The 56594-nt window shown below is 68.2% G+C and carries 51 protein-coding genes and 2 tRNA genes (2 of these 53 only partly in view); 19 read left to right on the top strand and 34 right to left on the bottom strand.

Annotated elements, in window-relative coordinates; all coding sequences use genetic code 11:
• A protein-coding gene (locus FB562_RS04055) for a methyltransferase domain-containing protein (RefSeq protein ID WP_141879973.1) crosses the window boundary here: on the bottom strand, positions 1-87 show its 5' portion. Its footprint begins 738 nt before the window's first position; 87 of the gene's 825 nt are visible here — the first part of the coding sequence; its start codon is at positions 85-87; the stop codon falls past the left edge of the window.
• 39 nt (positions 88-126) lie between these two features.
• Between FB562_RS04055 and FB562_RS04050 the strand changes: the two genes are divergently transcribed.
• Positions 127-2163, top strand: a complete 2037-nt coding sequence (locus FB562_RS04050; RefSeq protein WP_141879972.1) for a M3 family metallopeptidase — start codon at positions 127-129, stop codon at positions 2161-2163.
• Positions 2164-2214: 51 nt separating this feature from the next.
• Here the strand turns inward: FB562_RS04050 and FB562_RS04045 are convergent, their stop codons facing one another.
• The 3 genes from FB562_RS04045 to clpX are packed head-to-tail and all read right to left on the bottom strand — an operon-like array spanning position 2215 to position 5531.
• Complete coding sequence (locus FB562_RS04045; RefSeq protein ID WP_141879971.1) at positions 2215-2982, bottom strand: hypothetical protein; 768 nt, start codon at positions 2980-2982, stop codon at positions 2215-2217.
• A 59-nt stretch (positions 2983-3041) separates the two neighbouring features.
• Complete coding sequence (locus FB562_RS04040; protein ID WP_141879970.1) at positions 3042-4214, bottom strand: benzoate/H(+) symporter BenE family transporter; 1173 nt, start codon at positions 4212-4214, stop codon at positions 3042-3044.
• Between the two features lie 39 nt (positions 4215-4253).
• Positions 4254-5531 (bottom strand): ATP-dependent Clp protease ATP-binding subunit ClpX, encoded by a 1278-nt coding sequence (gene clpX, locus FB562_RS04035; RefSeq protein WP_141879969.1) that lies wholly within the window; start codon positions 5529-5531, stop codon positions 4254-4256.
• Between the two features lie 189 nt (positions 5532-5720).
• On the opposite strand from clpX, the gene FB562_RS04030 reads away from it, so the two are divergent.
• The 3 genes from FB562_RS04030 (at position 5721) to FB562_RS04020 (ending at position 7827) form a co-directional block, all read left to right on the top strand.
• Positions 5721-6347, top strand: a complete 627-nt coding sequence (locus FB562_RS04030; RefSeq protein WP_141879968.1) for a hypothetical protein — start codon at positions 5721-5723, stop codon at positions 6345-6347.
• A gap of 110 nt (positions 6348-6457) precedes the next feature.
• Positions 6458-7171 carry a YcnI family copper-binding membrane protein gene (locus FB562_RS04025; protein ID WP_141879967.1) on the top strand — a complete coding sequence of 238 codons (714 nt, stop codon included), beginning with the start codon at positions 6458-6460 and terminating at the stop codon, positions 7169-7171.
• A gap of 2 nt (positions 7172-7173) precedes the next feature.
• Positions 7174-7827, top strand: a complete 654-nt coding sequence (locus FB562_RS04020; protein WP_141879966.1) for a copper resistance CopC family protein — start codon at positions 7174-7176, stop codon at positions 7825-7827.
• 58 nt (positions 7828-7885) lie between these two features.
• Here FB562_RS04020 and FB562_RS04015 read toward each other — a convergent pair whose 3' ends face one another.
• From FB562_RS04015 to FB562_RS03990, 6 genes are all read right to left on the bottom strand, one after another.
• Positions 7886-8554, bottom strand: coding sequence for an ATP-dependent Clp protease proteolytic subunit (locus tag FB562_RS04015; RefSeq protein ID WP_141879965.1), 669 nt, complete (start codon positions 8552-8554; stop codon positions 7886-7888).
• 17 nt (positions 8555-8571) lie between these two features.
• A complete protein-coding gene (locus tag FB562_RS04010) occupies positions 8572-9183 on the bottom strand; it encodes an ATP-dependent Clp protease proteolytic subunit (protein WP_141879964.1) in 612 nt (203 codons plus the stop codon).
• Positions 9184-9299: 116 nt separating this feature from the next.
• Complete coding sequence (locus FB562_RS04005; RefSeq protein ID WP_141879963.1) at positions 9300-10499, bottom strand: trans-sulfuration enzyme family protein; 1200 nt, start codon at positions 10497-10499, stop codon at positions 9300-9302.
• 51 nt (positions 10500-10550) lie between these two features.
• Complete coding sequence (locus FB562_RS04000; RefSeq protein WP_141879962.1) at positions 10551-11216, bottom strand: GntR family transcriptional regulator; 666 nt, start codon at positions 11214-11216, stop codon at positions 10551-10553.
• 118 nt (positions 11217-11334) lie between these two features.
• Positions 11335-12732, bottom strand: coding sequence for a trigger factor (gene tig, locus FB562_RS03995; protein ID WP_141879961.1), 1398 nt, complete (start codon positions 12730-12732; stop codon positions 11335-11337).
• A 76-nt stretch (positions 12733-12808) separates the two neighbouring features.
• Positions 12809-12882: transfer RNA gene (locus FB562_RS03990), tRNA-Pro, on the bottom strand.
• Between the two features lie 180 nt (positions 12883-13062).
• Between FB562_RS03990 and FB562_RS03985 the strand changes: the two genes are divergently transcribed.
• The 3 genes from FB562_RS03985 to FB562_RS03975 all read left to right on the top strand — a co-directional run bounded on the left by FB562_RS03985 (position 13063) and on the right by FB562_RS03975 (position 17632).
• Positions 13063-13133 (top strand) — tRNA-Gly (locus FB562_RS03985).
• A 311-nt stretch (positions 13134-13444) separates the two neighbouring features.
• A complete protein-coding gene (locus FB562_RS13710; RefSeq protein WP_221625359.1) occupies positions 13445-13639 on the top strand; it encodes a DUF2510 domain-containing protein in 195 nt (64 codons plus the stop codon).
• A 117-nt stretch (positions 13640-13756) separates the two neighbouring features.
• Entirely contained in the window at positions 13757-17632 is a 3876-nt protein-coding gene (locus FB562_RS03975; protein ID WP_141879959.1) for an SCO7613 C-terminal domain-containing membrane protein, read from the top strand.
• A 50-nt stretch (positions 17633-17682) separates the two neighbouring features.
• On the opposite strand, the gene FB562_RS03970 is transcribed toward FB562_RS03975, so the two are convergent.
• The 5 genes from FB562_RS03970 to FB562_RS03950 all read right to left on the bottom strand — a co-directional run bounded on the left by FB562_RS03970 (position 17683) and on the right by FB562_RS03950 (position 21991).
• Positions 17683-19158, bottom strand: coding sequence for an amidohydrolase (locus FB562_RS03970; protein WP_141879958.1), 1476 nt, complete (start codon positions 19156-19158; stop codon positions 17683-17685).
• Positions 19155-19769: an FMN-binding negative transcriptional regulator gene (locus FB562_RS03965; RefSeq protein ID WP_141879957.1), complete on the bottom strand. Its 615-nt coding sequence runs from the start codon at positions 19767-19769 to the stop codon at positions 19155-19157. The genes FB562_RS03970 and FB562_RS03965 overlap by 4 nt, the downstream gene beginning before the upstream one ends.
• Positions 19770-19812: 43 nt before the next feature.
• A complete protein-coding gene (locus FB562_RS03960) occupies positions 19813-20814 on the bottom strand; it encodes an Fpg/Nei family DNA glycosylase (protein ID WP_141879956.1) in 1002 nt (333 codons plus the stop codon).
• 4 nt (positions 20815-20818) lie between these two features.
• Positions 20819-21304, bottom strand: a complete 486-nt coding sequence (locus FB562_RS03955) for a ribose-5-phosphate isomerase (RefSeq protein ID WP_141879955.1) — start codon at positions 21302-21304, stop codon at positions 20819-20821.
• 72 nt (positions 21305-21376) lie between these two features.
• Positions 21377-21991 carry a mycothiol-dependent nitroreductase Rv2466c family protein gene (locus tag FB562_RS03950; protein WP_141879954.1) on the bottom strand — a complete coding sequence of 205 codons (615 nt, stop codon included), beginning with the start codon at positions 21989-21991 and terminating at the stop codon, positions 21377-21379.
• A gap of 103 nt (positions 21992-22094) precedes the next feature.
• On the opposite strand from FB562_RS03950, the gene FB562_RS03945 reads away from it, so the two are divergent.
• The 4 genes from FB562_RS03945 (at position 22095) to FB562_RS03930 (ending at position 27010) form a co-directional block, all read left to right on the top strand.
• Entirely contained in the window at positions 22095-22766 is a 672-nt protein-coding gene (locus FB562_RS03945; protein ID WP_141879953.1) for a hypothetical protein, read from the top strand.
• Between the two features lie 69 nt (positions 22767-22835).
• Entirely contained in the window at positions 22836-25373 is a 2538-nt protein-coding gene (gene pepN / locus FB562_RS03940) for an aminopeptidase N (RefSeq protein WP_141879952.1), read from the top strand.
• A gap of 129 nt (positions 25374-25502) precedes the next feature.
• Complete coding sequence (locus FB562_RS03935; protein WP_141879951.1) at positions 25503-26540, top strand: mechanosensitive ion channel family protein; 1038 nt, start codon at positions 25503-25505, stop codon at positions 26538-26540.
• The gene (locus FB562_RS03930; protein ID WP_141879950.1) at positions 26537-27010 is read left to right on the top strand and encodes a globin; all 474 of its coding nucleotides are present in this window, start codon (positions 26537-26539) and stop codon (positions 27008-27010) included. The genes FB562_RS03935 and FB562_RS03930 overlap by 4 nt, the downstream gene beginning before the upstream one ends.
• 24 nt (positions 27011-27034) lie before the next feature.
• On the opposite strand, the gene FB562_RS03925 is transcribed toward FB562_RS03930, so the two are convergent.
• The 5 genes from FB562_RS03925 to hutH all read right to left on the bottom strand — a co-directional run bounded on the left by FB562_RS03925 (position 27035) and on the right by hutH (position 33301).
• A complete protein-coding gene (locus FB562_RS03925; RefSeq protein WP_141879949.1) occupies positions 27035-27901 on the bottom strand; it encodes an SDR family oxidoreductase in 867 nt (288 codons plus the stop codon).
• Positions 27902-27983: 82 nt separating this feature from the next.
• Positions 27984-29126, bottom strand: coding sequence for an imidazolonepropionase (hutI, locus tag FB562_RS03920; protein ID WP_141879948.1), 1143 nt, complete (start codon positions 29124-29126; stop codon positions 27984-27986).
• Positions 29127-29136: 10 nt separating this feature from the next.
• Complete coding sequence (locus tag FB562_RS03915) at positions 29137-30063, bottom strand: arginase family protein (protein WP_185740451.1); 927 nt, start codon at positions 30061-30063, stop codon at positions 29137-29139.
• A complete protein-coding gene (gene hutU / locus FB562_RS03910; RefSeq protein ID WP_141879947.1) occupies positions 30063-31721 on the bottom strand; it encodes a urocanate hydratase in 1659 nt (552 codons plus the stop codon). Before hutU ends, FB562_RS03915 begins: the two co-directional genes overlap by 1 nt.
• The gene (gene hutH / locus FB562_RS03905; protein ID WP_141879946.1) at positions 31718-33301 is read right to left on the bottom strand and encodes a histidine ammonia-lyase; all 1584 of its coding nucleotides are present in this window, start codon (positions 33299-33301) and stop codon (positions 31718-31720) included. Before hutH ends, hutU begins: the two co-directional genes overlap by 4 nt.
• Before the next feature lie 84 nt (positions 33302-33385).
• Between hutH and FB562_RS03900 the strand changes: the two genes are divergently transcribed.
• Positions 33386-34153 carry an IclR family transcriptional regulator gene (locus tag FB562_RS03900; protein ID WP_141879945.1) on the top strand — a complete coding sequence of 256 codons (768 nt, stop codon included), beginning with the start codon at positions 33386-33388 and terminating at the stop codon, positions 34151-34153.
• A gap of 22 nt (positions 34154-34175) precedes the next feature.
• On the opposite strand, the gene FB562_RS03895 is transcribed toward FB562_RS03900, so the two are convergent.
• From FB562_RS03895 to FB562_RS03875, 5 genes are read right to left on the bottom strand one after another with little or no spacing between them, the layout of a single operon-like run.
• Positions 34176-34982: an HpcH/HpaI aldolase/citrate lyase family protein gene (locus tag FB562_RS03895; RefSeq protein WP_141879944.1), complete on the bottom strand. Its 807-nt coding sequence runs from the start codon at positions 34980-34982 to the stop codon at positions 34176-34178.
• Positions 34979-35443, bottom strand: coding sequence for a MaoC family dehydratase (locus tag FB562_RS03890; protein ID WP_141879943.1), 465 nt, complete (start codon positions 35441-35443; stop codon positions 34979-34981). Before FB562_RS03890 ends, FB562_RS03895 begins: the two co-directional genes overlap by 4 nt.
• Positions 35444-35453: 10 nt before the next feature.
• Positions 35454-36620 (bottom strand): acyl-CoA dehydrogenase family protein, encoded by a 1167-nt coding sequence (locus tag FB562_RS03885; RefSeq protein WP_141879942.1) that lies wholly within the window; start codon positions 36618-36620, stop codon positions 35454-35456.
• A 1-nt stretch (position 36621) separates the two neighbouring features.
• The gene (locus FB562_RS03880) at positions 36622-38601 is read right to left on the bottom strand and encodes an acetyl/propionyl/methylcrotonyl-CoA carboxylase subunit alpha (protein ID WP_141881070.1); all 1980 of its coding nucleotides are present in this window, start codon (positions 38599-38601) and stop codon (positions 36622-36624) included.
• A gap of 16 nt (positions 38602-38617) precedes the next feature.
• The gene (locus FB562_RS03875) at positions 38618-40225 is read right to left on the bottom strand and encodes a carboxyl transferase domain-containing protein (RefSeq protein ID WP_141879941.1); all 1608 of its coding nucleotides are present in this window, start codon (positions 40223-40225) and stop codon (positions 38618-38620) included.
• Between the two features lie 192 nt (positions 40226-40417).
• Here FB562_RS03875 and FB562_RS03870 point away from each other — a divergent pair, with 192 nt between their 5' ends.
• Complete coding sequence (locus FB562_RS03870) at positions 40418-41017, top strand: TetR/AcrR family transcriptional regulator (protein WP_141879940.1); 600 nt, start codon at positions 40418-40420, stop codon at positions 41015-41017.
• Between the two features lie 6 nt (positions 41018-41023).
• Here the strand turns inward: FB562_RS03870 and FB562_RS03865 are convergent, their stop codons facing one another.
• A complete protein-coding gene (locus FB562_RS03865) occupies positions 41024-41701 on the bottom strand; it encodes a VOC family protein (RefSeq protein ID WP_141879939.1) in 678 nt (225 codons plus the stop codon).
• 92 nt (positions 41702-41793) lie between these two features.
• On the opposite strand from FB562_RS03865, the gene FB562_RS03860 reads away from it, so the two are divergent.
• Complete coding sequence (locus FB562_RS03860) at positions 41794-42429, top strand: LysE family translocator (protein ID WP_141879938.1); 636 nt, start codon at positions 41794-41796, stop codon at positions 42427-42429.
• 31 nt (positions 42430-42460) lie between these two features.
• On the opposite strand, the gene FB562_RS03855 is transcribed toward FB562_RS03860, so the two are convergent.
• Genes FB562_RS03855 through pdhA form a run of 3 tightly spaced genes read right to left on the bottom strand, consistent with a single transcriptional unit; the run spans position 42461 to position 45788 of the window.
• A complete protein-coding gene (locus FB562_RS03855) occupies positions 42461-43648 on the bottom strand; it encodes a dihydrolipoamide acetyltransferase family protein (protein WP_141879937.1) in 1188 nt (395 codons plus the stop codon).
• Positions 43645-44658 (bottom strand): alpha-ketoacid dehydrogenase subunit beta, encoded by a 1014-nt coding sequence (locus FB562_RS03850; protein ID WP_141879936.1) that lies wholly within the window; start codon positions 44656-44658, stop codon positions 43645-43647. The genes FB562_RS03855 and FB562_RS03850 overlap by 4 nt, the downstream gene beginning before the upstream one ends.
• On the bottom strand, positions 44655-45788 hold the full coding sequence (pdhA, locus tag FB562_RS03845) for a pyruvate dehydrogenase (acetyl-transferring) E1 component subunit alpha (RefSeq protein WP_141881069.1): 1134 nt from the start codon (positions 45786-45788) through the stop codon (positions 44655-44657). Before pdhA ends, FB562_RS03850 begins: the two co-directional genes overlap by 4 nt.
• Before the next feature lie 347 nt (positions 45789-46135).
• On the opposite strand from pdhA, the gene FB562_RS03840 reads away from it, so the two are divergent.
• A complete protein-coding gene (locus FB562_RS03840) occupies positions 46136-47800 on the top strand; it encodes an FAD-binding dehydrogenase (protein WP_141879935.1) in 1665 nt (554 codons plus the stop codon).
• Positions 47801-47816: 16 nt separating this feature from the next.
• On the opposite strand, the gene FB562_RS03835 is transcribed toward FB562_RS03840, so the two are convergent.
• The gene (locus FB562_RS03835) at positions 47817-48521 is read right to left on the bottom strand and encodes a DUF8185 domain-containing protein (protein WP_141879934.1); all 705 of its coding nucleotides are present in this window, start codon (positions 48519-48521) and stop codon (positions 47817-47819) included.
• A 79-nt stretch (positions 48522-48600) separates the two neighbouring features.
• On the opposite strand from FB562_RS03835, the gene FB562_RS03830 reads away from it, so the two are divergent.
• Positions 48601-49485, top strand: a complete 885-nt coding sequence (locus FB562_RS03830) for an acyl-CoA thioesterase (protein WP_141879933.1) — start codon at positions 48601-48603, stop codon at positions 49483-49485.
• Positions 49486-49526: 41 nt separating this feature from the next.
• Here the strand turns inward: FB562_RS03830 and FB562_RS03825 are convergent, their stop codons facing one another.
• The gene (locus FB562_RS03825; protein WP_141879932.1) at positions 49527-49979 is read right to left on the bottom strand and encodes an acyl-CoA thioesterase; all 453 of its coding nucleotides are present in this window, start codon (positions 49977-49979) and stop codon (positions 49527-49529) included.
• Between the two features lie 442 nt (positions 49980-50421).
• Here FB562_RS03825 and FB562_RS03820 point away from each other — a divergent pair, with 442 nt between their 5' ends.
• From FB562_RS03820 to FB562_RS03810, 3 genes are all read left to right on the top strand, one after another.
• Positions 50422-51780, top strand: coding sequence for a quaternary amine ABC transporter ATP-binding protein (locus FB562_RS03820; protein WP_141879931.1), 1359 nt, complete (start codon positions 50422-50424; stop codon positions 51778-51780).
• Complete coding sequence (locus FB562_RS03815) at positions 51777-52727, top strand: ABC transporter permease (protein WP_141879930.1); 951 nt, start codon at positions 51777-51779, stop codon at positions 52725-52727. Before FB562_RS03820 ends, FB562_RS03815 begins: the two co-directional genes overlap by 4 nt.
• 111 nt (positions 52728-52838) lie before the next feature.
• The gene (locus FB562_RS03810; RefSeq protein WP_246081332.1) at positions 52839-53723 is read left to right on the top strand and encodes a glycine betaine ABC transporter substrate-binding protein; all 885 of its coding nucleotides are present in this window, start codon (positions 52839-52841) and stop codon (positions 53721-53723) included.
• Positions 53724-53825: 102 nt separating this feature from the next.
• Here the strand turns inward: FB562_RS03810 and ettA are convergent, their stop codons facing one another.
• The 3 genes from ettA to ssb all read right to left on the bottom strand — a co-directional run.
• Positions 53826-55508 (bottom strand): energy-dependent translational throttle protein EttA, encoded by a 1683-nt coding sequence (ettA, locus tag FB562_RS03805; RefSeq protein ID WP_141879928.1) that lies wholly within the window; start codon positions 55506-55508, stop codon positions 53826-53828.
• Between the two features lie 67 nt (positions 55509-55575).
• Positions 55576-56037, bottom strand: a complete 462-nt coding sequence (locus FB562_RS03800; protein ID WP_141881068.1) for a DUF6993 domain-containing protein — start codon at positions 56035-56037, stop codon at positions 55576-55578.
• 164 nt (positions 56038-56201) lie between these two features.
• Positions 56202-56594, bottom strand: partial view of a single-stranded DNA-binding protein gene (gene ssb / locus FB562_RS03795; RefSeq protein ID WP_141879927.1) — the 3' portion only. It continues 150 nt past the right edge of the window; 393 of the gene's 543 nt are visible here — the last part of the coding sequence; its start codon lies beyond the right edge, outside the window — the gene reads right to left on this strand; its stop codon occupies positions 56202-56204.

Genomic DNA, 56594 nt, shown 5'->3' with positions numbered 1-56594 from the left:
CGTGCGCCATGAATGTGAGCGCAGCACGCTCTCGTGGTGGCCGTGCGAGTAGCGTTCGCCGTCACGGCGCGGGTTCTTCTCAGTCATGGGCAAAGCCTAGGCCCGGGGCCCGAATAGGCTCGACGCATGACCAACCCGTTCTTCTCCCCCAGCACCCTGCCGTACTCGCTGCCGCCGTTCGCGGAGGTCCGCGACGAGCACTACCTGCCGGCGTTCGAACGGGGCATGGAGGAGCAGCTCGCCGAGGTCGCCGCCATCGCGGCGAACCCGGAGGCCGCGACCGTCGAGAACACGCTCGTGCCGCTCGAGGCGAGCGGGCAGCTGCTGGAGCGGGTCGCGAATGTGTTCTTCAACAAGTCGTCGGCCGATTCGAGCGACTTCACGAACGAGCTCGAGGAGCAGCTGGCACCGCGCCTGGCGGCGCACGGTGACGCAATCACGCTCGACCCGATGCTCTACGCCCGCATCTCAGCACTGTACGAGGCTCGGGAGGCGGTGACGGATGCCGAGACCCGCTACCTGGTGGAGCGTCACCACACCGAGTTCACGCTTGCCGGGGCCGGCCTGCCCGACGCCGACAAGGAGAAGCTCAGGGAGTACAACCAGCGCCTGTCGACGCTGACGACCCGCTTCGAGAAGAACCTGCTCGCCGACACGAACGAACTGGCCGTCGTCGTCGATGACGTCGCGGAACTCGACGGGCTGGGAGCCGGCGAGATCTCCTCTGCGGCGGCCGCGGCTGCGGAGCGCGGACTCGACGGCAAATATCTGGTCACCCTCGTGCTGCCGACAGGGCACCCGTGGCTGGCGCAGCTGACGAACCGGGGGCTTCGCGAACGCATCATGACCGCCTCGCGCGCCCGCGGCATCCGGGGCAATGAGCATGACAACCGCGAACTCGTGCTGGAGATCACGCGACTGCGCGCCGAGCGGGCCCGCCTGCTCGGCTTCGACAGCCACGCCGCGTACGTGACCGCCGACGAGACCGCCCGCACCCCGCAGGCGGTCGCCGACATGCTCGGCCGCCTCGCGCCTGCCGCCGCCCGCAACGCGCGTGCGGAGCAGGCCGAGTTGGAGGCGATCGCCGGGCATCCGATCGAGGCGTGGGACTGGGCGTTCTACACAGAGAAGGTGCGCACCGCGAAATACGATGTCGACACCGCCGCGATGCGCCCCTGGCTCGAGGCAGAGCGGGTTCTGCGCGACGGCGTCTTCCACGCGGCGACGAAGCTGTACGGCGTGACCTTCACTGAGAGGGACGACCTCGTCGCCTACCACCCTGACGCGCGCGTCTTCGAGGTGCACGATGAGGACGGCACGGGTGTCGGGCTGTACGTGCTCGACCTGTTCACGCGCGACTCGAAGCGCGGCGGGGCATGGATGAACCCGCTCGTCTCCCAGAACCGGCTTCTGCAGCATCCGGTGGTCGTGGTCAACAACCTCAACGTGCCCAAGCCCGCCGCGGGCGAGCCCTCGCTGCTCACCTTCGACGAGGTGACGACGTTCTTCCACGAGTTCGGGCACGCCCTGCATGGGCTGTTCGCGCGCGTCACCTACCCGAAGTTCGCGGGCACGAACGTGTTCCGCGACTTCGTCGAGTTCCCCAGCCAGGTGAACGAGATGTGGATGCTGTGGCCCGAGGTCGTCACGAACTACGCCGTGCACCATGAGACGGGCGAGCCGCTGCCGCAGCAGCTGATCGACCGACTGCACGCATCTGAGCAGTTCAATCAGGGATTCTCGACGAGCGAATATCTGGCCGCCGCGCTGCTCGACCAGGCCTGGCATCGCATCGACGCCGACGACACGGTCGACGACGTCGCCCGGTTCGAAGCGGATGCGCTGGCTGCGGTCGGTCTGAACAACCCGGCCGTGCCCACCCGCTACGCGAGCACCTACTTCGCGCACACCTTCTCCGGCGGTTACGACGCGGGCTACTACTCCTACATCTGGAGCGAGGCGCTCGACGCCGACACCGTCGAGTGGTTCACGGAGAACGGCGGTCTGACGCGAGCCAACGGCGACCGGTTCCGTCAGCGCCTGCTCGGTGTGGGCGGCTCGAAGGACCCGCTGGAGGCGTTCCGCGACTTCCGCGGGCGCGATGCGCGTATCGAGCCGCTGCTGAAGCGCCGCGGGCTGAACCAACCCGAAGCATCCCGCTGAGGGGTCGCAAATGGCCCTTCCACTACCCCGCGAAGGGCACTTTGTGACCCCTCAGGGAGCATCCGTGGGGTGAGCCTGTGCGAAGTCGCCAAGGACCTCCGCAGCGAGAACAGTGCTCGGGATGCCACGGGCGGCAGCGATGCGCGTAAGAGCCTCCGCGGTCTCCGGGGGCAGCGTGACCGCAAGTTCGCCGTCGGGGCGCGCCGGCTGTTCCTGGCCGCCATCCCGCAGGATCGCCCCGATCACGGGAACGACGATCGTGCCCAGCACATCCAGGATCGCGACCGTGCCCAGGAAGCGCGCATAACCATCAGAACCGATCTCGCCATCCGTCAGCACCAGAAGGGCGATGAGCACCGCCAGCAGGGCGATGAGCCCGAGCGTCGCCCACAGCCCGACGCGGACCGCGGTGCGCCGACGATCGGCCAGGAGGAGCAGTAGGTTTGCCTGGGCCAGGCTCGTCGCGGCGATCGTGGCCAGCCACAGTGTCTTCCAGAGGGCATCCGGGTACTGCGAACTGTTGTCATCCCAGATGAGGAGGAGGCAGATGGCGAGGGCCGCCGCGCTCGCCAGGATGCCGACGTAGCCGGCCCACTCGTAGCGCCGACCCGCGATCGCGAGATCGCACAGGGCGAGCACCCCGAATACCCCGATGACGAGCGTCGTGAGCATGATCCGGCCCTGCGTCTCGCCGAAGTCGCCACCCGTGAGCAGCGTGATGATGCCTATGAGCGCCGTCACCGACAATGAGACGACGACCACGATGATCGCGATACGCCGCAGCGCCTTCGTGCGAACAGACCCCTGTGCCTCAGCCATCGTCTCCCCGATCATCACGGTGACGCATCGTCACGTGGCCGCGACACTATCACCGGCCTTCAGCGGGCACGTACGCCGCCGCGCCTGCTCTGGTCGAATCCCAGCCAGAGCATGATGATCGCGCCCACCAGCAGACCCCAGAACGCCGAGCCGATTCCTGCAACGACGAGCCCGGATGCCGTCACCAGGAAGGTCGCGATGGCCGGCACCCGATGCGCCGGCTCCTCGAGCGCACCCGTGATCGAGGTCACGAGCGCGCCGAGCACGGCCAGGCCCGCGACGGCGATGATGAGGATGGGCGGGGCCGCCGAGACGAGGGCGGTGGCGACACCCGCTCCGAGCCCCAGCACGATGAAGGTCGCCCCGGCACTGACCGCAGCGACCCAGCGCTTGGAATGATCCGGATGCGCCTCCGGGCTCGTAGTGATGGCCGCAGTTATCGCCGCGAGGTTCACGACGTGCCCGCCCAGCACGGCCCCCGCCGCCGAGACGAGCCCCGTCGACACGAACACCGCCCGCGCCGGCAGCTCGTAGCCGAAGGTCTTCATCACGACGAAGCCGGGCACATTCTGGCCTGCCATGGTCACGATGAACAGGGGCAGGCCGAGGCTGACGATGACGAAGGGGTCGAAGACGGGCGCCACGAACTCGATCGTCGGCGCGATCGCCGACCCCGCGAGCCATCCTGTTCCCGCGTAGGCGACGATGGCCACCGCTGCGGCCAGCATCGCGGCAGGAACAGCCCAGCGCGGGGAGAGACGGAACAGCAGCAACCAGACCACGATGATCGGCGCCGCCAGCAGCGGGTACTCCACAACCGCGGTCACCGGCGCCAGGCAGATCGGAAACAGGATGCCGGCAAGCATGGCGCTCGCGATCGGCTTCGGGATGCGGGTGATCGCCCGGCCCAGCGCCGGCCACAGCCCGCACAGGGCGATCAGAACGCCGCACACAAGAAACGCGCCCACCGCACTGCCGAAACCGATGCCACCCGAGACCGCCGCCACCAGCACGGCCGCACCGGGAGTCGACCACACGATCGACACGGGCATCCGGTACCGCAGCGACAGCCCGATGGTCAGGGCAGCGGATGCGATGCACAGCACCAGCAGACCCGACGACGCCTGCGCATCCGTCGCGCCGACAACCTGCAGGCCAGCCACGACGAGGGCGAACGACGTGGCGAAGCCGCTGAGGGCAGCTACGAAACCGGCGACGACGGAATGGAAGATGGCCGCTCTCCTCTCGACGGTTCGCCGAACGAGGTGAGGCTAGGCGGACTTCTCGTGGCGCACCGCAGCGTGCGGCACGATCGTCGGCGCGGCATTCTCGATCACGGACTCACGGGTCACCACAACACGAGCGATCGTGTCATCGGAGGGCACATCGAACATGATCGACGCGAGCACCTCCTCCATGATGGAGCGGAGGCCGCGCGCGCCCGTCTTGCGCAGAACCGCAAGATCGGCGATCGCCTCAAGCGCCGGCTGCTCGAACTCGAGCTCGACGCCGTCGAGCTCGAACATGCGCTGGTACTGGCGAACGAGAGCGTTCTTCGGCTGCGTCAGGATGTCCATGAGCGCGACCTGGTCGAGCTGCGTCACCGTCGTGACCACAGGGAGGCGGCCGATGAACTCGGGGATGAGCCCGAACTTGTGCAGGTCTTCGGGGAGCACCTCACTGAACAGGTTCACGTCGTCGCCCTTGCTGTGCAGCGGGGCGCCGAATCCGATGCCCTTCTTGCCTGCACGCTGCGAGATGATCTCCTCAAGCCCCGCGAAGGCCCCCGCAACGATGAACAGCACATTGGTGGTGTCGATCTGCAGGAACTCCTGATGCGGATGCTTGCGGCCGCCCTGCGGAGGAACCGAGGCAACCGTGCCCTCGATGATCTTCAGCAGCGCCTGCTGCACGCCCTCACCCGAGACGTCGCGCGTGATCGACGGGTTCTCGGCCTTGCGGGCGATCTTGTCGATCTCGTCGATGTAGATGATGCCCGTCTCGGCACGCTTGACGTCGTAGTCGGCGGCCTGGATGAGCTTGAGCAGAATGTTCTCGACGTCTTCGCCGACGTAACCGGCCTCGGTGAGCGCCGTCGCATCCGCAACCGCGAACGGAACATTGAGCCGCTTCGCGAGCGTCTGCGCCAGATAGGTCTTGCCGCAGCCGGTCGGGCCGATCAGCAGGATGTTCGACTTGGCGATCTCGACATCGTCGAGCGCGGCATCGGCAGCGGCGATCGTGTTGCGGGCCCGGATGCGCTTGTAATGGTTGTAGACGGCGACGGAGAGAGACTTCTTGGCCTTCTCCTGGCCGATGACGTACTCCTCGAGGAAGTCGAAGATCTCGCGCGGCTTCGGCAGCTCGAACTCGCCGGCGGCCGTCTCGCCCGCCTCAGCGAGACGCTCCTCGATGATCTCGTTGCACAACTCGACGCACTCATCGCAGATGTAGACGCCGGGGCCGGCAATGAGCTGCTGGACCTGCTTCTGGCTCTTACCGCAGAACGAGCACTTGAGCAGGTCGGCGCTTTCGCCTATTCGAGCCATGCGTCGCCTCCTTGCTACAACGGGATACTTCAAACGAGCCTAACCTGTGACACCGACACTGTGATGCACCGTGACACACCGGATATCGCGTGGCGCGGATCCCGACACGCAGCCCGCCCGCAGTTCTACGACGCGTAGACTGGCTGGGTCAGCCCGAACACTCCCCCGCCGACCGACAGGAGCGCCGTGATGAGCAGCCGCTGGGCGCGCCTCGCACGGGGCTGGTCTGCGGCACTCTTCGCCACCTATGCGGCTGCCTTCTCGCATGTCGCGGCCGGGGGCGGGCATCCGCCGGTCTTCTCCATGCTGCTCGTGCTCGCGTTCTCCGGGCTGCTGTGCACCTGGCTTGCCGGGCGCCGCTTCTCGCGGCTGCGCCTCATACTCGCGGTCGGCCTGAGCCAGCTGCTCTACCACGGTGTCTTCGCCGTTCTCGGGCAGGAACAGGGAGCCGGCACCGGCGCCGCGGTCATCGGCCACCACCACGGTGTCGTGCTCATCGCATCCGCCCCGCTGCCCGGGAGTGTGACGCCCGCGATCGTCGACTGGGGAATGATCGCAGCCCACACGCTTGCCGCAGCCGCGACCGTGCTCGTCATTCTGTACGGCGAGCACGTGGCCCGCTCCATCTGCCGTCGCGCGGCCATCGCCATCGCGCCGCTGTGGCGCGCATCCGAACTCTGGACCACAGCGCTGCTGCCGCTCTCCCGGCCCCGCACGATGCCCGTGCTCGCCCAGGCCGCGCCGCCCCCCGCGCTCGCGCCACTCATCGGCCTGCTCCGCCATCGCGGCCCGCCGCTCGCCCTCCCGCGCGGCTGAGCCGGAACATCCGGCGCCGCGCAAGCGACCCCACCCATCCGACCGCGATCGCGGTCATCCGTGCCCCGGCACCCCTCTGCGGCGCAGGGCACCCCAGACACAAGGACATCATGAGAATCGCAACCAAGTCAGCCATCGCCGTCGGCGGAGGCATCCTGCTCGTCGCAGCAGCCCCGTTCGCCGCAAACGCCCACGTCACAGTGACGCCCAGCGGCACCGCAGCGGGCTCGTACCAGGTGCTCACCTTTGCGGTGGGCCACGGATGCGAGGGCTCGTCGACGACGGCCCTCACCTTCTCCATCCCAGACTCGATCGAATCGGTCACCCCCACCGTCAACCCCGGCTGGACCATCAGCGACGGCGACGGCACCATCACCTACACGGCGATCACACCGCTGATCGACCACCAGCGCGACACCTTCGCGCTCTCGGTACTGCTGCCCGAGGGCGAGGCCGGCGACACGCTCGCCTTCCCCGTGCTGCAGGAATGCGAAATCGGCCAGACCGACTGGTCGGAGATCGCAGAGGACGGCGCAGAAGAGCCCGCGCACCCGGCTCCCGTGCTCACACTGAGCGAATCGACCGGCGACGCCCACGGGCACGGTGGCGCGGAGGCATCCGAAGATGACACTGCGCATGCAGACGCTGCCGACGAGGTCACCCAACCCGATCTGCTCGCCCGCAGTTTCGGCATCGGCGGGCTCGTGCTCGGCGCAATCGGCCTCGTGCTCGGCCTGAGGGCGGTGCGCCGCCCCGCGACCCCGAAGGCAGAGAGCCCGCAGGCAGAGAGCCAGAAGACAGAAACCCAGGAGGCAGGCAAGTAATCATGGGAACAACATCCGCAACATCCCGCAAGCTCGGCGCAGTACTCGCCGCGCTCGCGCTCGTCACCGTGGGCGCCGTCATCGGCGTCGCCCAGCCGGCGCAGGCGCACAACTCGGTGATCTCCACGACGCCCACCGACGGCGACGTGCTCACCGAGCTGCCGGAGCGCTTCGAGGTGACCACGAGTGATGTGCTGCTCTCCTACGGGGCGTACACGATGGAGGTCACCGACTCGAACGGCCTGTTCTACGGCGACGGATGCGTCGCGATCGACGGGGCCTCGCTCGTGCTCGACGCCGCCCTCGGCGAGGCCGGCGCGTACACGGTCGACTGGCAGGCGGTATCGGCCGACAGCCACACCATCAGCGGCACGATCGCATTCGAATGGCAGCCGACCGCCGGCTTCGAGGCATCCGTCGGCTCCGCGTCTGCGCCGGTCTGCGGGCAGCAGACGGCCTCGGATGCTCCGGACGAGGGCGCAGGTGAAGCCCCCGCCGACGAGACGGCCCCGTCTGAGAGTGCAGAGCCCACCGCATCCGACGCCGGCACTGAAAGCGATGCCGGCTCGGGCGAGCTGCTGTGGATCCTCGGAGCCGCAGGAGCAATCGTCGTCGCGGCAGGCGCAACACTGCTGCTCACCCGCAGAAAGAAGTAGGCAGAACGCATGAAGAAGGCCCCGTCACATCTGTGACGGGGCCCTCTTCGTTGGTCAACTACTTGGTGATCTGCGGCAGACCCTTGCGCGAGGTCAGAACCTGGTCGATCAGACCATACTCGAGGGCCTCCTGGCCGCTGAGGATGTTGTCGCGATCGATGTCCTTGTTCACCTGCTCGACGGTGCGGTTCGAGTGACGCGACAGCGTCTCCTCGAGCCACTCGCGCATGCGCAGGATCTCGCGCGCCTGGATCTCGATGTCCGACGCCTGCCCGCGGCCCGAATCCCCCGCCGACGGCTGGTGGATGAGGATGCGCGCGTTCGGCAGCGCCAGACGCTTGCCCGGCGTTCCCGCGGCCAGGATGACCGCAGCGGCGGATGCCGCCTGGCCGAGCACAACCGTCTGGATCTCGGGCCGGATGTACTGCATCGTGTCGTAGATCGCCGTCATCGCGGTGAACGAGCCACCGGGTGAGTTGATGTACATGACGATGTCGCGGTCAGGGTCCTGGCTCTCGAGAACGAGCAGCTGCGCCATGACGTCATCGGCCGAGGCGTCGTCGATCTGCACGCCGAGGAAGATGATGCGATCCTCGAAGAGCTTCGCGTACGGGTCCTGGCGCTTGTAGCCGTAGGCCGTGCGCTCCTCGAAGGTCGGAAGGATGTAACGGGACTCGGGCATGCGCCCTGCCGTGCCGGAGAACAGTGTGGGGTCCGTGAATTCCATGTCTTGCTTCCCGCTTCCTAGTTCTTCGCCTCGGCCTCGGAGGCCGCAACATCCGTGCCGCCGCCGCCCGCGACATCCGACGCGAACTCGCGCAGGTGGTCGACGAAGCCGTACTCGAGGGCCTCCTGAGCGGTGAACCAGTTGTCACGGTCACCATCGAGGAGGATCTGCTCGACCGACTTGCCGGTCTGCTCCGCCGTGAGCTCAGCCATCCGCTTCTTCATGTCGAGGATGACCTTCGCCTGCGTCTGGATGTCGGCGGATGTTCCGCCGAAGCCACCGGACGGCTGGTGCAGCAGAACGCGGGCGTTCGGCGTGATGTACCGCTTGCCCTTGTTGCCGGAGGAGAGCAGGAACTGCCCCATCGAAGCGGCGAGGCCGATGCCGACCGTCACGATGTCGTTCGGGACGAACTTCATGGTGTCGTAGATCGCCATGCCCGCGGTGATCGAACCACCGGGTGAGTTGATGTACAGGTAGATGTCTCGCTTCGGGTCCTCTGCGGCGAGGAGGAGGATCTTCGCGCAGATCTCGTTCGCGTTGTCGTCACGCACCTCTGAGCCGAGCCAGATGATGCGATCCTTGAGGAGTTGGTCGAAAACACTGCTGACCAATGCCGGTTGGGCCATTGCCTACGCTCCGTTTCAGTTATCGCGTATGTCGAATCTATAGGAGCCAACGCGGGCAATCCGGCCCGTTCGCTGTAGGCAAAGTACGCGTCGCCGCCTTCGGGCCCCCGACCCGCTCAGAACGTAGCGTCGAGTGCCGCCCGCAGGTCGTCGATGATGTCGTCGGCGTCCTCCAGCCCCACCGAGAAGCGCAGATGCCCGTAGCGTTTGAACTGCTCCGGATAGTGGGCGACCCGCGGGCCCGAGGTGCCCACGTGCACGATGAGCGACTCGTCATGGCCCAGCGACACGGCAGAGGTGACGACGCGCAGATTCGAGACGAAGCGATTCTGGGCATCCGGGTCGCCATCGACGGCGAAGGCGATCATGGCGCCGGCACCGTGCGGAAGGATGCGCGTGGCCAGCTCATACTGCGGATGCGACGGCAGACCCGGATAGAAGACGTACGCGATGCGCGGCTCGGCGTCGAGGAACTCGGCCACCCGCTGCGCCGAGGCGACATGCTGGCGCAGGCGCAGCGGCAGCGTCACAGAACCGCGCGTGATCAGCCAGGCGTTGAAGGGGCTGATGACGCCGCCCACGTCGACCATCGCATCGGCCTTGATGCGGCCGATGAGTTCAGCCGACCCGATCACCGAGCCACCCATCGCATCGCCGTGGCCGTTGATGTACTTGGTGAGCGAATGGATGACCAGGTCGGCCCCGTCGAGCAACGGCCGAGACAGCGGCGGCGGCGTGAACGTCGAGTCGACGCTCAGCAGCACGCCCGCCGAGTGGGCGATCTCGGCGAGGGCGGCGATGTCGGCCAGCCTCGTGGTCGGGTTCGCGATCGTCTCGGTGTGCAGCAGAACCGTGGTGGGGCGGATGGCGGCGCGCACCGCATCAAGGTCTGAGGTGTCGACGAATGTCGCCTCGATGCCGTACTTCTCAGGCAGCAGTTCGGTGAACAGCCTGAAGCTCGCCTCGTAGGTCTGATCGGCGATGACGACGTGGTCACCGCTCTTCAGAAGGGTGAAGAACACGGCGTGCAGCGCGGCGACGCCGCTCGAGAGCACAACCGAGTCCTCGCCACCGTCGAGCAGCGCCAGCTTCTGCTGCAGCAGCTTCTGGTTCGCTCCCCCATTGCGCGTGTACAGGGTGTGCTCCGACGACGACCAGCTGATCGAACTGGGGTCCTCGGGCAGCTCGTAGGAGTTGGCGAGGATGAGTGGTGTGCGCACCGCCCTGCTGCCCGGGTCGACCTGATTGCCGGCATGGACCGCCTGGCTGAAGGGCCGCAGCGTCGTCGGGTGATGCTTGTCGGGGCGTGTGCTCATTCCCCCATCATGCTCCCCGCCCGGCCGCGCACGCGAAGCGTGTTACGTGCGTTACGAAAGGCCGAGAGCCGCACCCAGCACCGCGCGGGTGCGTTCGATGTGCGCTCTGACGGCGCGCTCGCTGCCCTCCGCGTCGCCCGCGGCAAGACGTTCGACGATCTCGCGATGCTGCGCATTCACCGTGGCCGTGTCCTCCGGCGTGTACAGGCTCGAGAGGGTGAAGTTCCAGTAACTGATGCGGGTTCGCTGGGCGAACTGCACGAGCAGGTAGTTGCGGCTCGCCTCCGTCACCAACTGGTGGAATCGCTTGTTCAGTTCATTGACCTGCGTGCGTGACGCATCCGGATGCTCCATGCCGTCGAGCAGTTCGCGTAGCTCTGCGAGTTCCGCTTCGGTGATGTTGCGGGCCGCGAGAGCCGCCGCCCCGCCCTCGGTCGCGGCGCGCGCTTCAAGGATGCGCAGGAACTCCTCCGGCGGATGCTCGCGCACGATCCAGCCGCGCGAGCGGGCCACGAGACCCTCCTGGGTGAGGCGGAGAAGCGCCTCGCGCACCGGGGTGCGGCTCACGCCCAGCCAGGCGGCGAGGTCACCCTCGACGAGGCGGGCATTCGGGCGGAGTTCGCCGCTGAGGATGGAGTCTCGGATGCGCTCATGCACGCTGTCGGCTGCGACACTCGACGAGACGGCCGACATGGCGGCGTGTGTGGTTGCCTCCACTGGCGCTCCCTCGGCTCCGGCGCCCGCCGCGGGATGCGAGCAGCTGTATACAGTGAAATATACAGCGAAGGCCCGCGCGTCTGTGACGCGCGGGCCTTCGCTGATATCAGGTCATGGACTACTTGTGGTCGTGACCGTAGTGCTCGTGGCCAGGCGCGCGGCCGTGGCTGTCCTTGCCTGCGCCGCCGTGGTCGTGACCGCTGGGCTCGGTGAAGACGGCCTCAGGGCTGTCATCCTCGTCGTTTACTGCGGTGAACTCGCTCAGGTCGACGGCCTTGCCGTTGCTGTCGGTGACCTTGGCCTTCGACAGGACGACCGCGAGGGCCTTGCCGCGCGCGACCTCGCCGATCATGCCGGGGATCTGGCCGTTCTGGTCGAGAACCTGGATGAACTCGCCGGGCTCCATGTTGTACTGGGCCGCACCCTGGATGAGGTACTGGGTGAGCTCGTTCTGGCTGACCTTGACGCTCTCGGCCTCCACAACGGAGTCGAGCAGGATCTGGGTGCGGAAGGTCTTCTCGCTGGACTCCGTCACCTCTGCACGGTGCTCGTCATCCTCGAGGCGGTTCTCGTTCTCCAGGTGGCGGTGAACCTCAGCCTCGACGAGCTTCTCCGGAACGGGGATCTCGACCGACTCGAGCAGCTTCTCGACGACCTGGTCACGCGCCTGCGTGCCCTGGCCGAAGACCTTCGACTTGCCGAGCTGCTCGCGCAGGTCGGCCTTGAGCTCGTCGATGGTGTCGAACTGGCTGGCGATCTGGGCGAAGTCGTCGTCGGCAGCAGGAAGCTCGCGCTCCTTGACAGCGTTCAGAGTGACCGTGATGAGCGCGTTCTCACCGGCGTTGTCGCCGCCGAGCAGCGGGGCCTCGAACGTGGTGGTCTCACCGGCGGTGAGCGAGTCGAGCGCCTCGTCGATGCCCTCGATGAGCTCGCCCGAGCCGATCTCGTAGGAGATGCCCTTCGCCGTGTCGACCTCGGCGTCACCGATGGTGGCGACCAGATCGATCTGGGCGAAGTCGCCCGTCTTGGCGGGGCGGTCGACGGTGACAAGCGTGCCGAAGCGCGTGAGCAGGTTCTGCAGCTCAGCCTCGACCTCATCGTCGCTGACGTCGACCGCGTCGACCGTCAGCTTGAGCCCGTCGAGCTTCGGCAGCGTGAACTCGGGGCGCACATCGACCTCGATGGTGATCTCGAGGTCGCCACTGAAGTCCTTCACGTCGGGCAGGCCCGTGACGTCAGCCTCGGGGCGGCCCAGCGGGCGAACGTTGTTCTCGTCCGCGGCCTTGCGGTAGAAACCGTCGAGACCCTCGTTGACAGCGTGCTGCAGCACCTCTCCGCGGCCGACCCGCTGGTCGATGATGGCCGGCGGAACCTTGCCACGACGGAAGCCGGGGATGTTCACCTGCTCCGCGATGTGCTTGTAGGCATGGTCGATGCTCGGACGGAGTTCCTCGGGGCCAACCGAGATGACGAGCTTGACGCGAGTGGGGTTCAGCTTCTCGACCGTGGTCTTCACGTGCTGTATCTCCTGTTACTTCGTGGTGGTACTGGATTGTCTGATGAACATTGATGCTTATGCTTCTGGGCTGATGTCGGGGCGACAGGATTTGAACCTGCGACCTCTCGGTCCCAAACCGAGCGCTCTACCAAGCTGAGCTACGCCCCGGGAAGAACTGCGGCCCAAACCTGACTGCGCCGCCTCCGCATATGCTGCTTGGCTACGCCGCCCCATAAAATGGCCTTGACAAGTCTAGCCGACTCGAATCGCCGCACGCGCAGCATCCGGAACCACATCGAGAATGCACTAGACTTTCACAGCACTCACGGCCCATGGCCGAGAGTTCGCGGGGCAGTAGCTCAATGGTAGAGCCTCAGTCTTCCAAACTGATTACGCGGGTTCGATTCCCGTCTGCCCCTCCGCTTACCTTCTTCTCTGTGCCGAATCGCGGCTACCGCCGGCACAGATGCCTCGTCGCGCGGTGCCGACGGCGCGTCGAGTACGCCGATCAGTTCTTCCTGACTCGCGAGAGCGAGCGATTGGCGTACCTGAGGGGCGGGCTGGGCGGAGGGGTGGTTCCACCCCCGAACGAGAGTCCCCCATGTGCGGGGCAAATGTACCCCGAAGGTTATTGTGTTACCCCCCAGAGTGGGGGCTATCATCGAGACACCACAACCCGAATTGTGCTCGTCTCCCCCGAAGACGACCACCACCCGCAGGAGTCAACCCGATGTCTTCCACGACCACAGCATTCAGTTCCCCCGCTGCCGCCTCATCCGCCCCCGCCGGCTGGTACCACGACCCGCTCGGCCTCCCCCAGGTTCGCTGGTGGAACGGCATGATGTGGACCAACGAGGTGCAGCAGCCCCGCCCCGAGGTGCAGGTCTCCTCGAAGTACGCGACCCCCATGGTCGGACGCCCGTAGCATCCGCTCCTCCCCAGCGACGAGGCACAGCAGGTTATCCACAGTTGCGTGCGAACCTCTCGCTTGCCCTCACCCGAGCACTAGCCTCGGGTGACAGGACAAGCGAGAGGGCGCAGCGTGACTGATACCGGCGACTACCGGGCACACTCCGGACGGGCATATTGGCCCCGGAACCCCGCAGATCTCACCGACACCACCCGCTGCCCCGCCTGCTACACACCGCTCCACTCGAGCATCTGCAGAACCTGCGGGCTCGACCTCAGCGCAGCAGAAGCGCACCAGCTCGCCGCACTCTCGCAGCGAATCGCCGATCAGCTCGACGAGCGCGTCAACCTCATCGGGCTGATCCGCTACAGCTCCGCACAGCGAGCCGCGCAGGCCGTACCCCTGACCGCTGCCGCCGATGCGCCGGAACCGCCTGCCTTGGCCACCGCGACGTCCCCCGGCCTGCCCGCCCCCGCTCCGTCCCCTCTTTCACAGCCGACCACACCCGCTCGGCCGCGACGCTCCGGAGTGCAGATCGCACTGCTCGTCACCGGCATCGCACTGCTGTCGGTGTTCGCGATCTTCTTCCTCGTCTACGCCTTCATCAACTACGGTCTCGCCTGGCGCTCCGCCATCATCGCGCTCGCCACCGTCGCAACCCTCGTCACGGCCACAGTACTTCGGCACCGCAAGCTCACGGCCAGCGCCGAAGGCATCGCCGTTTTCGGCATCCTCCTCGTGTACCTCGACGCCTTCGCCGTGCGCGCCAACGGGCTGCTCCTCCTCGACCGGGTCGACGAACGCTCCTACTGGGGTGTCGTGCTGCTCGTGACATCCGCCGCCTTCATCATCTGGAACCGAATCGGCGGGATGCGCAGCGCCGGCATCGTCGGCTACGGCACCTTCGCCGTCGGCGCAGGCCTCATAGCTGCGGCCGCGACCAGCGACCAACTCGGAGGGTTCTCCGGCACGTATGTGGTCGCATCCGCCATGGCCGTCGCCGGATTCATCCACCTCACCGCCACCGGCAAGGCAGCGCCCGGACGAAAGATCGCCCCCGCAGCGGCCGAACGCGTCATCGTGCTGCTCACAACAACCCTCAGCCTGATCACCGCCGCCATCGCCGCGCTCGGCGTCGGAACCCACGACCAGTGGGCGCCGACACTCGCATTTCTCGGTGTCGCCGTGATCTCCGCGCTGCACAGCGCAGCCCTCATCGCCTACCGGCGCGACATGCTCGACAGCGTGTTCGGGGTGACCCTCGCCATCGGAGCGGCAGCCACAAGCACCGCCGCCATCGCCGGCTACGCGCTCTGGGCATCCGAAGAGAACAACCCCACAGCGACGCTGCTGCTGCCCACCATCATCGCGGTCGCCATCGCGCTCGCCTGGATCGTGCTCGCGCACCGCATCATCCACAGGCCGTTGGGCACGCAACGGATCGGGCTTCGACCCGCCCTCATCGGCGCCGCAGCCGGTGCCGGAGTGATCGCCGCACTCAGCCTCCTACCTTCACTTCTCGTGGCGGTCACCACCGTCGGCGCGCGCGTCGTCCAAGGTCTCGCAGAAAGCTACGAGCGAAGCGGCGCCACAAAAGAAGCCCTCAACGAGTACCAGCACCTCGCCGTCGCAGCACTCGCCGTGGCCGTCGTGCTCATCACCCTCGCCTGCTCATGGCTGCACCTCCTGCGACGCACACTCGGCGCACTCGCCGGCGCCGCACTCGTGACACTCCTGCTCGCCGCACCACTCCTCGGCACGCTCTGGCTGGTGCTCGCAGCCTGGCTCGCCATCACCGCGGCGGCACTCGTCGCGCTGTTCCTCCGCCGTGACCGCACCCGAAACCTGCCCGCAGGCATCCGCCCCATACTCTGGGCCGGCGCGATCAGCGGCGTGAGCCTCGCCTGGCTGAGCGGCTGGGCCGGCAGCGACACCTGGCCGCTGACCTCTGCCGCCGCCATCGCCGCGGTCATCGCGGCGCGCATCCTGCTCACAAACACCGCCGCCCGAGCAGGCCTTCTTGGTGGTGCACAGGCACTCTTCCTCGTGACGGCCGGCGCCACCGCACACAGGCTGGCCGAGAACAACGGCATTGCCACTCTCACTGGCGTCATCCTTGTCGCAGCGGCGATCGCTGCCGTCACCGCCCTCCCCCTGCGCGCGTTCAGCCCACTCGACCGACGCATCAGCTTCGCCCTCAGCGCCATCACCGTTGTCATCGGTGCCCTGCTCGCCGCCACCATGCTCGCCGGCAATGCCAGCGCACTCGCAAGCCCCGGCCTACCCGAACACCTCGCACTGCCTGTGAGAAGCGCCCTGCTCGCCGCAGCGGCCCTCTCCGTCACCGCCGCCGCGCTGTGGTCGGCGCTCCCCGCCAACGCGCAACTCGTGCCCGAACGGATGACCGCCGCGATCGCCACCGCACCGGCCCTCTACTGGGCCCTCAGCCTCGTGAGCGGTTACCCCGGCATCCCCGCAATCGTCACCGAACTCGCCCCCATCACAGCGGCCCTGCTCGCCGCCGCGGCCGCCCTCGCCATGGCCGTCACCGCCGAGCGACGCCAGCTGGCGCATCAGGCACGTGAGACGGAGAAGGAACAGCAAAAGCCCGGCACTGCGCGGCGCTGGCCTCGCGACATCGGAATCGCGGTCGTCGCCGTGCCCGCATTAGCCGTCGCGATCGACCGCGGCGCAGACACCGGATGGCTCGTCGTTCTGCTCGCCGCCGTCACGGCGCTGCTCACCGCCATCTCCCCCGATGGCCTCTTCGCCTCGGCATCCCCCCGACGCCACAGCGGATGGCTCGCCCTCCTGCTCGCCGTCGCCGCGCTGTGGTGGGCGCTCGGCTCGCAATCGGTGACCGCGCTCGAACCCCACGTGCTGCCCGTCGCCGCAGCACTCCTCGTGATCGCCTGGCTCATCCACCGCAGCGAACGCGCACCGGTGACATCCGAAGCGCAGGGAGAGGCCGGGCACCGCAGCTCCGTTCCCTACCTCGCCTTCGCCGGGCTCAGCGTCGCCATCGCGCCACTCGCGCTCTCCGCCCCGAGCGATGAGAACAGCATCCTCCGCGCCGCAGTCGTGCTCGCCGCATCCGCCGCACTGCTCCTCTTCGGTGCCTACAAGCGCACCAGCGCACCGATCGCCGACTCCGCCGGCGCGGCAGGGCTGCTCGGCGTGGTCATCGTCGGACTTGTCCGAGGCGTGGATGCGCTCCACCACAACGGGGAGCAGCTCGAAGCCTGGCTCCTGCCCGTGGTCGTGGCCCTCGCTGTCGCCGCAATCGGACTCGCCCGCCCGCGCGAACGCTCAACCGTTCGCGCGCAGGAGCTGCGCCGCGCGCTGAGCCAGACGCTGCCCATCACCGCCATCGCCATGATCGTCATCTTCGAGTACACCGTCGCCGTCGACACCGGCGATGGCACGCTCAGGCTGGCCGCCGTCATCGTGCTGCTCGCGATCACCCACATCAGCGCGTTCCTCGTCGACCGGGCACCGCTCAGCCGCACCGTCGGATGGGTCGCCATCGCAGCAGCCGCCATCGGGCCGATCATCCAGCCCACCGCATTCGACGCCATCGAATACGGCACGCTCCCCATCGCCATCGCGCTGCTCGCGAGCGGGGCCATCCACCTGGACCGCACCCCGTCCGCACGCAGCTGGCCATGGCTCGGCCCGGGCACCGCGCTGCTCCTCCTGCCCTCACTGATCGCCACGATCGACGAGCGCCCGCTGTGGCGCCTCGTCGCACTCGGCGTGGTCGGCGTGGCCGTCATCGTCGCCGCCGTTGTGCTCCGCCTGCAGGCGCCGTTCCTTCTGGGCGTGGCCGTCACCCTCACCCACGCGATCGCCACATTCGCGCCGCAGATCCGCTCCGTCTACGAACTCGCCGACTGGTACGTCTGGGCGGGCATCGGCGGCGTGCTGCTCATCGCCCTCGCCGTGCGCTACGAGCACCGCATCCGAGACCTCAAGAAAGCAGTCAGCAGCATCAGCGCGCTCCGCTGAGCGAGCCGAGCGGGCTGATCAGTGCCGGTCAGGGCCGAGCGAGCCGGAGCTCAGAACGCCCTGTGCGTCCACCGACCGCCGAGCAGGGTGCCGGCCACGGGCATCCGACGAAGCTCCTCGGCAGAAACGCCGAACGGATCAACATCCAGAACGACCAGATCGGCAGGCTGCCCCGGCGCCACAGAACTTCGCACAGACGCATCCAGAGCCTGCGCCACCGTGAGTGACTGCTCCGGATGCCACGGCTCACGCCCATCGCGGGCGCGACCGACAGCCGCCGCCATCGTCACCCACGGGTCCAGCGGGGCGACAGGGGCATCCGAACCGAGCAGCAGACGTGCCCCCGCATCGAGCAGTGATCGCAGCAGGAAAGCCCGATCGGTGCGCCCGACCCAGTACCGATCCGCGATGTCCCGATCATCCATCGCATGCTCCGGCTGCACGCTCGCCACGATTCCGAGCCGCCCGAAACGCTCCACATCGCCGGGGGTCAGCAATTGGGCATGCTCGATCCGACCGGTCACGCCGACCGCCTCGAAGACGTCGAGCACGAGGGCGTTCGCGTGATCACCGATCGCGTGCACGGCGGGGGTGATACCCGCATCCGAGGCGCGACGCAGCAGCGGTTCGAGCTCGCTCGGCGCGACCGTGAGCAGGCCGCGGGCCCCGGGCAGCCCCTCAAGCCCGGGGTACTCGTCGAAGCAGTAGGCCGTGCGCGTGCCCAGCGAACCATCCGTGATGACCTTGTAACTGCCGACGGTGAGCAGCTCGCCGATGCGCCTGCCGCTTCTCAGCCCGAGGTCGATTGCACGGTCGAGATCCTGGGTGTAGATGCCGAAATCGACGCGCAGGGCATCGAATCCGCCAGCCATCCGGCGGCTCCACGGCTCGAGATTCCACGTCATCTCGAAGTCGACGATGCCGACGACACCGCGGGCTGCCGCCTCCCGCGCCGCTGCGTCGACCCACTCGTCGAGCACCGCATCCGGAACCGAATTGACCCGACGCTGCACCTCGAACGCGGGCTCCTCCCGCAGCAGCCCCGTCTCGTGTCCCGAATGACCGAAGAGTTCGAGGGCCGACGTGTTCAACCAGACCGAGTGCAGGTCGGCGCTGATGAGAACGATGGGCGCTCCGGCCCCCGCATCATCGAGATCGGCGAGATTCGGGGCATCCGACCAGAGAGCGTCCCTGAACCCATTGCCGACGAACGGCAGCGGCCTGCCCCGCTCGTCGAGCGGAAGCGGCGTAGCCGAGGCCAAGGCGTTCGAGACAATGCGGGCGGCCTCGCGGGCGGATGCCGCACCCGAGACATCCGCACGCCGGCTGCGGAGCGCCCACTGGCTGAAATGTGTGTGCTCGTCCCACAACCCCGGGATGACGGTGCGCCCGTCGAGGTGCACCTCCTCCGCAGTGCAGTCGACGGCGTGGCCGATCTCGACGATCTCGCCGTCCTGGATCAGGATGTCGACGGGCTCCCCACCGAGACGAGCGTTGCGCAGAACCCGATGCGTCGGCCCGCTCACTTCTCGTGGTTGCGGCGCATCTCGGCCGCCAGATGGGGCTGCGAATAGTTCTCGCCATGGTCGAGCTCGGCGATGACGTTCTCGATGACCTCATCGGACTTGTTCTGGCTGAGCTTGGCCCTCGCCTCGAAACGATCGACCACCAGCCGGAATCCGACGGTGCCCGCCATGATGCTGCGCCCGTACTCCTCATTGTGTTCCAACAGATTCGGATGCGGCATCGCATCCTCGAAGTGGTGCACCAGGTCGCCGAGCACCCGCCAGTTCTCCTCGTCGCTGAGGATCTCGGGGGTGCCGTACAGGTGGGCCGTCACATGGTTCCAGGTGGGCACGGCCGGGACGCCGTCGTACCAGCCGGGCGACACGTAGCCGTGCGGGCCCTGAATGATGACCATGACCTCGTGCTGCCCCAACTCGAGGGCGCGATCATCGGGGCGACCGACATGGCTGACGATGCTGATGCCCTCGTGGTCCTCCTCGATCACAACCGGGTAGTGCGAGGCCACGAGGCCCTTGGCCGTGTTCGACACGATCGTCGCCCACGGACTGGAGCGGATCAGTCGTTTGACCTCTTCAGGATCGGTGACGATGTAGTCGGGAGTGTGGCGCATGCGCCAAGCATGCCAGACAGCCCCCGGAGCTCCGCAAGGGCCATCATCGCTGGCAGTTGGGGCACCAGTAGAGCTTGCGCCCCGCAGCCTCCGCCATCGTCACATGCGTGCCGCACACGCGGCATGGCTGACCCTCGCGGTGGTACACCCAGTGCCGGTCGTCGCGACTCGCGAGGGCCGCTTGGTACGCCTCAGGGTCGAGGCCGTCCATCGTCATCATCTGGCCGGTCTCGACGCCGAGACGCAGCAGATGCGTCCAATCGCGCCAGAGCTCGCGCACGAGCTCCTCCGGCACGAGTTTTCCGGGCGTGTACGGGTCGAGGCGCGCGCGGAACAGCAGTTCGGCGCGATAGACGTTGCCGATGCCGCTGACGACGGCCTGATCCATCAGCAGAAGGCCGATCGGGGTGGCCTTCCTACGCACCGTCGCCACGAAGCGCTCCTCGCCCTCCTGCGGGTCGTCGACGAGCGGATCGGGCCCGAGCTTCGCCAGCGAGGCCGCAACCTCGGCGGGCTGCTGCACCTCACAGGCCGTCGGCCCGCGGAGATCCGCGACGGCGCGCTCCGTGAGCAGCCGCACCCTGACCTGTCCGATCGGCTCGGGCGGGAACACGTCCTGATCGGGGCCCTGCGCCTCTCTCAGACTCTCGGCCTCGGACATCCGGAGCCTGGTGCGTCGCGGGGCGCCGATGCTGTGCAGCGATCCCTCGTTCTCACCGCGGGTGCCCGCGCCGTCGGCGACGGTGCCGCGCTGATTGGTCTGCCCCATGCGGCCGCCCGCTGAGGCCGTCGTCGCATCCGCCGTGATGTCGCCCGCAAAATCCCACGCGCCATAGAGGCCCAGGTGCACGCGCAAGGTCAGCTCGTTGTCGAACTCGAGAAACATCTGCTTGCCCACGGCCCTCGCACTGACCATCGCGCGCCCGTCGATCTCGGTCGCGCCGGCGGCGAAGCGGCCCTGCGGAGAGGAGACGGCGACGCTGTGGCCGACGAAATGCAGGGCGAACTGGCGGGCGATGCGATGAACGGAATGACCTTCTGGCATGGCGTCAGATGATCGGGTGGCCCGTGATGAGGCCCGTCGTCTCGTACTCCCCCAGCTGGGCGATGCGACGCGCGTGCCGCTCCTCACCCGGGAACGGGGTCGCGATGAACGTGTCGATGAAGGAGATCGCCTCCTCGACGGAATGCTGGCGCGCACCGATCGAGATCACATTGGCATCGTTGTGCTCGCGCGCCAGCTCGGCGGTCGAGGTGTTCCAGACGAGCGCGGCGCGCACGCCGACGACCTTGTTCGCGGCGATCTGCTCACCGTTGCCCGAACCGCCGAAGACGACGCCGAGCGATTCGAGACCAGCCGCCCTGTCGCCGGCCACAGCACGTGCGGCATTGATGCAGAACGAGGGGTAGTCGTCGAGCGCGTCATAGGCGATCGGCCCATGATCGACGACCTCGTGGCCCTGCCCCGTGAGGTGCTCCTGCAGCTGCCGACTGAATTCCAGACCGGCGTGATCGGTGGCGATGTGGATGCGCATGAGGCCAGTTTAGGAGTGAGCGGCACGGGCCGAGAATCGACCGGATGCGCGACAGGCCGCGACCCGCAGGCCTCAGTCGAAGATGGGGTCGCGCGTGCGCGAACGCTTGAGCTCGAAGAATCCGTCGTAGCGCGCCGCGGCGACGACGCCGTCCCACAGGGCGAGCGCCTGCTCCCCCTTGGGTGCCGGCGAGATGACGGGTCCGAAGAAGGCTACGCCGTCGACGGCGATGACGGGCGTGCCGACATCCTGCCCGACCCTGTTGATGCCGTCGAAGTGGCTGGCGCGCATCTGCGCGTCGTATTCGTCACTGTCGGCGTACTTCGCGTACTCGGCGGGGAGCCCGAGTTCGGCGAGCGCCGCAGGGATGACCTCGTCGGGGTCCTTCGAGCCTCCCGGGTGGATGCGGGTGCCGAGGGCGTCATAGAGGGGCTCGACGATCTGCTGCCCCTCGATCTCGGCGAGCGCCGCGACGAGCCGGGTGTAGCGGAGCGCCCGCGGGAAGAACGCCCTGTAGTCGTCGTCGACGTCTTTGTCTTCGTTGAGCACGGCGAGGCTCATCACGTGCCAGTTCAGTTCGAGGTCGCGGTGGTGGGCGACCTCTTTCACCCAGCGACTGGCCATCCAGGCCCAGGGGCAGGAGGGGTCGAACCAGAAGTCAACGCGGGTGGGGGTTGTTTCGCTCATGCCTCCATTAGAGCAGGCTTCGGCTGCGTGCCCGGCTCTGGCGCTCTGCACGCTTCGGGGGCACACTTGAGGGAGCGCATCCGTCTCATCGTGGAGGTGGCTCATGACGAATGTCAGTGTCGTACCCGAGATCATGCCCGTGCTCTCTGCCGGGAGGCATCGCCGCCCGCGGCAGGGCGCGTGCTTCATGGAGTTCGCTTCGTATCTTGCGGGTGAGCGGTGGAGTGATCATCCGCAGTGCACGCATCCGTTGCTGGCGTTTCTGGCGCGGGGCGTCAACGATTTCACGGGCGATGACGGCCGCCAGAGGCTGGCCCCGCTCATCCCGTCGGTGATCGGCCTGACCGGGTCGGATCCGCGCCTGGATGTGGTGCTCGCCCTGCGTGCGGCGACGACCGCGCTGCCCGTCGTGGCGGAGAGCAGGCAGCGGGCGCTGGCCAGCGGTGTGATCTCCTGCGAGCGGATGCTCGAGGCGCTTGGCGGGGCATCCGAGGAGGAACGAGAGATGGTGCGCGGGGTCTCCCGTGACACCCCTCTCGCGTGGGAGTGGGCGCAGGGCTTCTGCCGTGACCTCACACCTCGGAGCACACTGTCGTTCACCCGACAGGGGCGCGCCATCGTGAGCACTGCGGTGCTCGGCGTCGCGCAGGCGTGCATCGATGATCCGGATGCCGTCCTGTACGAGATGCTGAGGGCATCCGTCGACGATTGTCTCCGCGTTCTGGGGCGCCTGCCCTCCCCCGAGGTCGAGGTGGTTTCCATTCTGAGTCGCTGAGGTGCCGATTAGGCTTGTCTGCGACCACATCCGGTCACTCGAATTCGACTGCACGCTAGGAGCGACAGCATGCCCGGAGACAACCTCACCCGTATCGAAGCGCAGGAGCGCAAGGCCATCGTCGACGTCTCGAGCTATGACGTCGCGCTCGACCTGACGACAGGTGAGGAGACGTTCCGCAGCTCGACCGTTGTGACGTTCTCGGCGACGCCGGGTGCGTCGACGTTCATCGACGCCTTCACGCGCACTGTGCACTCGATCACGCTCAATGGGGAGTCGGTCGACACATCCGCGGCTGATGGCGTTCGCATCCAGCTCGATGGTCTCGCGGCCGAGAATGTGCTCGAGGTCGTCGCCGACGCCGAGTACACGAACTCGGGTGAGGGCCTGCACCGCTTCGTCGACCCCGTCGACGGTGAGGTGTATCTGTACTCACAGTTCGAGGTGCCCGACAGTCGTCGCGTCTTCGCCGTCTTCGAGCAGCCCGACCTGAAGGCGACGTTCACGTTCACCGTGACCGCGCCCGAGCACTGGGTCGTCGTCTCCAACTCCCCCACCCCGGAGCCTGAGAACGCGGGCGAGGCGAAGCGGGTGTGGCGTTTCGCCCCCACGCAGCGCATGTCGTCGTACATCACGGCGATCGTCGCCGGCCCCTACGATTCCGTGCACAGCGAGCTCACCAGCAGCGACGGCCGCACCATCCCGCTGGCCGTGTACTCGCGCAGGTCGCTCACCGAGTACCTCGACTCCGACTACATCTTCGACGTGACGCGCAAGGGTTTCGAGTACTACGAGGAGAAGTTCGACTTCCCGTACCCCTTCGAGAAGTACGACCAGCTGTTCGTGCCCGAGTTCAACGCGGGCGCCATGGAGAACGCCGGCGCGGTCACCTTCACCGAGACGTACGTGTTCCGCAGCAAGGTGACGGATGCGGTCAGGGAGCGCCGCGTCGTCACCATCCTTCATGAGCTCGCCCACATGTGGTTCGGCGACCTCGTCACCATGAAGTGGTGGAACGACCTGTGGCTGAACGAGTCCTTCGCAGAGTGGGCGTCGACGATCTCGACCGCCGAGGCCACCGAGTGGACGGAGGCGTGGACGACGTTCCAGGCCATGGAGAAGAGCTGGGCGTACCGCCAGGACCAGCTGCCCTCGACGCACCCCGTCGTCGCCACCATCAACGACCTCGAGGACGTGCAGGTCAACTTCGACGGCATCACCTATGCGAAGGGCGGCTCGGTTCTCAAGCAGCTCGTCGCCTGGGTGGGCCGTGACGCGTTCTTCGCCGGAGTCGCCGCATACTTCAGAAAGCACGCCTTCGGCAACACCGAGCTGAGCGATCTGCTCGCCGAGCTCGAGACGACGAGCGGTCGCGACCTCTCCGACTGGAGCGCCAAGTGGCTCGAGACGGCAGGCGTCAACACGCTGCGCCCCCGCATCGAGACGGATGCCACGGGCACCATCACCTCGTTCGCGATCGAGCAGACGGCGCACGTCGACTACCCGACCATCCGCCCCCACCGCCTGGGCGTCGGCTTCTACGAGCTGAACGACGGCCGACTCGAGCGCGTGCACCGCGTCGAGGTGGACGTCGACGGGGAGAGCACCTCCATCCCTGAGCTCGTCGGACTCAACCGGCCCGCCCTCGTGCTCATCAACGACGACGACCTCGCGTACGCGAAGATCCGCCTCGACGAGGTGTCGCAGGCGACCGCGTTGGAGCACCTCGGCCGCATCAGCGACCCGCTCGCGCGCGCCCTCGTGTGGGGTTCGGCGTGGGATGCGACCCGTGACGCCGAGACGCCCGCCAGCGACTACGTTCGCCTTGTGCTCAGCAACATCGCCAGCGAGACGGAGAGCACAACCATCCGCACCACCCTCGGGCAGCTGACGGCGGTCGCCCGCTCCTATGTCGCCCCGGAGAAGAAGGCGGCGACGATCGAGCTCGTGGGCACCGAGCTGTGGAAGCTCGCCCAGGAGGCAGAGGCGGGATCGGATGCGCAGTTCCAGTTCGTGAAGTTCTTCGCCAGCATCGCGTCGACACAGGAGCATGCGCGCACGCTGCGCGAGCTGCTCGACGGAACGATCACGCTCGACGGCCTCACGATCGACACCGACCTCGGCTGGGAGCTGCTCGAGGGCCTCGTGCTGAACGGCGAGGCGACAGAGGCGGAGATCGACGCGGCCCTCGCGAAGGACAACACCGCAAACGGCCAGCAGGCCGCCGCCCGCGTGCGCGCCACGTTCCCCGATGCGCAGAAGAAGCTCGCGGCATTCGCGTCGGTCGTCGACGACGACACGGCCCCGAACATGATCGTGCGGCACACCGGCCTCGGCTTCCAGCATGTGAACGACGCCTCAGTGCTGCGGCCCGCCATCGAGCGCTACTTCTCGAGTGTGAACACGATCTGGGAGTCGCGCAGCTACGGAATCGCGTCGTCACTCATCGACGGCCTCTACCCGGCGCCGCTCGCCTCCCAGGAGCTGGTCGACGCGACCCGTGCCTGGCTGGCCGCGAACCCGGAGATCCCCGCGCTGCGTCGTCTCGTCATCGAGAACCTCGACGGCGTCGAGCGCGCACTGCGGGTGCAGGCACGCGACGCGTAAATGATCGGCATCGCAGGCATCCGGGGCTGATCCTCCCGCCCTCACCCTTCACCCGGTGGGGCGGGAGGCCCGGCTGCGGCATCCGGCATCCACGGCCTTTCAGGGGCGCGACCGTAGACTTGTAGACCTATGGACGAGACCACGGCACCCTTCGACTGGACGGCCTTCTGGGCCGGCGTGCGCACCTTCATCGAGCTCTGGCAGGTTCCGGTCAAGGTGGTTCTCATCATCGTCGTGGCCATCGCCCTCAACTGGGTGCTGCGCATCATCATCCGGCGAGTCGTCGACCGCGTCGTCAACGGCGTGAAGAAGAAACAGAACGTCGAAGACACGGCCGCGCTCTTCGCCTCACCACTCGCCGCCGTGCGCGTCGTACAGCGCACCCGAGCCCTCGGAACCGTGCTCAACAGCGCCGTCACCGCGGTCATCGTCATCATGGCGGTGCTCCTCCTGGTGGCCGTCCTGTTCCCCAACGCGACAGGTGCGTTCGCCATCATCAGCGCCGCCGTCGGCGCAGGCCTCGGCTTCGGCGCGCAGAACATCGTCAAAGACGTGCTCAACGGCATCTTCATGGTCGGCGAAGACCAGCTCGGCGTCGGCGACGTCGTCGACCTGTCCTACGCGACCGGCGTCGTCGAGGTGGTCGGCATCCGCGTCACCCAGGTGCGCGACGTCAACGGAACACTCTGGTACGTGCGCAACGGCGAGATCCTGCGCGTCGGCAACCTCTCACAGGGCTGGGCGCGCGCCATCATCGACCTCGCCGTGCCCTACGACTCCGACGTCGAAGCGGTGCAGGAGCGGATGCTCGCAACAGCGATGGACATGTTCCAGAACTCGAAATGGCGCAGCCGCATCCTCGAGAAGCCCGAAATCTGGGGCATCGAATCGATCTCCTCCGAAGCGGTCGTCGTGCGCCTCGTCGTCAAGACCCGCTCCGCCAGCAAAGACGACGTCGCCCGCGAGCTGCGCGCCAGACTCAAACGCACACTCGACGACATGGGAGTGCGCCTGCCCGCGCTCAACAGCGTCGTGCTCAAAGGCTACGACGGAGCCACCAACGTCGGCGGCGCCAGACCGCCCAAGACCAGGCCGCTGCCCATCACCGGCGACAACACCAGCACTCGCAAGCGCGACGGCAAGGCCAACCCGAAGGACCAGGAATGAGCAACGACAGCGCAGCGCAGGCTCCGCAGGACCAGCCCGTGGGGCAGATCAGCCCGGTGACCCTGCGCGTCGGCGAGCACGGCGAAGCCGCAGGCGGCAGCTTCTACGAGAAGATCGGCGGCCGGGCCACATTCGAGACCCTCGTGCGACGCTTCTATGACGGCGTGCAACACGACCCCGTGCTGTGGCCCATGTACCCGGCACACGACCTCGAAGGCGCCATCCAGCGGCTCACCATGTTCCTCGAACAGTACTGGGGCGGCCCCGGCACCTACAGCGAACAGCGCGGACATCCCAGACTGCGGATGCGCCATGTGCCGTTCAAGATCAACCCCGACGCACGCGACCGCTGGCTGCAGCACATGCGGGCAGCGCAGGACACGCTCGAACTGAGCCCGCTCGACGACGCAACCCTGTGGGGGTACTTCGACCGCGCCGCGACGGCAATGCTCAACACGTTCGAGGAGTAGCCACCTGCTGGTCGAGGGATCTGGCTACTCGGCGGCGGCGTACGCCTCTGCCAGACCTTCTGCGAGCGGCGTCGTCGGGCGGCCGATGAGGCGAGCGAGATCACCCGTGACGAGACCGAGCGCGCCATCGCGCGTGTTGGTGTCGAGCGAGACCACGAAACCGGCCTGCCCCATCGGCAGCCCCGCCTTAGTGAGGATCGTGCGGTGCTCCTTCGACGAGACACGCTTGTAGGTGACCTCACGCCCCACGATGTCGGAGACGACCTGTGCGAGCTCCTCGTATCCCCAGGCGGTGTCGCCCGAAAGCTCGTAGACGCTGTTCTCGTGACCGGGGCCTGCGAGCACGACGGCCGCAGCATCCGCGAAGTCCTTGCGTGAAGCACTCGCGACGGTGCCGTCGCCGAGGCTCGCGATGATGAGCCCCGTGTGCTTCGCCTGCTGGGCGACCTGGACATAGTTCTCGGTGTACCAGCCGTTGCGCAGGAACGAGAACGGGATGCCCGAGTCACGGATGAGCTGCTCCGTCGCCTTGTGCTCGGGGGCGAGCACGAGGTCGCTCGTGTCGGCCCTCGGGGCGCTCGTGTACGCGATGAAGCCGACCCCCGCATCCTTCGCCGCGTCGATCACGTTGCCGTGCTGCTTCACCCTCTGGCCCACCTCGCTGCCCGAGATGAGCAGGAGGCGGTCGACGCCCTCGAAGGCCGCGGCGAGGGTCTCGGGCTTCGAATAGTCGGCCGTGCGAAGCTGCACCCCTCGCTCGGCGAAGTCGGCCAGCTTGGACGTGTCTCGGCCGATCGCCACGATGTCGTCGGGGGCCACGCCCCGCGCGAGAAGCGATTCGAGGACGAGGCGACCGAGGTGGCCGGTTGCTCCTGTGAGGGCGAGGGTCATGACATTCCTTCGAGGTTGTGGTGAACGAGGCTTACATGCGGGCAAACGCGCTGCCCGCCCCGATTCTTCCCTGGACGACCCGCTAAATGACGCGTGCGACCAGAGGAACGCCCGGGCGGTAGGCCAGGTGAACATAGCTGGGGGCATCCAGCACGACGAAATCGGCCCGCGCGCCCACGGCGACACGCCCCACGTCGTGCCGCCACAGCGCCTGCGCTCCGCCGGCCGTCGCCGCCCACAGCGCCTCCGCGGGCGTCATGCCCATCTCGCGCACGGCGAGGGCGACGCAGAACGGCATCGACGAGGTGAACGAGGAACCCGGGTTGCAATCTGTCGCGATGGCCACCGTGACGCCCGCGTCAAGCAGGCGGCGGGCATCCGGATACGGCTGTCGCGTCGAGAACTCGACGCCCGGGAGGAGCGTCGCCACCGTGGACCCCGCCGCGAGGGCGTCGACATCGGCCTCGTTCAAGAAGGTGCAGTGGTCGACGCTTGCGGCCCCGAGCTCGACCGCGAGGCGCACCCCGCCGGATTCGCCGAGCTGCCCCGCGTGCAGGCGGGCGCCGAGACCTCTGGCCTGCCCCGCGGTCAGGATGCTGCGCGCCTGGTCCACATCGAATGCGCCGTCGTCGCAGAACGCGTCGACCCAGCGCGCGTGCGGGGCGCAGGCGTCGAGCATCGCCCCCGTGACCAGCTCGACGTAGCCCGCGGGGTCTCCCGCGAACTCCGGGGGCACGACATGCGCGCCGAGATAGGTGGTCTCTGCCGTGAAGCTGCCGGCGACCATGAGCGAGCGCGCCTCGTCGTCGACGGTCAGCCCGTAGCCGCCCTTGATCTCGACCGTTGTGGTGCCCTGCGCCCGCATCTCGGCGACGAGCCGGGCGGTGTTCGCGGCGAGCTCGGCATCCGTCGCCTCGCGGGTCAGAGCGACCGTGCGGCGTATGCCGCCGGCGGTATACGGATGCCCGGACATGCGTGCCGCGAACTCCTCCGAGCGGTCGCCGGCGAAGACGAGATGGCTGTGGCTGTCGACGAAACCGGGGATCACGCAGCGTCCGCCCGCGTCGATGCGCTCGTCTGCTGCCGGCGCATCCACCCTGTCGCCGACCCACGCGATGACGCCGTCATCCACGATGACCGCGGCGTCGCGACGCTCGGCGGTCAGCGGCCCGCGCTCGGGGTCGTTCGTGACAAGCAGGCCGATGTCGTCGATGAGGATGCTCATGGTCGTCTCCTCAGCCCTCTCGCAGTCTCAGGCCCGCCGCCGCTTCGAGCACGCAGAGCGCGACGAGACGGACCGTGCGCCCGTCCGGTGCATCGGCGCTCGCATCGACCTCGGTCAGGTCGACCGACTCGACGAGCGGATGCCGGGCCGCCTCCCGCGCGGCCACGCGAAGCTCGTGCGCGCTGATGCCCCCGGGCACAGCGGCCGGGCAGGCGGGGGCGACCGCGCGATCACAGGCGTCGACATCGAGGTCAACGTGGATCGGCCCTCCGGCGGAACCGGCCACCTCGAGCGCCTCGGTCATGACATCCGCCATGCTCCGACCGTGCAGCTCGTCACGATGCACTACCGTCACGCCAAAATCTTTGGCCCGTCGGGCGTATTCCGCCGAGTTGGCGAAGTCGGAGATCCCGATCTGCACGACCCGGCTGCCATCGAGACCCGCCTCGATGAGCCGGCGCACGGGCGAGCCGTTGCTCACACCATCGCGCAGGTCGTGGTGGGCGTCGACCGTCACGAGCCCCGCCGTGCCGATGCGCGCGCCCCAGGTGCCGAGCGCTGCGGGCACCGTCGCCGCGTTGTCCCCTCCGAGGGCTACGAGCAGGCGCGCCCGCACTGCGGCGACCGAAGCGATCGCGGCGCGCTCATCAGCATCCGGATCGATGACGTCACCCCAGTCGGCGACAGTGAACGGCGCATCCGGGGCTCCCCCGAAATGCTCGCTGTAGTAGCGCAGCGCCGCGCGCACGGCGGCCGGAGTGAGACCCGCGTTCGTCGGCGAGAGCGAAGTGCGCCAGGTCGGGATGCCGATCAGGCCGAGGTCGACGGCCTCGCCCTCGGGCGCAGGCCAGCCGCCGGCGCGCGGCCACAGCGGGTCGGAGGAGAGTAGGCCTGAGGACAGGGGGCCAGCGGACAGGGGGTCAGCGGACAGGGCCATCAGGATTCCCTCATCGGGATGCGCACCCCGAGCCGCTCCGCGGTGTCGATCGCGTCGTCGTATCCGGCATCGGCGTGGCGGAGCACCCCCATCGCCGGATCGTTGCTGAGCACCCGGGCGATCTTGCGCGCGGCAAGCTCGGTGCCGTCGGCGACGATCACCTGACCGGCGTGAATGGAGCGGCCGATACCGACACCGCCCCCGTGATGGATGGACACCCAGGTGGCCCCCGACGAGGTGGTGACGAGCGCGTTCAGCAGCGGCCAGTCGGCGATCGCATCCGAGCCGTCCTTCATGGCCTCCGTCTCACGATACGGCGACGCCACGGAGCCGGAGTCGAGGTGGTCGCGCCCGATGACGACAGGCGCGGAGAGCTCACCGGAGGCGACCATCTCGTTGAACCGCAGCCCCGCCCTGTCGCGTTCCCCGTAACCGAGCCAGCAGATGCGCGCCGGCAGCCCCTGGAACTGCACGCGCTCCCCCGCCATCCGAATCCACTTCGCCAGTGACTCGTTCTCGGGGAAGAGCTCGAGGATCGCCCGGTCGGTCGCGACGATGTCGGCCGGGTCCCCGCTGAGCGCCGCCCACCGAAACGGCCCCTTGCCCTGTTCGAACAGCGGCCGGATGTACGCAGGCACGAAACCGGGGAACGCGAACGCATCCGCAAAGCCCGCGGTCTTCGCCTCCGTGCGGATGTTGTTGCCGTAGTCGAACACCTCCGCCCCCGCACTCTGGAACCCGACCATCGCCTCGACCTGCCGGCGCATGGAGCGGCGCGCGGCATCCGCAAAGCCGTGCGGGTCAGCCGTGCGCGCATCCGCCCATTCCTCGAAGGAGAACTCGAGCGGCAGATAGGCGAGCGGGTCGTGCGCGCTCGTCTGATCGGTGACGATGTCGATCTCCGCACCCATCTCGAGAAGGCGCGGGAAGACATCCGCAGCATTGCCCAGCAGGCCGATGCTGAGCGGCTTCTTCGCATCACGGGCCTCATAGGCGAGCTTCAGCGCATGCTCGAGCGACTGCGCCTCGACATCCAGATAGCGATGCTCGAGACGCCGCGAGATGCGTGAGGGGTCGACGTCGACGCAGATGGCGACGCCGTCGTTCATCGTGACAGCGAGCGGCTGCGCGCCACCCATGCCGCCGAGCCCGCCCGTGAGCGTCACCGTGCCCTGCAGCGAACCGCCGAAGCTCTTCGCGGCGACCGCGGCGAAGGTCTCATAGGTGCCCTGCAGGATGCCCTGGGTGCCGATGTAGATCCACGAACCGGCCGTCATCTGGCCGTACATGGTCAGCCCGAGCTGCTCGAGGCGGCGGAACTCGTCCCAGTTCGCCCAGTCGCCGACGAGATTTGAATTGGCGATGAGCACGCGCGGCGCCCACTCGTTGGTACGCAGCACCCCGACCGGTTTGCCGGACTGCACGAGCATCGTCTCATCGTCTTTGAGCGTCGTCAGGGTGCGCACGATCGCGTCGAAGCTGTCCCAGTCGCGCACGGCCTTGCCCGTGCCGCCGTAGACGACGAGGGCATCCGGATGCTCGGCGACCTCCGGGTCGAGGTTGTTCTGCAGCATCCGCAGAACGGCCTCCTGCTGCCACCCGAGCGTGTGCAGCTCGGTGCCACGAAACGCCTTGACGGGGCGCGCTCCTGCGCTCATACGAGCTCTCCTCCCTGTTCTGTGACGACGGATGCGGCGGCCGCCAGAAGCGAACCGTCGAGCACCATCTCGTGCGCGGCCGCGATCTCGGGCGCCAGGTAGCGGTCCCCTCCTGCGGGCCCCGGCACCCGCGTGCGCAGCCGAGCACGGACGGCGGATGCCACGGGGCCCGGCTCGATCGGGGCGCGCAGGTCCATCGCACGTGCCGCCGTGAGCAGTTCGATCGCGACGACCCGCCCCAGCCCGTCGATGGAGCGCCGCAGCTTGCGGGCGGCGCTCCACCCCATCGACACGTGGTCCTCCTGCATGGCGCTCGATGGGATGGAGTCGACGCTCGCGGGTGCAGCGAGGCGTTTGAGCTCGCTCACGATTCCGGCCTGGGTGTACTGCGCGATCATGTGCCCGGAGTCGACGCCCGGATCATCCGCCAGAAACGCATTCAGACCGTGATTGCGGGCCACATCCAGAAAGCGGTCGGTGCGACGCTCGCTCACGCTCGCGAGATCGGCCACGGCGATCGCCAGGAAGTCGAGCACATAGCCGAGCGGGGCGCCGTGGAAGTTGCCGTTCGACTCGAGGCGGCCATCCGGGGTCACGACGGGATTGTCGATGGCCGACGCCAGTTCGCGCCCGGCGACGGATGCCGCATGGTCGATCGTGTCGCGCACCGCGCCGTGCACCTGGGGCGCACAGCGCAGCGAATACGCATCCTGCACCCTCGTGAATCCCTCCGGCCTGCTCAGCATGGGCGACCCGGCCAGCACCGCGCGCATGTTCGCCGCCGAGTCGCGCTGACCCGGATGGGGCCGCAGCGCCTGCAGATCTGCAGCGAAGACGGCACCGTTGCCCGTGAGACCCTCGACACTCATGGCGGCCGCAAGATCCGCCGTCGTGACGAGCGCGCGCAGATCGGCGAGGGCGAGCACCAGCATGCCGAGCATGCCGTCGGTTCCGTTGATGAGCGCGAGCCCCTCCTTCTCGTGCAGCTCGAGCGGGGCGATGCCCGCTGCGGCCAGAGCATCCGCGGCGGGCGACAGGGTTCCGGATGCATCGCGCACGTCGCCCTCGCCCATCGCCGCCAGCGCACAGTGGGCCAGAGGTGCCAGGTCGCCCGAGCATCCGAGGCTGCCGTACTCGTAGACGACGGGCGTGATGCCGGAGTTGAGCATGGCCGCGTAGGTCTCGGCGACGACCGGACGCACACCCGTGCGACCCGTCGCGAGCGTCGAGAGGCGCAGCAGCATCGTGGCGCGCACGACCTCCCGCTCGACCTCCGGCCCGCTGCCGGCGGCATGACTGCGCACAAGCGACCGCTGCAGCTGCACCCGCCGCTCGACCGGGATGTGCTTGCTCGCGAGCGAACCGAAACCTGTCGACACGCCGTAGTGGGGGCGAGAATCGGCGGCGATCGCATCGACGATCGCCCGGCTCGCCGCCATCGCATCGAGCGCCGCAGCACCCAGCTCGACGCGCGCACCCTCGCGTGCCACAGCGACGACGTCGGCGAAGGACGGAGCACCGATGTCGAGCGTGACGGGTTCTGTGCCCACGGTGGGTGCTGTCGCTGTGCGGAGTGTCATGCCTCCCATCAGACACCGCGGATGCGCGTTGCGGCAGACTGAAACCGTCAGTAGTGTCTGGGATACCAGACAATGGGAGGCCTCATGGGCACCGTTCCCGCCGCGCGTGACACTCTGCGCGTCATCCGCCTGCTCGCCGCCCGCAGCGGCCCCGTGCGCGCGGCGACGATCGCCCGCGAGCTGGGACTGCCGCGCTCCTCCACCTACCAGCTGCTGCGCACCCTGCAGGACGAGGGCTTCGTCATCCACTCGCCCGAACATCAGGGCTACGCGCTCGGCGCACTGCTCGGCGAGATCGGCTCCTCCGTTCTCGCATCGAACACGCTCGCCCGCCTCGCCGGCCCCGTACTCGAACGGCTCGTCGCCGAGACGAAGCGCCCGCTCGTGGCCCACCTCGGCCTGCTGCAGCACGACGACGTCGTCTACGCCTCGAAGATCGCGGCGGCCCGCGCGCCCGCCGTGGTCACGAGCATCGGGGTTCGGCTGCCCGCCCATCTCACCGCGACGGGGCGCTCCATGCTCGCGGCGCTGCCACCCGCCCAGTTCGAGGCCATCTATTCGGTAGACGCGCCCCTGCCGCGGCGCACCTCACACGGCCCGTCGACGACCGCCGAGCTGCAGCGGATGCTCGAGGAGACCCGGGAGCGCGGCTGGGCCACCGAGGATGGTGACATCACGCTCCCCTATGCCTCCGTCGCGGCGCCCGTGCTTGACCACAATGACTACCCTGCGGCATCCGTCGGCCTCACCTTCAGGGGAGCATCCGTCGACGATGCGGAGCGGATGCGTCTGGGTCGCGCCGTGCGCTCCGCAGCCGAGACGCTGAGCCGCCGCATCCGGGGACGCGCCTAGTTTCGCCTGCCCCGCCCGAGGCTCAGGCCTGTGCGCGGCGCAGCATGCGCTCGGCGTGGCGGATGACCGGCTCGTCGACCATCCGTCCGTCCAGCTTGAACGCGCCGCCGTGCTGGGCCGCCGCCTCCACGACGTGGCGCGCCCAGGCGACCTCGTCGGGGTTCGGCCGGTACGCCTCGCGGATCACAGGAACCTGGCTGGGGTGGATGCAGGCGGTCGCCGTGAAGCCACTCGCTGCGGCATCCGTCGCCTCCGCCGACAGCCCGTCCGTGTCGGAGATGTCGACGTGCACCGCGTCGATCGCCGCCTTGCCCTGCGCGCCGGCGGCCAGCAGAACGCTCGCCCGCGCGTGGCGGGCGACATCCCGATAGGAGCCGTCCGGGTGCCTGCTGCCGGTTCCGCCGAGCGAGACGATGAGGTCCTCCGCTCCCCACATGAGGCCGACGGCGTTCGAGGCGGCCGCGATGCGCGGCGCCTCCTGCACGCCGATGGCGGTCTCGATGAGCGCGATGACCGCATAGTCGGCGAGCGGCAGCAGCTCCCTCTCCGATTCGGCCTTGGCCAGCATCACCGTGCGGTAACCGGTCTGGGCGAGCGCGGCCAGATCGGCGGCGAAGTGCTCGCCGTCGGCCCGGTTGACGCGCACGATGGTGCGGGCCGGGTCGAGCTTGACTTTGAAAAGGCTCTCGCGGGCGGCGGCCTTCGCTGCGGGCGCGACGGCGTCCTCAAGATCGAGGATGACGGCATCCGCGCGCTCTGCGGCCTTCTCGTAGCGTTCGGGGCGGTCGGCGGGGCAGAAGAGGATGGCAGGACCCATCGCAAATGTCATGGAGCGCACTGAACAAGAGTAGAGCGCACCGCCACCCCCACGACAGTGCCATCGTGGTTGCGGCCCGTGTGTTCGAGTGTGACGATGCCCTGCCCCGGCCGCGACTTCGACAGCCGCTTCGCGAGCACGCGCGTCTCGGAGTACAGCGTGTCGCCGTGAAACAGCGGCGCCGGAAACTCGACCCGCTCGAAGCCGAGATTGGCGACGATCGTGCCCTGCGTCAGCTGGGCGACGGATGACCCCACCATGGTCGACAGCGTCAGCATCGAGTTGACGAGACGCTGCCCGAAGGGCTGCCCGGCCGACCACGCAGCGTCGAGATGAAGCGACTGCGTGTTCATGGTGAGCGTCGTGAAGAGCACATTGTCGGCCTCCGTGATGGTGCGCCCCGGCCTGTGCAGGTAGACGGCGTCCTCGTCGAACTCCTCGAACCAGAGGCCCCGCTGCTCGATCTCCTTCATGGCCTGCCTTTCACGGTCGGAACCCCAGCTCGCGCGCGATCACCATCAGCTGCACCTCGGTTGTGCCTTCGCCGATCTCCAGGATCTTCGCATCCCGGTAGTGCCGCGCGACCGCGTTCTCGTTCATGAAACCGTAGCCGCCGAAGATCTGCGCCGCATCGCGGGCGTTCGCCATGGCGGCCTCGCTGCTGATGAGCTTCGCCAGGCTGGCCTGCATCTTGAACGGCAGCCCGCGATCGAGCCGCAGGGCGGCATCCTGCCAGGCCAGCTGCGCCGAGTGCGCGCGCGACTGCATGCGGGCGATCGTGAAGTTGATGTGCTGGTTCTGACCGATCGGATGCCCGAACACGTTGCGCTTCTTCGCGTAACGGATCGCCTCCTCCAGGCAGCCGTGTGCGGCGCCCGAGCAGAGGGCGGCGAACGCGACCCTGCCCTCGTCGAGGGTCTGGATGAAGTTGGCGAAGCCGCGGCCACGCTCCCCCAGCAGGTTGGCTTCGGGCACGCGCACATCGCGCAGGGTGAGCGGATGCGTGTCGCTGGTGTGCCATCCGACCTTGTCGTAGGAGGGCTCCACGGTCAGGCCGGGGGTTCCGGCCGGCACGATGATGGCGGTGAGCTCCTTCGCGGTGCTGCCGTCGGCGCGCGTCGACTCGCCGGTGACGGCGGTGATCGTCACCAGCCGCGTGATGCGGGTGCCCGAGTTGGTGATGAACTGCTTGGTGCCGTTGATGACCCAGTCGCCGCCGTCGAGCCGCGCTGTCGTCTTGGTTCCTGCGGCATCGCTGCCCGCATCCGCCTCTGTCAGGCCGAAGGCCCCGAGCGCCTCTCCGCGCGCGAGCATGGGCAGCCACTCCTGCCGCTGCTCCTCGGTGCCGCTGCGGTACACGGGCATCGCGCCGAGCCCCACCCCCGCCTCCAGGGTGACCGCTATGGACTGGTCGGCCCGGGCGAGCTGCTCCACGGCGATGCACAGATCGAAATACGGTCGACCCTGCCCGCCGTACTCCTTCGGGAATGGCAGCCCGAACAAGCCCATCCGCCCCATCTCGGCGATGATGTCGTACGGCAGCTCGCGCTTGGTGTCGTACTCGTACGCGGCGGGCGCGACGACGGTGTCGGCGAAGTCGCGCACCTCGTCGCTGAGCGCCTGCTGCTGTTCTGTCAGGTGGTGACCCATCTCAGTTCCCTTCTCCTTCGTGAGGAGCGATCGTGGCGATCACCTGGCCTTGTCTGACCGGGTCGCCTTCTGCGGCGCCGATTGTCACGACGCCGTCGACTGTTGCGAGCAGGCGGTGCTCCATCTTCATCGCCTCGACCGTGGCGACCACCTGCCCTGCCGTGACGCTGTCGCCGGATGCGACGGTGACGGTCACGATGGTGCCCGGCATGGGCGAGCGCACTTCTGGGGCCGCTGCTCCCTTCGGGCGGTCGAGCTGCGCGAGCGTCTCCGCGAGCAGCTCGTGGCGGTGCACGCGCCGGAATCGGGCGGATGCTCCTCCGCGGCCCAGCCAGACCGCGTCGCCGTCGCGGGCGGCATCGAAGCCGTGCGGGGCCTCCTCGGGGACGGGCACCAGCTGCCGCATACCGCTGGTCTCCAGCATGATCTCCGGCGGGCGGTGCCGGCCGAGGCGCCAGCCGTCGCGGCGGTGCCACAGGTCGGGGTGCGGGCCGGGGCGCGGGCCTGCTTGTGCGCTATTCCAAGGCGAGCCGTGCCACAGGAGCGCCGCGGCTGCGGGCAGCGCCTCCTCGCCCAGTGCGCTGAATTCGTGACCCGTCTCGTGGGCGTCGTCGAGCATCCGGCCGATGAGCCCCGTGTCGAGTTCGCCCGCCCCCACTGCGGGGTCGGCGAGCAGCGCGCGCAGGAACGCAATGTTGCTGTGCAGGCCGAGCAGCAGCGTGTCGGCGAGGGCACGGTCGAGGCGGCCGAGAGCCTGCGCGCGATCGGCACCCCACGCGCTGATCTTGGAGAGCATCGGGTCGTAGTCGGCGGTGACGGGCATGCCCGCGTAGAGCGCGCTGTCGACACGGATGCCGTCACCGCTCGGCTCGCGGAGGGAGAGCGCGGTGCCCGTCGACGGCAGGAATCCGGTGTCGGGGTCTTCGGCGTACACGCGGGCCTCGATCGCGTGACCGCTGAGCGCGACATCCGACTGGGCGAAGCCGAGCGGCTCCCCTGCCGCGACCCGCAGTTGCTGCTCGACGAGGTCGAGCGGACGCCCGGCGATCGTGCAGACGAGCTCGGTCACGGGATGCTCCACCTGCAGCCGGGTGTTCATCTCCATGAAGAAGAACTCCTCGGGCCGATCCGCCGAGACGAGGAACTCGACCGTGCCGACGCCCGTGTAGCCTGCGCTGCGTGCGACGTCGCAGGCTGCCAGCCCCATCCGCTGCCGCAGCCCCTCGTCCGCACCAACGAGCGGCGAGGGCGACTCCTCCACGACCTTCTGGTGCCGGCGCTGCAGAGAGCATTCGCGCTCGCCCAGATGCACGACGCCGCCGTGCGCATCCGCAAGCACCTGCACCTCGATGTGGCGCGGCCGCGACAGGAACCTCTCGACGAGCAGCGCATCGTCACCGAAGGCCGCGCGGGCGATTCGGCGTGCCGTCGCGAGCGCATCCGGCAGCCCGGCAGCGTCGTCGACGAGCTGCATACCCTTGCCCCCGCCACCGGCAGACGGCTTCACGATGAGCGGATAGCCCACAGCATCCGCGGCCACCGCGAGCTCGGCATCGGACATACCCGGCTCCCCCGCGCCCGGGATCACGGCCACGCCGTGGCCTGCGACATGGGCCTTCGCGCGCATCTTGTCGCCCATCAGCTCGATCGCGGCAACGGGCGGCCCCACGAACACGATGCCGGCCTCGGCGCAGGCGCGCGCCAGCTCAGGACTCTCCGAGAGGAACCCGTACCCCGGATGCACCGCATCGACCCGCTCTGCCCGCGCGGCCGCCATGACCGCAGCGACGTTGAGATAACTCTCGCGGGCGGGGGCCGCGCCGAGTCGCACAGCGGCATCCGCCATCCTCACGTGCAGGGCGTCGCGATCCGCATCACTGAAGACGGCGACCGAACGGATGCCCAGGGCCTGCAGCGTGCGGATGACACGGCACGCGATCTCCCCGCGGTTGGCGACCAGCACCGAGCCGAAGCGGCTCATCGATTTCGTCACCGCGTCACATCCTGAACAGGCCGAAAGCCGGATCGGGCAGCGGTGCTCCCGCGCACACGCCGAGCGCGAGGCCGAGCACCCGGCGGGTGTCTGCCGGGTCGATGATGCCGTCATCCCACAGCCGGGCCGTCGAATAGTAGGGGCTGCCCTGCCGCTCGTACTGCTCGGCGATCGGCTGCCGGAACGCCGCCTCATCCTCGGCAGACCACTCCTCGCCGCGCGCCTCCAACTGCTCGCGCCGGATCGTCGACAGCACGGCCGCCGCCTGCGGGCCACCCATCACGCTCACGCGTGCCGCGGGCCACATCCACAGAAAGCGGGGGCTGTAGGCGCGCCCGCACATCGAATAGTTGCCCGCGCCGAAGGAGCCGCCGATGACGACCGTCAGCTTCGGCACCCGCGTCGTCGCCACCGCCGTCACCATCTTCGCGCCGTGCTTGGCGATACCGCCCGCCTCCGCATCCCGACCCACCATGAAGCCCGAGATGTTCTGCAGGAACACGAGCGGGGTACCTCGCTGGTCGCACAGCTCGATGAAATGGGCGCCCTTCTGAGCGGACTCGCTGAACAGAATGCCGTTGTTCGCAACGATGCCGACAGGATGCCCATCGATGCGAGCGAAACCCGTCACGAGCGTCTCCCCGTAGCCGGCCTTGAACTCATGGAACTCGGATGCGTCGACCAGCCGAGCAATGACCTCGCGCACGTCGTACTGCCCCTGCACATCGACGGGAACAGCCCCGTACAGCTGCGACTCGTCGACCAGCGGCGGCCGCGATTCGAGCCGCTGCCAGGCATCCGGAAGCGGCGCGGGCAGCGTCTCGACGATGTCGCGCATGATCTGCAGCGCGTGGTCGTCGTTTTCCGCCAGATGATCGACAACGCCGGAGACGCTCGCGTGCACCTCGCCACCGCCAAGCTCCTCCGCGGTGACGATCTCGCCGATCGCGGCCTTCACGAGCGGCGGCCCGCCGAGGAAGATCGTGCCCTGACCCCGCACGATGACCGTCTCGTCGCTCATCGCCGGAACATACGCGCCGCCTGCCGTGCAGGAGCCCAGCACCGCGGCCAGCTGCGGGATGCCAGCCGCCGACATCCGGGCCTGGTTGTAGAAGATGCGGCCGAAGTGGTCGCGGTCGGGGAACACCTCATCCTGCAGCGGCAGGAACGCCCCGCCCGAGTCGACCAGACAGATGCAGGGCAGCCTGTTCTCGAGCGCGATCTCCTGCGCCCGCAGATGCTTCTTGACGGTGAGCGGATGATAGCTGCCGCCCTTGACCGTCGCATCGTTCGCGATGACGAGCACGGGCCTGCCGTGAACGAGCCCGACGCCGGCGACCACCCCCGCGCCGGGGACCTCGTCGCCGTAGAGGCCGTTCGCGGCGAGCGGGGCGATCTCGAGGAAGGGGCTGCCCGTGTCGAGCAGCCGGTCGATGCGCTCGCGCGGCAGCAGCTTGCCCCGGGCGACATGGCGCTGCCGGGAGCTTTCAGGGCCACCCAGTGCGGCAGCCGCGAGCCGCTCTCGGAGCTCATCGACGAGGGCCGCCTGGGCAACGGCATTGGCGGCGAATGCCTCGCCGCTGGTGTCGATTCGGCTCTGAAGCGTCTTCATTGATCGCTTTCGAAGGTGAGCAGCTTGTGGCTGCAATCGAGTTAATGGTGGCTAACTGAATGCTACGATAACAGAAACCGCGGGTCGAGGGAACGCCCTCCAGAGCCACCCGCTGGTCGAGGTGTCGCGCTCTGGCGCGACAGTCTCGAGACCAGACCAGACCAGACTTGACCAGACCGGCAAGGAGCAGCGATGACGGCGATCCCCCAGGGCGAGGCCGGCACCCCCCGCAGCCAGGCCAAGGCCGAGCGCCGCACCGCCCTGCTCACGGCGGCGGCAGCCCAGTTCGCCGAGCGCGGCTACTCCCGCGTCTCCCTCGAAGAGCTCGGCGCGGCCGTCGGCGTCAGCGGGCCCGCCGTCTACCGTCACTTCAGTGGCAAGCAGGCCGTGCTCACGGAGCTTCTCGTCGGTGTCAGCGCCTCACTGCGTGCGGGCGGACAGGCGGTCGTCGACGAGCATCCGGATGCCGCGGGCACGCTGGCAGCGCTCGTCGCCTTCCACGTCGACTTCGCGCTCGGCGACGCCGACGTCATCCGCGTGCAGGACCGCGACCTCGACAGCCTCGCAGAGGACGCCCGACACGATGTGCGCCGGCTGCAGCGCAGCTACAGCGAGCTCTGGGTCGACGCGCTCGCCCTGACGCTCCCGGAGGCACCGCGTTCGGAGCTGAGAGTGCGAGTGCAGGCCGTCTTCGGGCTCATCAACTCGACGCCGCACAGCGTGCGTGCAGCATCTGCACCGCCCACCCGCGGCGTGCTCGAGGCGATGGCGCTGGCGGCGCTCACCGCGTGAGAGCCCTCACCGCGTGCTCGTGCAGATGCAGACCTCGTTGCCTTCGGCATCCGCCAGCACCCACCAGTTGGGCGCGAACTCGTCGGTCATGAGCGTGCCACCGGCCTCGAGCACAGCCTCGACGCGGGCCTCCGCATCCTCGAATGGAACATAGACATCGAAATGGATGCGATTGCGGTCGAGCCGGGGCGGGTCCATGCGCTGGAACCAGATCTTGGGGGCGACGCCGCGAGGGTCGACGAGGTCGATGCCGTCCTCACCGAGGTCCTGCTCCTCGTAGTCGAAGGCCGCCTTCCAGAACGGGCGGATGCCGTCGGCGTCGACCGTGTCGATTCCGATGTCGTAGCTGCCGGGAACGCGGGTGGCCGCCGTCGCGCCCGCCGCATCGGCGAGTTCCTGGATGCGCTGCGCGAGAGCGAGATCTCTGGCGGTGACGCCGCCCGAATCGTGCGAGCTGAGCACGAAACGGGCGCTGCCCCATCCGAGGCTCACATCGGGGTGGTGGTCGAGGGCGTCTGCCGCCTCGCCGACACGCGCCACGAGTGCGGCCGCGGAGGCGAAGTCGGCGGTCGTGTATGCGGCGTGCAGTGCCCCGCGCAGGTGCACGAACGCCGTTCCGGCAAGCTGCGTCGCCGTCTGCTCTGGGGTGAGTCGCTTCGTGGCGTCGAGATCGTCATCGCTCATGCCCCCACCCTCGTCTCCTCCCCGCCCACGGTCAAGGCCCTGACGCGGCGAACCAGGTCACCATGGGCGCGCATCCGTGCCACAATCACAAAATGACCGCAGCCGCTCTGCTCGCCTTCACGGGCCTCGCCATCGTGCTCGCCCTCACCCCGGGCCCCGACACGGTTCTGACGCTCCGCTTCGCCCTGCGCGACCGCCTGTCGGGGCTGCTCGCCGCGTGCGGCTCGGCGGTGGCCACCATCGTGTGGGCGGTCCTCGTCGCGGTCGGGCTGGCGGCGCTCATCGCGCAGTCGGCCGAGCTGTATCGGGGCCTCAAGATCGTCGGCGGCCTGTATCTCGTGTATCTCGGCGTGCAGGCCATCCGTCACGCCAGGAGCGCCGTCGAGGCCGTCACCGAGACCGCACCGATCGGGCGACGCCGCCGCCCGACCGCAGCCTTCGCCGGCTTCATGTCGACCATGACGAACCCGAAGGTCGGGCTCTTCTACATTGCGGTGCTCCCCCAGTTCGTGCCGCACGGCGACGACGCGCTCGCCCACACGATGCTGCTCGGAGCGATCATGGCGGCGATCGGCCTCGCCTATCTGTGCCTGGTGACGTTCATCGCGGACCGCGCCAACCGTCTGCTCCGGCGACCGCGCGTGACCCTGTGGCTGGAGCGCGCATCCGGCGGCATCCTCGTGACGCTCGGCGTCGGCACGGCGGCATCCACCGTGCTCGACGCCTGAATCCACCCGAGGCCCAAGCCTGACCCGACGCTCAGATCAGGGCGAGCACGCTGCCCGGATCGGAGAGCACCCCTCCCACATCGGTCAGGAATCTCGCCGCCTGCTCACCGTCGACGACCCTGTGGTCGAACGACACGCACAGCGACACCACGTCGCGCAGTGCGATCTCGCCACGGTGCTCCCACGGCTGCCTCCTCACGGCGCCGAGCGCGAGGATCGCGGCCTCACCGGGGGTGAGGATTGGCGTGCCCGTGTCGACCCCGAACACGCCGATGTTCGTGATCGTGAAGGTGCCGCCGCTCAGCTGCGACAGGGTTGCGAAGCCCTCCTTCGCGGTCGAGCTCAACTCTCCGAGGGCGTCGGCGAGCTCCGGCAGCGACAGGCCTCCGGCATCGCGGATGTTCGGAACCAGCAGGCCGCGAGGGGTCGCCGCGGCGATGCCCAGGTTCACCCGCTCGAACTCGACGATCTCGCCGGCGTCGCCGTCCCAGTGCGCATTCACCTGAGGCGTGCGGCCGATCGCGATCAGAACGGCCTTCGCGACGATGGTGAGGATGTTCACGCGGCGCCCCCGGAACTCGGGCCGCAGCCGCAGACGCTCCAACAGTTCGAGCGACGGGGTCACATCCACCGTGAGCGAGACGCTCGCATGCGGCGCCGTGAACGCGCTCGCCACCATCGCCTCCGCCGTGCGTCTGCGCACGCCCGAGATCGGCGTGCGCTGCTCTCCCGTGCCGGGAACCGCCTGCTCCGCTGCGGCGGGCTGCGGGTGCGCCGCAAGCCATTCCGCGCGGCGGTGGCGTCGCCTGGGGCGGTCGCCGCTCTCCACGCGCGGACCGTAGCCGACGAGAACCGAGGTGCGGGCTTCGGATGCCTGCCGGTCGCCCGCAGGCGGCGTTGCTTCCTGCGGCACCTCCTGCGTCGCCTCCCGCGCCGTCGCATCCGGAACCGGGGCATCCGGTGTCGATGCTTCGCCGTCCTCCAGCTCGAACGAGACGATCGGCTGGCCAACCTTCACCGTCGTGCCCTCCTCGACGAAGAGCCGGGAGATCGTGCCTGCGAACGGCGACGGAAGCTCGACGAGAGCCTTCGCCGTCTCCACCTCGGCGATGACCTGGTTGAGCTCGACGGAGTCGCCGACGCTCACCTGCCACGTCACGAGCTCCGACTCGGTCAGACCCTCGCCCAGATCGGGCAGGGTGAATTCGCGTGTGCTCATGCCGTCCATCCCGTGAGCGAGTTCTGCCGCCCCATCACACGATCCACGGCATCGAGCATCCGGTCAAGGCCCGGGAGGAAGTGATCCTCCAGGCGCGCCGCAGGGTACGGGGTGTCGAAGCCGGTCACCCGGGCGGGCGGTGCCAACAGCTCGGCGAAGCAGCGCTCGGTCACGCTCGCCGCGATCTCCGCGCCGAGCCCGCCGTACTGCTGCGCCTCATGGGCGACGACCAGGCGGCCCGTCTTGCGCACCGACGCCTCGACCGTCTCGAAGTCGAGCGGCGAGAGCGAGCGCAGGTCGACCACCTCGACCGACAGCCCGTCGTCCTGGGCGGCGAGGGCCGCATCCAGCGCAGTCGCCACCAGCGGCCCGTACGCGACCAGCGTCACATCCGTGCCCGCGGTGACGATACGCGCCCGATCGAGTGACGGAGCCATGCCCATGTCGTCGTCGACGTCGCCCTTCATCCAGTAGCGCCGCTTCGGCTCGAAGAACACGACCGGGTCATCACAGGCCACCGCCTGCCGGATCATCCAGTGCGCATCCTGCGGGTTGGCACAGCTCACAACCCTCAGCCCCGAGGTGTGCGCGAAATACGCCTCGGGTGACTCGGAGTGGTGCTCGACCGAGCCGATGCCGCCGCCGAACGGCACGCGAATCGTGATCGGCATCCGCACCGTTCCCCTGCTGCGATAGTGCAGCTTCGCCACCTGCGCCACGATCTGGTCGAAGGCCGGATAGATGAAGCCGTCGAACTGGATCTCCACGACGGGCCGGTAGCCGCGGTAGGCGAGGCCCACCGCCGTGCCCATGATTCCGGCCTCCGCGAGCGGCATGTCCATGACGCGGTCGGTGCCGAAGTCGCGCTGCAGCCCGTCCGTCACGCGGAACACGCCACCGAGCTTGCCGATGTCCTCGCCCATCAGCACGACCTTCGGGTCGTCCTCGAGCGCATGTCGCAGCCCGCTCGTGATGGCCCCGGCGAGTGTCACGCCATCCCTGACGGTCATCGCGTTTCCCCCTCGAACATGTCCAGGTAGGCCGTGTACTGGCTGCGCTGCCGCGTGAGCCATGGCGTCGGCTCCGTCAGCACGTGATCGAAGACGGTCAGCGGCTCCGGGTCCTGCAGGCCCATGCAGGCGGCGCGCAGCTCCGCGGCCACCTCGTTCGCCTTCTGGGTGACGGATGCCCGCACCCCGTCGTCGAGGATTCCTGCGGCCTCGAGCATCCGCTCCATCCTGAGGATCGGGTCCTTAGCAGCCCACGCCTCCCGCTCGGCCGGATCGACGTACCTGCTCGGGTCGTCGCTCGTGGTGTGCGGGCCCATCCTGTAGGTGACCGCCTCGATGTAGCTGGGGCCGCCGCCGGAGCGGGCCCGATCGAGCGCGATACGCATGGCCGCCATGACGGCGAGCACATCATTGCCGTCGACGCGCATGCTCGGGATGCCGAAGCCGGGAGCGCGGTCGGCGATCGGCAGCTTCGCCTGCAGGCCGACCGGCTCGGAGATCGCCCAGTGGTTGTTCTGGCAGAAGAACACGACGGGGGCATTGAAGGTCGCCGCGAACACCATCGCCTCATTGACATCACCCTGGCTGGTCGCCCCGTCGCCGAAATAGGCGACCGCGACCGAATCGACGCCATCCTTCGCGCAGCCCATCGCGTAGCCGGTCGCGTGCAGGGTCTGAGCGCCGATGATGACGGCGGGCGGGGCCATGCCCACGCTGTACGGGTTCCAGCCGGAATGCGCGACGCCGCGCCAGGCGGGCATCATCTCCGGCAGGCTCACGCCGCGACAGTACGCGACGGCGTTCTCGCGGTAGCTGGTGAAGACGAAGTCGTCAGAGCGCAGGGCGCGGGCGGAGCCGATCTGGGCGGCCTCCTGACCGAGCAGCGGCGGCCACAGACCCAGCTGGCCCTGGCGCTGCAGGGCGGTCGCCTCCGTGTCGATGCGGCGCACCACAACCATGTCCTCATAGAGAGACACGAGCTGCTCGTCGCTCATGTCGGCGACCCACTGCTCGTAGGCGGGGTCGTGGCGACGCGATCCGTCGGGGGCGAGCAACTGGATGAGCTCGGCGTCTGAACCATCGGATGCCCGGGGCCGGTCGATCGGCCCGGCCACAGCATCCGGGGCCATCTGCTGCCCTGCGGGCTGCGCCTCCGGGGGCCGTGCCGCGTGGGCTGCGGGCGGTTCGACTGCGGGAACCTCTGCCGCGGACGCTTCTGCCGTTGGGGCGATCAGACGCCGGTCGGCGCCAGAAAGGACGGTGTGCACGTTCACTCCCTCGATCGGTGCCGACCTCGGTGGATAAACCTCGAGCGGGCACGATCCTCACGCCTTGACTTGTGGCCTGGGCGCCCGGGCGGCTCTGCCCGGTACTGGCGACGCTACCCACGGCATCCCGTGAAATCAAGCACAGCGATAGTGTTTCCTCACCCGATCCACCCGATCCGCCCGACCCACCCGACGACGAAGGAGTCCGGATGCCCAGCAGCACCCTGCAATCAGATGCGATCGTGATCGGCGCAGGCCTCGCGGGCCTCGTCGCCGCAGCCGAACTGCTCGAGGCGGGCAAACGGGTCACCATTCTCGAGCAGGAGCCGGAGGCCTCCTTCGGCGGGCAGGCGTGGTGGTCGTTCGGCGGGCTGTTCCTCATCGACTCGCCCGAGCAGCGGCGCATGGGCGTCAAGGACAGCCTCGAGCTGGCCCGCGAGGACTGGTACGGCAGCGCCGGATTCGACCGCGACGACGAGGATGCGTGGGGTCGCCGCTGGGCCGACGCCTACCTGGACTTCGCGGCCGGCGAGAAGCGCGCCTGGCTGCACGGCAAGGGGGTGCGCTGGTTCCCCGTCGTCGGCTGGGCCGAACGCGGCGGGTACACGGCGACCGGCCACGGCAACTCGGTTCCGCGCTTCCACATCACCTGGGGAACCGGCCCCGGCATCCTGGAGCCCTTCATCCGCGCCGTGCGCGACGGCGCCGCCCGCGGACTCGTCACGCTCGCCTTCCGGCATCGGGTCGACGAACTGGTGGTCGAATCGGGTACAGTCGTCGGCGCACGCGGAACCGTACTCGCAGTCGATGGCGCAGGGCGCGGCGAGGCCAGCAACCGGAACGCAGCCGGCGAGTTCGAGGCGCGCGCCGCATCCGTCATCGTCTCCAGCGGCGGGATCGGCGGCAACCACGACCTCGTGCGGCAGCAGTGGCCGGCCCGCCTCGGCGAGCCACCGAAGTCGATGCTCTCCGGCGTGCCCGCACACGTCGACGGGCGGATGCTCGGAATCACCGAACAGGCCGGCGGGCGCCTCGTCAACGGCGACCGCATGTGGCACTACGTGGAGGGCATCGACAACTGGGCGCCCGTGTGGGCGCGGCACGGCATCCGCATCCTCCCCGGCCCGTCGAGCATCTGGCTGGACGCGACCGGCAAACGACTCCCGGTGCCGCTGTTCCCCGGCTTCGACACCCTCGGCACGCTCGAGCACCTGCGCACGACCGGCCACGACCACAGCTGGTTCGTGCTCACTCAGAAGATCATCGAGAAGGAGTTCGCGCTCTCCGGCAGCGAGCAGAACCCCGACCTGACCGGCAAGGACATCGGGCTGCTCCTGCAGCGCGTTCGCACGGGAGCGCCGGCCCCCGTCGAGGCGTTCAAGGAGAAGGGTGCCGATTTCATCGTCGCCGACACGCTCGACGAGCTGCTGCGCCGCATGCAGGAACTGACCCCGGATGTTCCCATCGACGCGGAGCAGGTGCGTCGCGAGATAGAGGCCCGCGACCTGCAGCTGGCGAACCAGTTCAGCAAGGATTCGCAGGTGAACGCGCTGCGGCAGGCCCGCCACTACCTCGGCGACAAGCTCATCCGGGTCGCGTCGCCGCATCGCATCCTCGACCCGAAGGCGGGGCCGCTCATCGCGGTGCGCCTGCACATTCTCACCCGAAAGAGCCTCGGCGGGCTGCAGACCGACCTCTCGGGGCGCGTGCTCGGCGCCGATGGCGAGCCGATTCCCGGCCTGTTCGCGGCGGGTGAGGCATCCGGTTTCGGCGGAGGCGGTGTGCACGGCTACCGCTCACTCGAGGGCACCTTCCTCGGCGGCTGCCTCTTCACGGGCCGAACAGCCGGCCGCGCGGCGGCCGCGCTCGCCTGAGCCGCCCCGGAGCCGGCTAGCGCTGGAGGGTCCAGCCGCGGCGGCGCACGAGGGTGTGGCCGCGCGGAGTGCTCAGTCTGGTCCAGGGGCCCGTCTCGAAGAGGGACACGGATGCCACGCGGCCGCCCGACTGCGCGTCACCGTCTGTGCCGAGGAAGCCGAGGCTGTACGCGGCGAACGCCGCCCCCGCGGGAACATATTCCAGCCCGGGAATGCCGCGCCCCCACACCTCGGAGCGCACGCGGTGCACGATCTGCTCCCCCATGCCCGTCGGTACGGCCTCTGCGACCTCTTCGATGCCGGCACGGGCGGTGCGCTCGATCATCGCCGCGTCAGCCTGCGGCAGGGCATGCCAGCCACCACGGGGAGGCGAGATGGCCGCCCAGGTGGCGGTGTTCACCTGAATGGGCAGGCCGACGGTGACCGGGGCATCCGGTTCGGGATTCTGGCCCTGCAGCCGCACGATCCGCTCCATGAGCGAGCGCATGGGCACGACGGCGTCGAAGCTCGCGTCATCGGTGAGGGCGAAGGTGCGCAGGCCGAGAACGGTGGGGCTCTCGTCGAGCAGGCCGACCGGGAAGAGCACGCCCACGTACACGGCGAGCACGCCGGAGCCTGCGATCAGGCGCACGGAACCGTCCTCCACCCTGCCCGCACGGCTGAGGAACACGTGCAGGTCGTTCAGGGAGAGGGAGTCTACGAGGGAGAATGTCTGGCTCATCTGCAATCTAAACTACCTACATCGCCGCCCCTTGTGTGCCACGGGTGGGGCCACTTCGTCGACTCGACCGGGAGATCGCATGACTGAACCGCTGCAGGGTCTGCTTGAGACGCTGAATCTGACCGACACGGGTGCTCGCACCAGCTACGACATCTTCACGGGGCCGAGCCAGTGGCAGCCTCGCGGTCGCGTCTTCGGCGGGCAGGTTCTGGCGCAGTCGATCGTCGCGGCGATGCGCACGGTTCCGGATGACCGGGTCATCCATTCGATGCACGGTTACTTTCTGCGTCCGGGCGATGCGAGCCAGCCGATCACGTTCTCTGTGGCGCGCATCCATGACGGTCGTTCTTTCGCGGCGCGAAGCGTGCAGAGCTACCAGAACGGCGTTCCGATCCTGTCACTGATCACGTCCTTCCAGGAGGTCGATGAGGGGCTCGACCACCAGATCGACATGCCGGGCGATCTGCCTGATCCGGAGTCGCTGCCGGATGCGCGCGCCTCGATCGGTGACCTCGACCATCCGATCGCCCGCAATTGGGCTGAGGGCCGCCCCTTCGACATGCGTCATGTTCCGTCGCCCATCTACCTTTCGGTCGAGGGCGGGCATGTCGCCCATCAGGCGGTGTGGATGAAGGCGATCGGAACGATGCCGGATGACCCGAATCTGCACCGCGCGGCGCTCGCCTATGCGAGCGACTATTCGCTGTTGGAGCCGATTCTGCGTCGGCACGGCCTGCCGTGGGTCACTCCGGGTCTGAAGATCGCGAGCCTCGACCACGCCATGTGGTGGCACCGTTTCGGCCGGGTGGACGAGTGGATGCTGTACGTGCAGGAGTCGCCGAATGCGATCGGCGGGCGCGGCCTGTCGCTGGGCCGCATCTATTCTCGTGATGGCCTGCTGCTGGCGAGCGTCGCGCAGGAGGGCATGGTGCGCGTGCCGTCTCCTGGCGGCGAGTCGGCGTAACGCATCCGGGCTGTGACGGTGCCGGTCTGTGACGGGGTGGATCAGCCGCGCTGGGAGAAGGCGACCGCGTCGCCCAGGTACGGCTCCCAGGCTGCCCTGACCGTGTCGGGGATGCGCCGTGGCCTCATGCTGGCGGCATCGACGAACACGAGGGTGCTGCTGGCGCACGCGTAGAGCGTTTCGTCGTCGCGGATCTCGTAGCCGATCTCGGCGCTGGCCCCGCCGAGCCTGCTGAGCCAGATCTGCACGTCGAGCGGTGTTCCGCGGTAGTCGATGGGGAGCAGGTATTCGATGCGGTGGCCGGCGATGAGGCTGAGCAGGCCGGAGTCGCGTTCGAAGACGGCGGTTGGCGGCCGCTCCTCCTGGGGGTTCTCGGGCGCCCAGAATGCGCGCACCCGCGCCTCCTCGAGCAGGCGGAACACCTCGACGTTGTTGACGTGGTTGTAGGCGTCGAGGTCGCCCCAGCGCAACTGAAGAGAGATGTGGATGCGCAAGAATTCCTCCGAATGGGCAGCGTTCCGGGCGCCGCCGGGTAACAGCTTCACAACGACTGTAGTGCACCGCTCTGGCGGCGATCGGGGCGCTTTCTGCCACGTATCGGCGGGCCGTAAGGGGTCGCATCCGGCTAGTGGAATTCGCCCGATCCGCTCACTTTTGTTAGTCTGTTAGACGGCCCTTGCCCGCCAGCTCAGTTCGCGGTGGGTGTGCGGGCCACAGTTTCAAGCCAAGGCCGCGGGCGTCGTCGGCCCTGTTTCCCAACGGTTTCCTGGGCGACAGGTGCGGTGGCGAACGTATGGTCGCATGTTCGTGGAACCGCCCCATGGCGGAGTCCCCGAGGCCCTGTCCCCCTCCTCAGGAGTGGCTGAGGCGAGCCCCGGTTTCATGTGACCCGGACCGTAAACCCGAAGGACGAGCGTTCCGCTCCCTAGTCGCGGAATGTGGTCGTCGCAGGATGACGTGACCGAAACCAATGTGACTGACACTGTCGCTGTTCGTGCCGAGAACCTGTTCAAGGTCTTCGGCCGCAGGGCTCAGGATGCCGTGAAGCAGCTGAAGGACGGCGCAAGCCGTGCCGATGTGGCCCCTCTGGGCACCGCTGCTGTCATCGACGCATCATTCGAAGTGAAGAAGGGCGAGATCTTCGTCGTCATGGGGCTTTCGGGCTCCGGCAAGTCGACGCTGATCCGGATGCTCAACGGGCTTCTCGAGACGACGTCTGGCCAGGTGACCATCAACGGCAAACAGACCACGGATGTCCCCATGAAGGAGTTGCGCAAGGTTCGCCGCGACGATGTGTCGATGGTGTTCCAGCATTTCGCGCTGCTGCCCCACCGCACCGTGCTCGACAATGTCGCGTACGGCCTGGAGATCCAGGGTCTCCCCAAGGCGAAGCGTCTCGAGCAGGCCCGCCGCACGATCTCACTTGTGGGCCTCGACGGCTGGGCCGACAAGTTTCCGCACGAGCTGTCGGGCGGCATGCAGCAGCGCGTGGGCATCGCCCGTGCGCTGACGGCCGATACCGATGTTCTGCTCATGGATGAGGCGTTCAGCGCTCTCGACCCGCTCATCCGTCGTGAGATGCAGGAGCAGCTGGTGGAGCTGCAGGGGCAGCTGGGCAAGACCATCATCTTCATCACGCATGACCTGAACGAGGCCATGTTCCTGGGCGACCGCATCGCCGTCATGCGTGACGGCCGCATCGTGCAGATCGGCACGCCGGAGGACATCCTCACGGATCCCGCCAACGACTATGTCGCCCAGTTCGTGCAGGATGTCGACCGCGCCCGCGTGCTGACCGCGTCGAGCGTGATGGAGCCCGCGCGTTCCGTGGTGTCGGCGACGGCGGGGCCGCGTGCCGCGCTGCGCACGATGCGCGACCTGCAGACATCCGCCGCCTTTGTCGTGGGCCGCAACCGCACGCTGCTCGGCGTCGTGCGCGACAGTGCCGTGCTCAAGCAGGTGCGCGCCAATGAACGCGACCTGGCACCGATCAAGGGCGACGAGTTCCCCTCGGTGACGGGCGACACCGCCCTCAGCGAGCTGTACGAGCTCGCGGTCTCGAGCGATCTGCCGATCGCCGTCACCGGCGAGAACGACAGGCTGCTCGGGGTGATCCCCCGCGTGACGCTGCTCGCAGCCCTCGGCAACGTCACGACCAACACCGATGAACTGCCTGTGATGGAGCCGCCGGCCACCGTGCCCGTGAACATCATCACCGAGACGCTCGCGGCGACCGCTGCCGCCGCCGGAGTCGCCGACCGGGCGCAGGCCACAAGCGAAGGGAGCCAGTCATGAACGACTTTCCCCGTCTTCCGCTCGGCCAGTGGGTCAAAGCGGCCGTCGATTGGGTGACCGAGTATCTCGGCGTCGTCTTCGATGTGATCCGCACCGTCTTCAACGGTCTCTTCGATGGCGTCGACTGGGTGCTCTCCGCCCCACCGTTCTGGGTGATCATCATCATTCTGGTTGCGCTGTCGTGGTATCTGCGCGGCTGGCGCTTCGGCGCCGGCGTCGCCGTGGGTCTCCTGGTGATCCAGTCGGTGAACCAGTGGGACAACTCGATGGACACGCTGGCCCTCACCCTCGTCTCCGCGTTCATCGCTGTGATCATCAGCGTTCCGTTGGGCATCTGGGCTGCGCGATCGGATGCCGTCTCGCGCGTCATCAAGCCGATTCTCGACTTCCTGCAGACCATGCCCGCGTTCGTCTACCTGATTCCGGCGATCATCCTGTTCCGGGTCGGGGTCGTCCCCGGCATCGTGGCGACGATCGCGTTCGCCATGGCCCCCGGCGTGCGTCTGACCGAGCTGGGCATCCGCGGTGTCGACAAGGAGGTCGTCGAGGCGGGCTACGCCTTCGGCGCGTCGCCTCGTCGCATCCTGTTCCAGATCCAGCTGCCGCTGGCGAAGCCGAGCATCATGGCCGGCATCAACCAGGTCATCATGCTCTCGCTGTCGATGGTGGTCATCGCGAGCATGGTCGGGGCAAGCGGTCTGGGCCGCCCCATCATCCAGGCGCTCAGCCGGATCGATGTCGGCCTCGGCGCCGAGGCGGGGCTGGCGGTCGTGATCCTCGCGATCATGCTCGATCGACTCACGGCAAGCCTGGGCGCCGGCAAGACCGCGTTCGGGCGCCTCCTGGACCGCAGGAAGGCCTCGGGCAAGCCAGACCCCGAAGACCCGGCGGATGCTTCGGCCACGGCCGATGCGAACGTCGACCGGCGCGAGCCTGCCGCCGTCTGAAGACTCGCGGATGCTTCAGCATCCGTGGAACTCGGTGCGGCTACCCCGTACCGACCAATCGCCCGATTCACAGCATCGGGAGGAAAGGAACGAAACATGAAGAAGCGTTTCATGACATCCATCGCAGTCGGAGCAGTCGCACTGCTCGGGCTGACCGCATGTGCGGGCAGTGCCGACACCGGCGACAACGGCTCCGGCGACGGCGACAGCAAGTCGCTGACGGTCGGCGTCTTCAACGGCTGGCCTGAGGGCGAGGCCGCCTCGTACCTGTGGAAGGCCGTTCTCGAGGAGAAGGGCTACGACGTCACGCTCGAGTACGCCGACGCCGGCCCCGTCTTCGCGGGCCTCAGCACCGGTGACTACGATGTGGCGTTCGACGGCTGGCTGCCGCTGACGCACCAGTCCTACATGGACGAGTACGGTGACAGCCTTGAGGATCTCGGCTCCTGGAACGACGACGCGGTTCTCACCGTGGCCGTCAACGAGGATGCCCCGATCACCTCTCTCGACGAGCTCGCCGACCACGCGGACGAGTTCGGCAACCGCATCGTCGGCATCGAGCCCGGCGCCGGCCTGACCAAGGCCGTCGGCGAGCAGACCATCCCGACCTACGGTCTGGACGGCATGGAGTTCCTCACCTCCTCCACCCCGGCCATGCTCTCTGAGCTGAGCGCGGCACTCGACGCCGGCGAGAACGTGGCCGTCACCCTGTGGCGTCCGCACTGGGCCTACGACGAGTACCCGATCAGGGACCTCGAGGACCCGGAGGGCACGCTCGGCGCGTCTGAGGGCATCCACTCGATCGCCCGCAGTGGTTTCGGGGATGAGTTCTCTGAGCTCGCCGGATGGATCGGTGACTGGAAGCTCGATTCGGAGCTGCTGTACTCGCTCGAGAACGCGATGTACAACAGTGGTGCTGACGCCAGCGAGTACGAGTCGATCGTCGCTGACTGGATCGCAGAGAACCAGGAGTACGTGGACGGCCTCACCAGCTGAGTTCGCCCATGACATGAAACGGCGACCGCCCCTCGGGGTGGTCGCCGTTTCGCGTTCAACGCTCGAAAACGCTCCGGTCGGATGCGCTCCGCACGAATACGCTCAGTCGCGGGTGAGCTTGCGGTAGGTGGAGCGGTGCGGCTTGGCCGCATCCGGGCCGAGGCGCTCGACCTTGTTCTCCTCGTACGACTCGAAGTTGCCCTCGAACCAGTGCCAGTACGACGGGTTCTTCGCGGTGCCCTCCCAGGCGAGGATGTGAGTGGCGATGCGGTCGAGGAACCACCGGTCGTGGGTGATGACCACGGCGCAGCCGGGGAACTCGAGCAGTGCATTCTCGAGACTCGACAGCGTCTCGATGTCGAGGTCGTTGGTGGGCTCGTCGAGCAGGAGGAGGTTGCCGCCCTGCTTGAGGGTGAGCGCCAGGTTGAGGCGGTTGCGCTCACCACCGGAGAGCACGCCGGCCTTCTTCTGCTGGTCGGGCCCCTTGAAGCCGAACTGCGACACGTACGCGCGTGACGGGATCTCGGTCTTGCCGACCTGAATGAAGTCGTGCCCCTCTGAGACGACCTCCCACAGTGTCTTGTTCGGGTCGATGCCACCACGGCTCTGGTCGACGTACGAGATCTGCACCGTCTCGCCGATCTTGAGGTCGCCGCCGTCGAGCGGCTCGAGGCCGACGATGGTCTTGAACAGGGTCGTCTTACCGACGCCGTTGGGGCCGATGATGCCGACGATGCCGTTGCGGGGCAGGGTGAAGGAGAGCCCGTCGATGAGCACGCGGTCGTCGAAGCCCTTCTTGAGCTTCTTCGCGTCGATGACCTGCGAGCCGAGACGCGGGCCCACGGGGATGACGATCTCCTCGAAGTCCAACTTGCGGGTCTTCTCCGCCTCGGCAGCCATCTCCTCGTAGCGCGCGAGTCGGGCCTTCGACTTCGTCTGGCGGCCCTTCGCGTTGCTGCGCACCCACTCGAGCTCCTCGGCCAGGCGCTTGGCCAGCTTCTGGTCCTTCTTGCCGGCGATGTTCATCCGCTCGGCTTTCTTCTCCAGGTAGGTGGAGTAGTTGCCCTCGTAGGGGTAGAGGCGCCCGCGATCGACCTCGGCGATCCACTCGGCCACGTGGTCGAGGAAGTACCGGTCGTGGGTGACGGCGATGACAGCACCGTGGTACTGCGCGAGGTGCTGCTCAAGCCACAGCACACTCTCGGCGTCGAGGTGGTTGGTGGGCTCGTCGAGGAGCAGCAGGTCGGGCTTCTGCAGCAGCAGCTTGCAGAGTGCGACGCGGCGCTTCTCACCGCCGGAGAGGTTCGCGACCGACCAGTCGCCGGGCGGGGTGCGCAGGGCGTCCATGGCCTGCTCGAGCTGCGAGTCGAGGTCCCACGCGTCGGCGGCGTCGATGGCCTCCTGCAGGGTGCCCATCTCGGCGAGAAGGGTGTCGAAGTCGGCGTCGGGCTCTGCCATGAGCGCGGAGATCTCGTTGAAACGGTCGACCTGACGCTTGATCTCGCCGAGGCCTTCCTGCACGTTCTCGAGCACCGTCTTCGACTCGTCGAGCTCCGGCTCCTGCATGAGGATGCCCACGCTGAAGCCGGGCGTCAGCTTGGCTTCGCCGTTGCTGGGGGTGTCGAGCCCGGCCATGATCTTGAGGATCGTCGACTTACCGGCACCGTTCGGGCCGAGCATTCCGATCTTCGCCCCCGGCAGGAACGCCATGGTGACGTCATCGAGGATGAGCTTGTCTCCGACCGCCTTGCGGGCGCGGACCATCGAGTAAATGTATTCGGCCATGCGAAGAGTTTAGTTGGCCCCCGCTGACAGCCGAGCCACTCCCCCGCAAGTGATGATTCGGGCGCGACTACCAGTCGATGGCGCGAGTCGTTCCGACGAGGCAGGCGCCCGTGCCGAGCGCGGGCGCGACCGAGTGGGAGAAGCCCCCGGGGCCCCACTGGCCGATGATGCAGTCGGCACCGAAGCTCACGGAGAACAGTACCGAGTCGACGGCACCGCCGGTGGGCGTCGCATCCGGGGTCACCTGCATCGCTGACTTGTCGAAGCCGGCCGCGACGAGCGCGTCGATGAAGGAGCGCCCGTCACCCGATCCGCCGGCGTCGAGATGCTCGTCGACCGTGGCGACGAAGAAGGGCAGATTGTCGGATGCGGTCCCGTCGACGACAAGCTCCGGAGGTGGTGGCGCCACGCTCGCCTCGATCGACGCCGACGGTTTCGGTGTGCCTGTCGGGGCGGGCTCGGCTGCTGGGGTGCAGCCTGCGAGCAGCCCTGCGCAGAGGAGCACGGCGGCAGTCGCCACGAATCGCATCCGTGTCGTGGTGGGGCGTTGCCGCACAGCGATGTCCTCTCAACTGCCCGGGGCCCGCGTGCGCGGTGCAGCATCGGGAGCGTGCTGCGGATTGGCGTCACGATTCTAGGTGAGTTGCGCACAGGGGGCGGCGCCCGCCGCAGCGGTGGGCGCCGCCCGTTCGATCAGAACGGCACGTCCGCGAGCTCGGCATCCGCCCGCTCGGGAGCAGTGGGCGCCTCGGAAGCGTCGGTCGTGTGGGACTGCTGTGATGCATCCGCAACCTCCGAAACAGCCCAGCCGCCGGAGTCGGCGTCTGAACCGCTGCCGCCCTGTGACTGCGTCGCCTCGGCATCCGACTCCCGCGAGGCCGCAATGCTGCGGGTGAACGAGGACGTGCCCCAGAGGAGGTCGTGGCCGATCGACTCGGCCTCGACCTCGACGGAGATGCCCTTGCGCTGGCCGTCCGCCCACTCGCGCACGCGCATCCGTCCGGAGATGAGCACCCGCTGGCCCTTGACCAGCGAGACGGAGACGTTGGTGGCGAGGCGCCGGAACGCGGTCACCGTGTACCAGTT

Origin of the sequence: Homoserinimonas aerilata, from assembly GCF_006716125.1 — a bacterium.
GTDB classification, from domain to species: Bacteria; Actinomycetota; Actinomycetes; order Actinomycetales; family Microbacteriaceae; genus Homoserinimonas; species Homoserinimonas aerilata.
The sequence above is the reverse complement of the archived record's forward strand: the minus strand, read 5'-3'. Positions and strand labels throughout refer to the sequence as shown.

Excerpts from the sequence above, each read along its gene's own strand:
- FB562_RS04050 (WP_141879972.1), top strand. The coding sequence starts at position 127 with ATGACCAACCCGTTCTTCTCCCCCAGCACCCTGCCGTACTCGCTGCCG.
- FB562_RS04045 (WP_141879971.1), bottom strand. The coding sequence starts at position 2,982 with ATGGCTGAGGCACAGGGGTCTGTTCGCACGAAGGCGCTGCGGCGTATC.
- clpX (WP_141879969.1), bottom strand. The coding sequence starts at position 5,531 with ATGGCTCGAATAGGCGAAAGCGCCGACCTGCTCAAGTGCTCGTTCTGC.
- FB562_RS04030 (WP_141879968.1), top strand. The coding sequence starts at position 5,721 with ATGAGCAGCCGCTGGGCGCGCCTCGCACGGGGCTGGTCTGCGGCACTC.
- FB562_RS04025 (WP_141879967.1), top strand. The coding sequence starts at position 6,458 with ATGAGAATCGCAACCAAGTCAGCCATCGCCGTCGGCGGAGGCATCCTG.
- FB562_RS04020 (WP_141879966.1), top strand. The coding sequence starts at position 7,174 with ATGGGAACAACATCCGCAACATCCCGCAAGCTCGGCGCAGTACTCGCC.
- FB562_RS04015 (WP_141879965.1), bottom strand. The coding sequence starts at position 8,554 with ATGGAATTCACGGACCCCACACTGTTCTCCGGCACGGCAGGGCGCATG.
- FB562_RS04010 (WP_141879964.1), bottom strand. The coding sequence starts at position 9,183 with ATGGCCCAACCGGCATTGGTCAGCAGTGTTTTCGACCAACTCCTCAAG.
- FB562_RS04005 (WP_141879963.1), bottom strand. The coding sequence starts at position 10,499 with ATGAGCACACGCCCCGACAAGCATCACCCGACGACGCTGCGGCCCTTC.
- FB562_RS13710 (WP_221625359.1), top strand. The coding sequence starts at position 13,445 with ATGTCTTCCACGACCACAGCATTCAGTTCCCCCGCTGCCGCCTCATCC.
- FB562_RS03965 (WP_141879957.1), bottom strand. The coding sequence starts at position 19,769 with ATGCGCCACACTCCCGACTACATCGTCACCGATCCTGAAGAGGTCAAA.
- FB562_RS03960 (WP_141879956.1), bottom strand. The coding sequence starts at position 20,814 with ATGCCAGAAGGTCATTCCGTTCATCGCATCGCCCGCCAGTTCGCCCTG.
- FB562_RS03955 (WP_141879955.1), bottom strand. The coding sequence starts at position 21,304 with ATGCGCATCCACATCGCCACCGATCACGCCGGTCTGGAATTCAGTCGG.
- FB562_RS03950 (WP_141879954.1), bottom strand. The coding sequence starts at position 21,991 with ATGAGCGAAACAACCCCCACCCGCGTTGACTTCTGGTTCGACCCCTCC.
- FB562_RS03945 (WP_141879953.1), top strand. The coding sequence starts at position 22,095 with ATGACGAATGTCAGTGTCGTACCCGAGATCATGCCCGTGCTCTCTGCC.
- pepN (WP_141879952.1), top strand. The coding sequence starts at position 22,836 with ATGCCCGGAGACAACCTCACCCGTATCGAAGCGCAGGAGCGCAAGGCC.
- FB562_RS03935 (WP_141879951.1), top strand. The coding sequence starts at position 25,503 with ATGGACGAGACCACGGCACCCTTCGACTGGACGGCCTTCTGGGCCGGC.
- FB562_RS03930 (WP_141879950.1), top strand. The coding sequence starts at position 26,537 with ATGAGCAACGACAGCGCAGCGCAGGCTCCGCAGGACCAGCCCGTGGGG.
- FB562_RS03925 (WP_141879949.1), bottom strand. The coding sequence starts at position 27,901 with ATGACCCTCGCCCTCACAGGAGCAACCGGCCACCTCGGTCGCCTCGTC.
- hutI (WP_141879948.1), bottom strand. The coding sequence starts at position 29,126 with ATGAGCATCCTCATCGACGACATCGGCCTGCTTGTCACGAACGACCCC.
- FB562_RS03915 (WP_185740451.1), bottom strand. The coding sequence starts at position 30,063 with ATGGCCCTGTCCGCTGACCCCCTGTCCGCTGGCCCCCTGTCCTCAGGC.
- hutU (WP_141879947.1), bottom strand. The coding sequence starts at position 31,721 with ATGAGCGCAGGAGCGCGCCCCGTCAAGGCGTTTCGTGGCACCGAGCTG.
- hutH (WP_141879946.1), bottom strand. The coding sequence starts at position 33,301 with ATGACACTCCGCACAGCGACAGCACCCACCGTGGGCACAGAACCCGTC.
- FB562_RS03900 (WP_141879945.1), top strand. The coding sequence starts at position 33,386 with ATGGGCACCGTTCCCGCCGCGCGTGACACTCTGCGCGTCATCCGCCTG.
- FB562_RS03895 (WP_141879944.1), bottom strand. The coding sequence starts at position 34,982 with ATGACATTTGCGATGGGTCCTGCCATCCTCTTCTGCCCCGCCGACCGC.
- FB562_RS03890 (WP_141879943.1), bottom strand. The coding sequence starts at position 35,443 with ATGAAGGAGATCGAGCAGCGGGGCCTCTGGTTCGAGGAGTTCGACGAG.
- FB562_RS03885 (WP_141879942.1), bottom strand. The coding sequence starts at position 36,620 with ATGGGTCACCACCTGACAGAACAGCAGCAGGCGCTCAGCGACGAGGTG.
- FB562_RS03880 (WP_141881070.1), bottom strand. The coding sequence starts at position 38,601 with ATGAGCCGCTTCGGCTCGGTGCTGGTCGCCAACCGCGGGGAGATCGCG.
- FB562_RS03875 (WP_141879941.1), bottom strand. The coding sequence starts at position 40,225 with ATGAAGACGCTTCAGAGCCGAATCGACACCAGCGGCGAGGCATTCGCC.
- FB562_RS03870 (WP_141879940.1), top strand. The coding sequence starts at position 40,418 with ATGACGGCGATCCCCCAGGGCGAGGCCGGCACCCCCCGCAGCCAGGCC.
- FB562_RS03865 (WP_141879939.1), bottom strand. The coding sequence starts at position 41,701 with ATGAGCGATGACGATCTCGACGCCACGAAGCGACTCACCCCAGAGCAG.
- FB562_RS03860 (WP_141879938.1), top strand. The coding sequence starts at position 41,794 with ATGACCGCAGCCGCTCTGCTCGCCTTCACGGGCCTCGCCATCGTGCTC.
- FB562_RS03855 (WP_141879937.1), bottom strand. The coding sequence starts at position 43,648 with ATGAGCACACGCGAATTCACCCTGCCCGATCTGGGCGAGGGTCTGACC.
- FB562_RS03850 (WP_141879936.1), bottom strand. The coding sequence starts at position 44,658 with ATGACCGTCAGGGATGGCGTGACACTCGCCGGGGCCATCACGAGCGGG.
- pdhA (WP_141881069.1), bottom strand. The coding sequence starts at position 45,788 with ATGGCCCCGGATGCTGTGGCCGGGCCGATCGACCGGCCCCGGGCATCC.
- FB562_RS03840 (WP_141879935.1), top strand. The coding sequence starts at position 46,136 with ATGCCCAGCAGCACCCTGCAATCAGATGCGATCGTGATCGGCGCAGGC.
- FB562_RS03835 (WP_141879934.1), bottom strand. The coding sequence starts at position 48,521 with ATGAGCCAGACATTCTCCCTCGTAGACTCCCTCTCCCTGAACGACCTG.
- FB562_RS03830 (WP_141879933.1), top strand. The coding sequence starts at position 48,601 with ATGACTGAACCGCTGCAGGGTCTGCTTGAGACGCTGAATCTGACCGAC.
- FB562_RS03820 (WP_141879931.1), top strand. The coding sequence starts at position 50,422 with ATGTGGTCGTCGCAGGATGACGTGACCGAAACCAATGTGACTGACACT.
- FB562_RS03815 (WP_141879930.1), top strand. The coding sequence starts at position 51,777 with ATGAACGACTTTCCCCGTCTTCCGCTCGGCCAGTGGGTCAAAGCGGCC.
- FB562_RS03810 (WP_246081332.1), top strand. The coding sequence starts at position 52,839 with ATGACATCCATCGCAGTCGGAGCAGTCGCACTGCTCGGGCTGACCGCA.
- ettA (WP_141879928.1), bottom strand. The coding sequence starts at position 55,508 with ATGGCCGAATACATTTACTCGATGGTCCGCGCCCGCAAGGCGGTCGGA.
- FB562_RS03800 (WP_141881068.1), bottom strand. The coding sequence starts at position 56,037 with ATGCGATTCGTGGCGACTGCCGCCGTGCTCCTCTGCGCAGGGCTGCTC.